67 protein-coding genes (1 of these 67 running past the window's edge) are annotated in these 57176 nt (G+C 37.5%); 22 read left to right on the forward strand and 45 right to left on the reverse strand.

What is annotated here, in order from left to right; genetic code table 11:
• Positions 1–258 precede the first annotated feature (258 nt).
• From fur to H514_RS0105315, 4 genes are all read right to left on the reverse strand, one after another.
• Positions 259–711 carry a ferric iron uptake transcriptional regulator gene (gene fur, locus H514_RS0105300; protein ID WP_027446030.1) on the reverse strand — a complete coding sequence of 151 codons (453 nt, stop codon included), beginning with the start codon at positions 709–711 and terminating at the stop codon, positions 259–261.
• Between the two features lie 106 nt (positions 712–817).
• Positions 818–1459, reverse strand: coding sequence for a stage II sporulation protein M (gene spoIIM / locus H514_RS0105305; protein ID WP_027446031.1), 642 nt, complete (start codon positions 1457–1459; stop codon positions 818–820).
• A 102-nt stretch (positions 1460–1561) separates the two neighbouring features.
• Positions 1562–2719: an endonuclease Q family protein gene (locus H514_RS0105310; RefSeq protein ID WP_027446032.1), complete on the reverse strand. Its 1158-nt coding sequence runs from the start codon at positions 2717–2719 to the stop codon at positions 1562–1564.
• Position 2720: 1 nt separating this feature from the next.
• Positions 2721–3269 carry an NUDIX hydrolase gene (locus H514_RS0105315; protein ID WP_027446033.1) on the reverse strand — a complete coding sequence of 183 codons (549 nt, stop codon included), beginning with the start codon at positions 3267–3269 and terminating at the stop codon, positions 2721–2723.
• A 121-nt stretch (positions 3270–3390) separates the two neighbouring features.
• Here H514_RS0105315 and H514_RS22530 point away from each other — a divergent pair, with 121 nt between their 5' ends.
• Entirely contained in the window at positions 3391–4224 is an 834-nt protein-coding gene (locus H514_RS22530) for an aldo/keto reductase (RefSeq protein WP_051255039.1), read from the forward strand.
• 28 nt (positions 4225–4252) lie between these two features.
• On the opposite strand, the gene H514_RS24245 is transcribed toward H514_RS22530, so the two are convergent.
• Both H514_RS24245 and H514_RS0105330 read right to left on the reverse strand, forming a co-directional pair.
• Positions 4253–4492 (reverse strand): YqkE family protein, encoded by a 240-nt coding sequence (locus tag H514_RS24245; protein ID WP_027446034.1) that lies wholly within the window; start codon positions 4490–4492, stop codon positions 4253–4255.
• On the reverse strand, positions 4485–4823 hold the full coding sequence (locus H514_RS0105330) for an iron-sulfur cluster biosynthesis family protein (RefSeq protein ID WP_027446035.1): 339 nt from the start codon (positions 4821–4823) through the stop codon (positions 4485–4487). The genes H514_RS24245 and H514_RS0105330 overlap by 8 nt, the downstream gene beginning before the upstream one ends.
• Positions 4824–5024: 201 nt before the next feature.
• Here H514_RS0105330 and H514_RS0105335 point away from each other — a divergent pair, with 201 nt between their 5' ends.
• Positions 5025–5267: an HPr family phosphocarrier protein gene (locus tag H514_RS0105335; protein ID WP_027446036.1), complete on the forward strand. Its 243-nt coding sequence runs from the start codon at positions 5025–5027 to the stop codon at positions 5265–5267.
• 56 nt (positions 5268–5323) lie between these two features.
• Here H514_RS0105335 and H514_RS0105340 read toward each other — a convergent pair whose 3' ends face one another.
• The 4 genes from H514_RS0105340 to H514_RS0105355 form a co-directional block, all read right to left on the reverse strand.
• Positions 5324–5533, reverse strand: a complete 210-nt coding sequence (locus H514_RS0105340; protein ID WP_027446037.1) for a hypothetical protein — start codon at positions 5531–5533, stop codon at positions 5324–5326.
• A gap of 661 nt (positions 5534–6194) precedes the next feature.
• Complete coding sequence (locus tag H514_RS0105345; RefSeq protein ID WP_233422673.1) at positions 6195–7409, reverse strand: Y-family DNA polymerase; 1215 nt, start codon at positions 7407–7409, stop codon at positions 6195–6197.
• Between the two features lie 220 nt (positions 7410–7629).
• Positions 7630–8424, reverse strand: coding sequence for an SDR family NAD(P)-dependent oxidoreductase (locus H514_RS0105350; RefSeq protein WP_027446039.1), 795 nt, complete (start codon positions 8422–8424; stop codon positions 7630–7632).
• Positions 8425–8436: 12 nt separating this feature from the next.
• Complete coding sequence (locus H514_RS0105355) at positions 8437–9396, reverse strand: MBL fold metallo-hydrolase (RefSeq protein ID WP_027446040.1); 960 nt, start codon at positions 9394–9396, stop codon at positions 8437–8439.
• A gap of 233 nt (positions 9397–9629) precedes the next feature.
• On the opposite strand from H514_RS0105355, the gene H514_RS0105360 reads away from it, so the two are divergent.
• A complete protein-coding gene (locus tag H514_RS0105360; RefSeq protein WP_027446041.1) occupies positions 9630–11171 on the forward strand; it encodes an AbgT family transporter in 1542 nt (513 codons plus the stop codon).
• Positions 11172–11191: 20 nt separating this feature from the next.
• Here the strand turns inward: H514_RS0105360 and H514_RS0105365 are convergent, their stop codons facing one another.
• The gene (locus H514_RS0105365; protein ID WP_027446042.1) at positions 11192–12820 is read right to left on the reverse strand and encodes a M20/M25/M40 family metallo-hydrolase; all 1629 of its coding nucleotides are present in this window, start codon (positions 12818–12820) and stop codon (positions 11192–11194) included.
• 206 nt (positions 12821–13026) lie between these two features.
• Here H514_RS0105365 and H514_RS22535 point away from each other — a divergent pair, with 206 nt between their 5' ends.
• Both H514_RS22535 and H514_RS0105375 read left to right on the forward strand, forming a co-directional pair.
• Complete coding sequence (locus tag H514_RS22535) at positions 13027–13776, forward strand: glycerophosphodiester phosphodiesterase (RefSeq protein ID WP_036842513.1); 750 nt, start codon at positions 13027–13029, stop codon at positions 13774–13776.
• Between the two features lie 210 nt (positions 13777–13986).
• On the forward strand, positions 13987–15423 hold the full coding sequence (locus H514_RS0105375; protein WP_027446043.1) for an NADP-dependent glyceraldehyde-3-phosphate dehydrogenase: 1437 nt from the start codon (positions 13987–13989) through the stop codon (positions 15421–15423).
• Positions 15424–15541: 118 nt separating this feature from the next.
• On the opposite strand, the gene H514_RS25165 is transcribed toward H514_RS0105375, so the two are convergent.
• The 4 genes from H514_RS25165 to H514_RS0105395 form a co-directional block, all read right to left on the reverse strand.
• Complete coding sequence (locus H514_RS25165; protein ID WP_051255040.1) at positions 15542–16741, reverse strand: GNAT family N-acetyltransferase; 1200 nt, start codon at positions 16739–16741, stop codon at positions 15542–15544.
• Positions 16742–16754: 13 nt separating this feature from the next.
• Positions 16755–17180 carry a hypothetical protein gene (locus H514_RS0105385; RefSeq protein ID WP_154657331.1) on the reverse strand — a complete coding sequence of 142 codons (426 nt, stop codon included), beginning with the start codon at positions 17178–17180 and terminating at the stop codon, positions 16755–16757.
• Between the two features lie 140 nt (positions 17181–17320).
• Entirely contained in the window at positions 17321–18838 is a 1518-nt protein-coding gene (locus H514_RS23910) for a M14 family metallopeptidase (RefSeq protein ID WP_051255041.1), read from the reverse strand.
• A 456-nt stretch (positions 18839–19294) separates the two neighbouring features.
• On the reverse strand, positions 19295–19564 hold the full coding sequence (locus H514_RS0105395; protein WP_027446045.1) for a hypothetical protein: 270 nt from the start codon (positions 19562–19564) through the stop codon (positions 19295–19297).
• A 161-nt stretch (positions 19565–19725) separates the two neighbouring features.
• On the opposite strand from H514_RS0105395, the gene H514_RS0105400 reads away from it, so the two are divergent.
• Complete coding sequence (locus H514_RS0105400) at positions 19726–20031, forward strand: hypothetical protein (RefSeq protein WP_197063093.1); 306 nt, start codon at positions 19726–19728, stop codon at positions 20029–20031.
• A gap of 43 nt (positions 20032–20074) precedes the next feature.
• On the opposite strand, the gene H514_RS0105405 is transcribed toward H514_RS0105400, so the two are convergent.
• From H514_RS0105405 to H514_RS24575, 3 genes are read right to left on the reverse strand one after another with little or no spacing between them, the layout of a single operon-like run.
• Complete coding sequence (locus tag H514_RS0105405; RefSeq protein WP_027446047.1) at positions 20075–20560, reverse strand: DUF456 domain-containing protein; 486 nt, start codon at positions 20558–20560, stop codon at positions 20075–20077.
• Between the two features lie 14 nt (positions 20561–20574).
• Positions 20575–22320 carry an aminodeoxychorismate synthase component I gene (gene pabB / locus H514_RS0105410; RefSeq protein ID WP_027446048.1) on the reverse strand — a complete coding sequence of 582 codons (1746 nt, stop codon included), beginning with the start codon at positions 22318–22320 and terminating at the stop codon, positions 20575–20577.
• Entirely contained in the window at positions 22317–22919 is a 603-nt protein-coding gene (locus H514_RS24575) for an anthranilate synthase component II (RefSeq protein WP_051255042.1), read from the reverse strand. The genes pabB and H514_RS24575 overlap by 4 nt, the downstream gene beginning before the upstream one ends.
• Before the next feature lie 89 nt (positions 22920–23008).
• Between H514_RS24575 and H514_RS0105420 the strand changes: the two genes are divergently transcribed.
• The 3 genes from H514_RS0105420 to H514_RS0105430 all read left to right on the forward strand — a co-directional run bounded on the left by H514_RS0105420 (position 23009) and on the right by H514_RS0105430 (position 25622).
• Positions 23009–24163 (forward strand): glycosyltransferase family 2 protein, encoded by a 1155-nt coding sequence (locus tag H514_RS0105420; protein WP_027446049.1) that lies wholly within the window; start codon positions 23009–23011, stop codon positions 24161–24163.
• Positions 24164–24230: 67 nt separating this feature from the next.
• On the forward strand, positions 24231–25250 hold the full coding sequence (namA, locus tag H514_RS0105425) for an NADPH dehydrogenase NamA (protein WP_027446050.1): 1020 nt from the start codon (positions 24231–24233) through the stop codon (positions 25248–25250).
• 81 nt (positions 25251–25331) lie between these two features.
• Entirely contained in the window at positions 25332–25622 is a 291-nt protein-coding gene (locus tag H514_RS0105430) for a hypothetical protein (protein WP_027446051.1), read from the forward strand.
• 51 nt (positions 25623–25673) lie between these two features.
• Here the strand turns inward: H514_RS0105430 and H514_RS0105435 are convergent, their stop codons facing one another.
• The 5 genes from H514_RS0105435 to H514_RS0105455 all read right to left on the reverse strand — a co-directional run bounded on the left by H514_RS0105435 (position 25674) and on the right by H514_RS0105455 (position 31069).
• Positions 25674–26189, reverse strand: coding sequence for a hypothetical protein (locus H514_RS0105435; protein ID WP_027446052.1), 516 nt, complete (start codon positions 26187–26189; stop codon positions 25674–25676).
• A gap of 172 nt (positions 26190–26361) precedes the next feature.
• Entirely contained in the window at positions 26362–27111 is a 750-nt protein-coding gene (locus tag H514_RS0105440; RefSeq protein ID WP_027446053.1) for a CsxC family protein, read from the reverse strand.
• Between the two features lie 276 nt (positions 27112–27387).
• Positions 27388–29265 carry a hypothetical protein gene (locus H514_RS0105445; protein ID WP_027446054.1) on the reverse strand — a complete coding sequence of 626 codons (1878 nt, stop codon included), beginning with the start codon at positions 29263–29265 and terminating at the stop codon, positions 27388–27390.
• Positions 29266–29316: 51 nt separating this feature from the next.
• Entirely contained in the window at positions 29317–30087 is a 771-nt protein-coding gene (locus tag H514_RS0105450; RefSeq protein WP_027446055.1) for a CsxC family protein, read from the reverse strand.
• Positions 30088–30295: 208 nt separating this feature from the next.
• The gene (locus tag H514_RS0105455; protein WP_036842509.1) at positions 30296–31069 is read right to left on the reverse strand and encodes a CsxC family protein; all 774 of its coding nucleotides are present in this window, start codon (positions 31067–31069) and stop codon (positions 30296–30298) included.
• 213 nt (positions 31070–31282) lie between these two features.
• On the opposite strand from H514_RS0105455, the gene H514_RS0105460 reads away from it, so the two are divergent.
• Both H514_RS0105460 and H514_RS0105465 read left to right on the forward strand, forming a co-directional pair.
• The gene (locus H514_RS0105460) at positions 31283–32473 is read left to right on the forward strand and encodes a ParM/StbA family protein (protein ID WP_027446057.1); all 1191 of its coding nucleotides are present in this window, start codon (positions 31283–31285) and stop codon (positions 32471–32473) included.
• A gap of 12 nt (positions 32474–32485) precedes the next feature.
• Positions 32486–32860, forward strand: coding sequence for a hypothetical protein (locus H514_RS0105465; protein ID WP_027446058.1), 375 nt, complete (start codon positions 32486–32488; stop codon positions 32858–32860).
• A gap of 61 nt (positions 32861–32921) precedes the next feature.
• Here H514_RS0105465 and H514_RS0105470 read toward each other — a convergent pair whose 3' ends face one another.
• Complete coding sequence (locus H514_RS0105470) at positions 32922–33497, reverse strand: CotY/CotZ family spore coat protein (protein ID WP_027446059.1); 576 nt, start codon at positions 33495–33497, stop codon at positions 32922–32924.
• Between the two features lie 235 nt (positions 33498–33732).
• Here H514_RS0105470 and H514_RS0105475 point away from each other — a divergent pair, with 235 nt between their 5' ends.
• Genes H514_RS0105475 through H514_RS0105485 form a run of 3 tightly spaced genes read left to right on the forward strand, consistent with a single transcriptional unit; the run spans position 33733 to position 36340 of the window.
• Positions 33733–34035 (forward strand): ArsR/SmtB family transcription factor, encoded by a 303-nt coding sequence (locus H514_RS0105475; RefSeq protein WP_027446060.1) that lies wholly within the window; start codon positions 33733–33735, stop codon positions 34033–34035.
• Between the two features lie 10 nt (positions 34036–34045).
• A complete protein-coding gene (gene rnz / locus H514_RS0105480) occupies positions 34046–34963 on the forward strand; it encodes a ribonuclease Z (protein WP_027446061.1) in 918 nt (305 codons plus the stop codon).
• A 9-nt stretch (positions 34964–34972) separates the two neighbouring features.
• Positions 34973–36340 carry an aldehyde dehydrogenase gene (locus H514_RS0105485; protein WP_027446062.1) on the forward strand — a complete coding sequence of 456 codons (1368 nt, stop codon included), beginning with the start codon at positions 34973–34975 and terminating at the stop codon, positions 36338–36340.
• Positions 36341–36440: 100 nt separating this feature from the next.
• On the opposite strand, the gene H514_RS22555 is transcribed toward H514_RS0105485, so the two are convergent.
• Positions 36441–36995, reverse strand: coding sequence for a CotY/CotZ family spore coat protein (locus H514_RS22555; protein ID WP_051255043.1), 555 nt, complete (start codon positions 36993–36995; stop codon positions 36441–36443).
• A gap of 148 nt (positions 36996–37143) precedes the next feature.
• Positions 37144–37641, reverse strand: coding sequence for a metallophosphoesterase family protein (locus tag H514_RS0105495; protein WP_027446063.1), 498 nt, complete (start codon positions 37639–37641; stop codon positions 37144–37146).
• Positions 37642–37763: 122 nt separating this feature from the next.
• Between H514_RS0105495 and H514_RS0105500 the strand changes: the two genes are divergently transcribed.
• The 5 genes from H514_RS0105500 (at position 37764) to H514_RS0105520 (ending at position 40420) form a co-directional block, all read left to right on the forward strand.
• A complete protein-coding gene (locus H514_RS0105500) occupies positions 37764–38354 on the forward strand; it encodes a histidine phosphatase family protein (protein ID WP_027446064.1) in 591 nt (196 codons plus the stop codon).
• 21 nt (positions 38355–38375) lie between these two features.
• On the forward strand, positions 38376–38822 hold the full coding sequence (locus H514_RS0105505) for a hypothetical protein (protein ID WP_027446065.1): 447 nt from the start codon (positions 38376–38378) through the stop codon (positions 38820–38822).
• 99 nt (positions 38823–38921) lie between these two features.
• Entirely contained in the window at positions 38922–39173 is a 252-nt protein-coding gene (locus H514_RS0105510) for a hypothetical protein (RefSeq protein ID WP_027446066.1), read from the forward strand.
• 191 nt (positions 39174–39364) lie between these two features.
• Entirely contained in the window at positions 39365–39724 is a 360-nt protein-coding gene (locus H514_RS0105515) for a Lin0512 family protein (protein ID WP_027446067.1), read from the forward strand.
• Between the two features lie 81 nt (positions 39725–39805).
• Positions 39806–40420, forward strand: coding sequence for a PH domain-containing protein (locus H514_RS0105520; RefSeq protein WP_027446068.1), 615 nt, complete (start codon positions 39806–39808; stop codon positions 40418–40420).
• A 423-nt stretch (positions 40421–40843) separates the two neighbouring features.
• Here the strand turns inward: H514_RS0105520 and H514_RS0105525 are convergent, their stop codons facing one another.
• The 8 genes from H514_RS0105525 to H514_RS0105565 form a co-directional block, all read right to left on the reverse strand.
• On the reverse strand, positions 40844–41566 hold the full coding sequence (locus H514_RS0105525; RefSeq protein WP_027446069.1) for a DUF421 domain-containing protein: 723 nt from the start codon (positions 41564–41566) through the stop codon (positions 40844–40846).
• 83 nt (positions 41567–41649) lie between these two features.
• Entirely contained in the window at positions 41650–41811 is a 162-nt protein-coding gene (locus H514_RS24580) for a hypothetical protein (protein ID WP_154657332.1), read from the reverse strand.
• A gap of 14 nt (positions 41812–41825) precedes the next feature.
• Positions 41826–42092, reverse strand: a complete 267-nt coding sequence (locus H514_RS0105535; RefSeq protein WP_027446070.1) for a hypothetical protein — start codon at positions 42090–42092, stop codon at positions 41826–41828.
• A 118-nt stretch (positions 42093–42210) separates the two neighbouring features.
• Positions 42211–42843, reverse strand: a complete 633-nt coding sequence (locus H514_RS0105540; RefSeq protein ID WP_027446071.1) for a response regulator transcription factor — start codon at positions 42841–42843, stop codon at positions 42211–42213.
• Complete coding sequence (locus tag H514_RS0105545; protein WP_027446072.1) at positions 42836–43876, reverse strand: sensor histidine kinase; 1041 nt, start codon at positions 43874–43876, stop codon at positions 42836–42838. The genes H514_RS0105540 and H514_RS0105545 overlap by 8 nt, the downstream gene beginning before the upstream one ends.
• On the reverse strand, positions 43873–44595 hold the full coding sequence (gene liaF / locus H514_RS0105550) for a cell wall-active antibiotics response protein LiaF (RefSeq protein ID WP_027446073.1): 723 nt from the start codon (positions 44593–44595) through the stop codon (positions 43873–43875). Before liaF ends, H514_RS0105545 begins: the two co-directional genes overlap by 4 nt.
• A gap of 463 nt (positions 44596–45058) precedes the next feature.
• On the reverse strand, positions 45059–45700 hold the full coding sequence (locus tag H514_RS0105560) for a PspA/IM30 family protein (protein ID WP_027446075.1): 642 nt from the start codon (positions 45698–45700) through the stop codon (positions 45059–45061).
• 15 nt (positions 45701–45715) lie between these two features.
• On the reverse strand, positions 45716–46066 hold the full coding sequence (locus H514_RS0105565) for a lmo0954 family membrane protein (protein ID WP_027446076.1): 351 nt from the start codon (positions 46064–46066) through the stop codon (positions 45716–45718).
• Positions 46067–46431: 365 nt separating this feature from the next.
• Here H514_RS0105565 and H514_RS0105570 point away from each other — a divergent pair, with 365 nt between their 5' ends.
• Entirely contained in the window at positions 46432–47217 is a 786-nt protein-coding gene (locus H514_RS0105570; protein WP_027446077.1) for a TraR/DksA C4-type zinc finger protein, read from the forward strand.
• 45 nt (positions 47218–47262) lie between these two features.
• Here the strand turns inward: H514_RS0105570 and H514_RS22560 are convergent, their stop codons facing one another.
• Positions 47263–47493 carry a hypothetical protein gene (locus H514_RS22560; RefSeq protein ID WP_036842173.1) on the reverse strand — a complete coding sequence of 77 codons (231 nt, stop codon included), beginning with the start codon at positions 47491–47493 and terminating at the stop codon, positions 47263–47265.
• A gap of 209 nt (positions 47494–47702) precedes the next feature.
• On the opposite strand from H514_RS22560, the gene H514_RS24945 reads away from it, so the two are divergent.
• Positions 47703–47870 (forward strand): hypothetical protein, encoded by a 168-nt coding sequence (locus H514_RS24945; protein WP_027446078.1) that lies wholly within the window; start codon positions 47703–47705, stop codon positions 47868–47870.
• 64 nt (positions 47871–47934) lie between these two features.
• On the opposite strand, the gene H514_RS0105585 is transcribed toward H514_RS24945, so the two are convergent.
• The 4 genes from H514_RS0105585 to H514_RS0105600 form a co-directional block, all read right to left on the reverse strand.
• Positions 47935–48120, reverse strand: coding sequence for a hypothetical protein (locus H514_RS0105585; RefSeq protein WP_027446079.1), 186 nt, complete (start codon positions 48118–48120; stop codon positions 47935–47937).
• A 79-nt stretch (positions 48121–48199) separates the two neighbouring features.
• Entirely contained in the window at positions 48200–48991 is a 792-nt protein-coding gene (locus tag H514_RS22565; protein WP_051255044.1) for a class I SAM-dependent methyltransferase, read from the reverse strand.
• A gap of 128 nt (positions 48992–49119) precedes the next feature.
• Positions 49120–49575, reverse strand: a complete 456-nt coding sequence (locus H514_RS0105595; RefSeq protein ID WP_027446080.1) for an SRPBCC family protein — start codon at positions 49573–49575, stop codon at positions 49120–49122.
• Positions 49568–49891, reverse strand: a complete 324-nt coding sequence (locus tag H514_RS0105600) for an ArsR/SmtB family transcription factor (protein WP_027446081.1) — start codon at positions 49889–49891, stop codon at positions 49568–49570. Before H514_RS0105600 ends, H514_RS0105595 begins: the two co-directional genes overlap by 8 nt.
• Before the next feature lie 142 nt (positions 49892–50033).
• On the opposite strand from H514_RS0105600, the gene H514_RS0105605 reads away from it, so the two are divergent.
• Positions 50034–51590: an ABC-F family ATP-binding cassette domain-containing protein gene (locus H514_RS0105605; RefSeq protein WP_027446082.1), complete on the forward strand. Its 1557-nt coding sequence runs from the start codon at positions 50034–50036 to the stop codon at positions 51588–51590.
• Positions 51591–51846: 256 nt separating this feature from the next.
• Here H514_RS0105605 and H514_RS0105610 read toward each other — a convergent pair whose 3' ends face one another.
• From H514_RS0105610 to H514_RS0105640, 6 genes are all read right to left on the reverse strand, one after another.
• Positions 51847–52278: an NUDIX hydrolase gene (locus H514_RS0105610; protein ID WP_027446083.1), complete on the reverse strand. Its 432-nt coding sequence runs from the start codon at positions 52276–52278 to the stop codon at positions 51847–51849.
• 77 nt (positions 52279–52355) lie between these two features.
• Positions 52356–52496, reverse strand: a complete 141-nt coding sequence (locus tag H514_RS24585; RefSeq protein ID WP_154657333.1) for a hypothetical protein — start codon at positions 52494–52496, stop codon at positions 52356–52358.
• A gap of 264 nt (positions 52497–52760) precedes the next feature.
• Complete coding sequence (locus H514_RS0105620) at positions 52761–53033, reverse strand: hypothetical protein (protein WP_027446084.1); 273 nt, start codon at positions 53031–53033, stop codon at positions 52761–52763.
• Between the two features lie 366 nt (positions 53034–53399).
• A complete protein-coding gene (locus H514_RS0105625) occupies positions 53400–55676 on the reverse strand; it encodes an ABC transporter permease (protein WP_027446085.1) in 2277 nt (758 codons plus the stop codon).
• Positions 55673–56374, reverse strand: a complete 702-nt coding sequence (locus H514_RS0105630; protein WP_027446086.1) for an ABC transporter ATP-binding protein — start codon at positions 56372–56374, stop codon at positions 55673–55675. The genes H514_RS0105625 and H514_RS0105630 overlap by 4 nt, the downstream gene beginning before the upstream one ends.
• Before the next feature lie 167 nt (positions 56375–56541).
• On the reverse strand, positions 56542–57176 hold the 3' portion of the coding sequence (locus tag H514_RS0105640; protein WP_027446088.1) for a DNA polymerase IV. It continues 616 nt past the right edge of the window; 635 of the gene's 1251 nt are visible here — the last part of the coding sequence; the start codon falls outside the window, past its right edge; it ends in the stop codon at positions 56542–56544.

The raw sequence follows: 57176 nt of genomic DNA on the forward strand, positions 1-57176 counted from the left end.
CTCCATAATCGCGTGGAGGGAAGGAAACGGCAAACTGTCGTGGTAACAAAGGGAAGACGAGACCCCGCAGGCACGAGGAGGCTCGGCTTTTCTTCCACAACAGGCTTGCCGTTTCACTGACCGGAACAAATTACTCATCAGCAACGGACTCCTCTCAGTTTCAAGTCTTCAACAATCCTGCCATAATATTGAATAATTCCTACCTCAAAACATTAAAAAACCTTTCTTCCAACTGGAAAAAAGGTTCTCGTACATTCATTATGAATTGACTGTGACGACCTGACATTTTTTGCAGATACCATGAAAAGTTAAACGATGATCCTTCACTTGGAAGCCCCAATCACGTTCAACCTGGCTCTCAACATCAGTAAGTAAATCTTCCTCAATTTCTTCAACCGAACCGCACTCCACACAAACGAGATGGTGATGGAAATGCTCTGCTCCCTCTTTACGAAGATCGTATCTAGAGACGCCATCCCCAAAGTTGATCTTGTCTACAACTTTTAACTCTGATAACAATTCTAAAGTACGATAAACTGTAGCTAAACCAATTTCCGGTGCTTTTTCTTTTACGAGGAGGTATACGTCTTCGGCACTTAAATGATCCTCTTCATGTTCTAACAACACTCGAACAGTCGCTTCACGTTGAGGTGTTAGCTTATAACTCTGGGAATGGAGTTGTTTTTTTATTTTTTCAATGCGGTGTTCCATATCCGGTCCCTCCCTCGTATATCCACTTATCATTATAAGCAGATTCAAAAGGAGTGTCAAATTAAAATCATTTTAAATTAAAACAGATATTATATTAAAACGGTTATTATTTGTAGGTCATTTCAATTACATTTTTCAATGCATCTGGTGAAATAAATGATTCAATTAGAGCTGCTACATTGAGAGCTAAAAATAACAAAAGGAAAATAAAACTATACCTCATCAAGGCTGGTAGTAAAGATTGTTGTTGAATCTTTTTTGCCACTAGCTTTTGAATAAGGGAAAGTGAAAAGATCATAGCCAAACTTCCCGCAATTAAATAAACCGGAATAATAATTAAGTTCTGAGGAGCGATGGATGCTGCAGCCATTAAAAGTCCATACCAGCCCATTTGATTTACTAAGAAACCTACAGAAAAACCAACGACTACACCTTTCATAAATAGTAATATCCATATAATAGGCATCCCGATTACAGAAAGACCTAATATAAAGATAAACAACAAATATTTTAAATGGTAAAAGAAACTGGATTTAAACAAACTTTCTGAACTTGCAACTGACTCACGTAACATCTCAGTAAAAAATCGGTCTAAGTAAAAGAATAAATCATGTTTTTGTATAGGATTCATACTATTAACAATCACAGCACCAAAAATGATCCCGATCAGAAATAATAAAGAGACAAACACATAAATACTCGCATTTTCGCGAACATGTTGTGACGCTAATGACCCTTTGACATACATTTCAAAATCCTCCAATCTACCGCTTCATTTTCTAGTCGTATTACAAATCTATGAAGGATTTTGATCAAATAGACTATAAAAAAATAGAAAAGATGATAGAGATTATGTCACACGACCATAGCGCCCGCCACCACCGGCTTCTATCGACAACTCTCCTTTTCGGTTCATTACAATCCTTTCAGCTAACTGCTTCGGAACAACTTCTCGTAGCTCTTCTAACGTAGCATCGTGTAAAATACTCATCTCTGTTACGAAAACATCTAACAATTTTTCAAGTGTTTTTGGACCAAGTTTTGGTATATATTCTAGAGGAATTTGATAGACGTATGGAGGGCGTCCTTCCCTTGTCCCCTCAAAATCTGAAAGTTCATCAATTCGATCTGCTACGCCTCGGACGGATTTTATTGAACCACACTTTGGACATTCTTGGTTAAATTCTTTTTCTGATAGACATTCAGCACATACAGTTTGATGGTACTTTCCTAAAAGAGGATTCATCCCATAGTTCGCAAGGACCCCTCGACCATCTTTTTTTTGAAGTGCCAACCTTAACTCTTCAAAAGTAGGTGCTTGTAACTGAACACTCTGGTATTCTCGTGCAATTTTGGGGATCGAATGTGCATCTGAGTTCGATAAAAACGTAAAGTCGTGTAACTGGGATAGCGAGTCTGCCATTTGGGAATCGGCACTTAGACCAAGCTCTACTGCATCAATCAGCTCTGGGTTAAACACTTCTTCTAGTGACTGCTTTACACCCTTCCCATATAAACTCTTGAATGGTGTAAACATATGAGCTGGGATAAATATTCCACCTAGCTCTCTCACCTTTTGTTGCAACTCTATAGCACTACCGTAATAACGTTGTGAGCTTAAGTTGATATTTTTCATCCGTTCACTTAACCACACGGTAAACTGTTGCATCGTCTCCATATACGGAAAATAACAAAGGACATGAATGGGACCCTGACAATGTTCATCATAAACCTCAATCTCAGAACCTAATAGTAATGTTAAAGGACCGTACTGGATACCTCCGTCTTGTAATTCATCGGCTTGGCCACGCTCGATTAATTGAATAACTTCAGACTGTACAGCTGGCACCTGCCCGTCGATAACCCCAATCATATGAAGACCTTTCCGATAAGCAGCTTCTTCTACAATATTCGTTAAGGTCAGCTGCTCAGATGCAGTTATCTTTACAGGGTCTCCATGCATGGTACGTCCAATATGAATATGTAAATCCATATAGTATGTTTCCATATTACCCCAAAATCCCTTTCGCTTTTGCATATAACAGTGCATACGCTGTTTTGGCATCCCATATCCGTTCGTCTTTTTCAAATTGCTCCGCTTCTTCGACAGTTGCTTCTATAAGCTCTACAAACTCATCATCGTCTCCCTCAAGCTTGTTCTCAGCTTTTTCAATGTTGTTCGCTAAATAAATATAAATGACTTCATCTGCAAAACCAGGGGATGTTGCAAAGGATGTTATAAACTCAAGATCATCTGTTTTATAGCCTGTCTCTTCTTCCAACTCTCTCATAGCCGTTTGCTTTGGTTCCTCTCCAGGCTCTAGTTTCCCCGCTGGAATTTCCACAATTGAACGCTCTAGTGGCTTTCGGTATTGTTCCACCATGACAATTTTGTTTTCAGGTGTAATCGCAAGGATCGCAACTGCTCCAGGATGTTTCACTAATTCTCTTTTTGATGTTTTACCATTCGGCAGTTCTACATCATCCACCTGTAAGGAGATGACTTTCCCTTTATAAATCGACTCCGTTTGAATTGTTTGTTCTTCAAATTTTTTCATCACAAATTCTCCCTTTCCGTTAACGTGCTCCTATTTTAACACACGAACTAGTATATTATTTGAGTCTCCCATTCCTCATCGATACAATAGGTATAACCCACTTTGAAAGGATGAAACGCCCTTGAATAAACGACAAGTAGGTAAATCTGATTTATACATTTCAGAAATAGGCCTAGGGTGCATGTCTCTAGGTACAAATGAGTCGCACGCAAAAGATATTATTGACCGCGCTCTTGATGCGGGAATTAATTACGTGGATACAGCTGACTTATATGATTTTGGTGAAAACGAAAAAATCGTTGGTAAAGCCTTGAAAGGGCGTCGTGATGAAGTCGTTCTAGGCACCAAAGTTGGAAATAACTTCAACAAAGAAAAAGAGGATTGGTTTTGGGACCCTTCTAAAGCGTATATAAAAGAGGAAGTAAAAGAGAGCTTGCGCCGTTTAGGCACAGATTATATAGACCTTTATCAATTGCACGGAGGTACAATTGAAGACCCAATTGATGAGACGATTGAAGCTTTTGAAGACCTCGTAAAAGAAGGTGTCGTACGTTATTACGGCATTTCTTCCATCCGCCCTAATGTCATACGAGAATACGTTAAACGTTCGAATATTGTAAGCGTCATGATGCAATATAGCTTATTTGATCGTCGACCAGAAGAAGAGGTGTTGGACCTTCTTCAAGAGAATCATATTAGCGTCTTAGCTCGTGGGCCACTTGCTAAAGGCATGCTAAGTGATCGCGGCTTAGAAAAAGTAGAAGAAAAAGCACAAAATGGCCATCTTTCCTATTCTTATGATGAAATTAAACACATGGTGGAGAACTTACAAGACCATGCAACGGAAGAGCGTTCATTACAGGCGATTGCCCTTCAGTATGTATTGAAGCACCCAGCAAGTAACAAGACCGATTGTGTATCAAAAACATCGCTAAAGCTTAAAAATGCCCTCTGACCACACACTTGGTAAGAGGGCATTTCCCTTATTTATCTTTGAACTGTTTCCAATCCATATCACTTTCATTAAGAAGCTCTTCAAAGCTTTTGTTTGCTTCACGACGCTTACGTTCTTCAGCTTTCCGACGTCTTTCTTCTTCCTGACGTTGCTCCTCTTGCTTTTTCAAGTCTGACTTTTTCGAGCGAAGTTGCTCAAGCATGTCGTCCCCTAAAAGTTCTTTTAACGTTCCCTCTTGTTCCTGTTTTTGTTTTTTTGCTTTACTCACGTGGGTCTCCTCCTTGCTTAATACTTGCAGAAGAAAGCGATGGATTCAGCATTCCCTCAGGACTTTTCAACCGAAACAACCGTTTATTCCACTCTAATGTCATAACGGGTTTAAAAAATATCTTTTGTTGCTCATCTAAGAAAATTGTGTAATGTTCATTCTCTACTTTTATATCGTATTCGGTTGACTCATTTGTAAAATAAATCGATGGCATGCCATTAACGCCACAGCCACATCCATCACTATCATATTCCATTCGTAAATTTGGCCGACCTTCTGGTTGTAATAACTGCAACTGATGCAGTGCTTCATCTGTTATCGTTAGCTTCATTGTTGTTCACCTCTTGTTGATACTAATGGTAAAAAATCGCCGGTAACTTTGCAATACTAAGGACTTTCTTTTATCAAATTTGCACAGTTTTGTTGGCTATTTTTAGGCGCTTAACACAATTTTCTGTTATTTGAGAATTGAGGATGGGAAATGATTTAAAGAACCTCTATACTAAAGGTAGATTATTGAGGAGGGATTCTTGTGAAACTTACTGTACAAAAACCTATTTTCGCTGAATCAGCAAGTCAATTTGTTAATCAAATGAGTGAATTCTCAGACACAATTCTAGTCAAAAAAGACCAATGGGTTGTCGATGCAAAAAGCCTACTTGGTGTTTTAGCTGTTTCCTTACAACCTGGTCATGAAGTTACGATTGATGTTCAGGGGGATCATGAAGAGGAAATTAAACAGGTGTTGCTTGACTCAGGTTTGTTTCAAGAGTAAGAATTTATAAAAGCGGTTGACAATTGAAGTGTCCAACCGCTTTTTTTATTTGCACATCAGCCGCTTAAGTATCTTAATAACCAAAAGAATGTGGTGGGGATGACAATGACAATTAAAGAAGCTTTCCCATAGTTTTGGAGGTTTTGATTTTGAACGAAAAACGCTAAGGTCACAAGAGAAAGCAGGTTCACTATTGGAATAGCAGTGAGGACTAATATTAAAACCCATAACCAAACCGATACAACTCCTTCTCCTTCAGGTGCCACCGTCTCCCCCCCTTACCGTACAGACTGCTTATTTCATTTTATTTTGGACATTCCTTTTTCATGAATGTTCTGTTAAATCCCATTTCATATAAGCCCCCGTTTGTTGAATACCTGGCTTCGAGATAAAGCTGGGAGGAGTCCGTTGCCGGAAAGAGAGTAAGGGGTTCAGTGAAACGGCAATACTCCTGCGGAAGACCGGCCGAGCTTCCTCGTTCGCAAGCTCTCTGCGGGATCTCGTCCGCCCTTTCTACCGCGGGAGTTTGCCGTTTCCCTCACCCCTTTGCTGATATGAAAGTTAACGGACCCATGGCTGAGATCATTTTATCTATTGCTTAAGGAAACTGTATTTCAGCTCTACATATAAGGCTTTAGATCACTTTGATGCATGTGAAATTTAACTTCTATTCTAAATCAGAATACCTTACGTTAGCAGCGGTTCCGTTAGTCACCATTCGGCTAAGGTGGGCTGTGGAACGGGTTGACTCCAGCGGTCAAACGGGCTAGCGAGACCCCGCAGGGAACAGAGTGACTGAGGAGGCTCGATAGTTCGTCCGCAGGAAAGCAACCCGTTCCACAGCCCGCCGCACTCCATAAAAGCAACGGAACCACTCCACACCATTATTCCACTTTACTGCCAGATTGTTGAATAAAGGCGTTCAACCTATTCCGCATAATGCCCACCAACAAGCTTACTTCGATGCTTGGCAGTTCCGGCTTTTGTATAAGAAACAGCACGGAGTAAGGCATCTTTTCCATATTTATCTCGAATCTCATCCATTACATAACCAAGATCACGCTTCTTATCACGCTCAGGTTCAAATAAACTAAGCTGCATACCCTCATCCTCCGTAATATTGGACAAGGCAATCGAAATTTTGCGAACTGTCTTTTGCTCGTAAAATTGGTTAAACAATTGAATGCAAACATCATAAATTTCCGTTGTAATATTCGTTGGGATGTCAATAGACTGGGAACGGTGAAAGCCACCTCCCCCGTCGTCCTTACTGTAACCAATCCCTAAGCTGATGGTTCGACCTGCTTTGTGATTGGCACGCGTCCGTTTTGCGACCTCTTCACACATCTCCAAAATAACATAACGCACTTCTTCTGGATCCGGATAATCGCGCATGAGAATCTGACTCTTCCCAAAACTGATCTGGCCCTCCATAATCGGGGCTCCCAGTTCAGACAAATCTACTCCATTCGCATGATAAAATAATTGATTCCCCATTACACCAAATATTTTTTCGAGCTGTTCTAAAGGAAATTTAGCAAGTTGCCCAACAGTTGTGATTCCTAGACGGTTAAGGCGCTTTTCCATCCGTGATCCGATTCCCCACATCTCACGTAACGGAGCTACCGGCCAGAGCTTTTCAGGAATTTGATCATACGTCCACTCCGCTACTCCGTATTTTTTTGCCTCTAAATCCAAACACAACTTGGACATGAGCATATTCGGCCCAATCCCGATGGCACACGGGAGCTGAAACGTCTCCAAAAGCTCTTTTCGAATCCGGCGCGCAACTTCTTCGGCATCTCCCCACAACTTTTCCGTTCCGGTTACATCAAGAAAGCTTTCATCCACACTGTAAGTATGAATAGCCTCTTTTGGAACAAAACGATGGAACAGACGCGTGATTTCCGTTGATACTTGCAAATACATGCGCATTTGGGCAGATACTAAGTGAATACGTGGATCATCAGGAATTTCAAATAGCCGATTTCCTGTTCGGATATTAAAGTCTTTCTTTAAAGCAGGAGAAGCTGCTAGTACAACGCTTCCTGGTCGATTCAAATCCGCAACGACTGCAATGTGACTCGTCAGTGGATCTAATCCCATTGAAATCGCAGCACAACTAGCATAAAAGCTTTTCATATCCACACAAAGAATTTTCCGATCTGGAAAAGAATTATAATCAATAGATGGGTTGGTCACCTTCGTTCCCTCCTGAAACGACATGTTGTACTTCTTATTATGCGAATATATGTTCGGTTTTGCAAGTGGAGATGGTTTCCATTTTTCGACATAACTGTAGGAAAGTAATTCAGGATAGTACATAAAAAAACTGCCACGCATCCACGTAGCAGTTCTCCCATCATTTTTTCTTAAATTGTTTACCTAACATTTTTTCCATCAATCCAGGTGCAAGTTGATAGGCTTTGGCTCCTAATTCCATCCATTGAGGCATATTGATTTCTCTCTTAGAAGTAAATAAATGTTCAACCACTTTCTTGGCTACATCATCCGGGTCTAACATATAACGCTCTACAGATTTAATATATGTACCTCCAGGATCTGCTGTCTCAAAAAAGTTCGTCCGAACGGGTCCCAAATTAACCGCCGTTACTCCAATATTATAAGAATCGATTTCCATACGAAGACCGTTCGTAAATCCGAGAACAGCATGCTTCGTTGAGGCATAACCAGCGCTTTTGGGAGTAGAAATTTTACCCGCTTGTGAGGCAATGTTTACGATGTGACCTTCTCTTGCTTCTTTCATAAAAGGAAGTACTTCTTTCACACAATGGATCAGCCCTATCACATTCACATCAAACATCGAGCGAAACGCATCCATGCTAGTGTCTTCAACGCGCTCAAAAACACCAAATCCAGCGTTGTTCACCAGAGCATCAATACGGCCCACTTCTTTGAATAAATGCTGAAAACACTTTTGAATTGCTTCTTTGTCAGCTAAATCACATGGATACCAGAAAGCTTCCACTCCATACGTTTCCCTTATCCGATCACTCAGCATTCGTAATTTGTCCTCATTACGCGCTAGCAAAACCGGTACGGCACCCGCTTCCGCAACACGGATAGCTAGACGTTCTCCTATACCACTGGATGCTCCAGTTATGACAATATTCTTGCCATTCATTCGTTCACTCATGAAATTCTCCAATCATTTCGCCTGATAATAATGAACACCATCTTGTAATTCTATGTTCACACGATTAGTAGTTTCAAGATAATCGAGCTGTCCCATAGTCTCAGACATCGTTAACCCAAATTGTTTTTCAATATGGCGAGGGAATAATTGTTTGCACACAGTAAATGGTGTTTGCGGCTCTTTGAGCATATTATACACTTTTCCCGCTCGCTCCTCCTGTTTAACTAAACGAGATTGAATCAATTCGTGTGGCTCTTTGAAAATCGAACCATGACCAGGATAAACCGTTCCAATAGGCATATTCAAACACTTCTTTAACGTTTTACGATACGTCACCAAAGGCCTCGGACGCTCTCCTCCTGGATAGCGTGGAGGTTCCAGTAAAGGATTAGATGAAATGTGCTGAAGCAAATGATCCCCAGAAATCATGCTTGAGTCTTCCTCACGATAAAAAGACAAATGACTCTCTGCGTGACCAGCAGTTTCCAGCACTTTCCACTCAGGGTGACCAGGTACCACATCTCCTTCTTTAAGAGCTTTTGATAAAGAACCTTTTCCCACGTATTTTAACGGGTCTTGTAAGTGTTTAAAGAAAGCCTCGTACTCTTCACTTACTCCAAAAGCTTTATATAAGTCATAAAAGAAGGATTTAAAGCGTTTAAAAAATGCTTCATCATGTGTTAACCAACGTTCATTATCCTGATGTCCGTAAATGGCTTGCACACGTTCAAAGCGATCGACTAGTCCGATATGATCGGGGTGATGGTGTGTTAAAACAATCTGTTCTATATCATGTGGTTGATATCCGAGTTCATTTAGTTCATACTTCATTGCTTCCCAGGCTTCATCTGTTTTAACTCCTGCATCAATTAAAGTGAGACTTTCACCTTTTATTAGATATGTATGTACATCACCCACAGCGAATGGTGTAGGAATTGAGACTTGGTAAATCGTGTCTGTTAACTGCTTCATATACGTTCCTCCAGTAAAATGAATGATCATTCATTATCTATTGTACCTGCATTTATGGTATCTGTCATCTTCCTAGTCTACTTTAACACTTTCAACCAATAGAGGGTGTGAATTTTCAAGGAATTTTGTATATTTAAATATGCCTTTCATTTCTCGATGATATTTTCTATAATTCTGTAGTACTCAAAACCGATAAATTGTTTGAAAATTACTAAAGAAAGGAAGATTTCCTCATGGATAACACACAGAAACGCGGATGGGTTATGCGTTTCTTAGACATCATTGAACGTGTCGGGAACAAACTACCCCACCCTGCAACCATTTTCGCAGTATTTGCAGCACTAATCGTGGTTGCCTCAGGCATCATGGCTTCCATGGGTGTTACGGTTGAAGACCCTGTTAAAGGTGAAACAGTCAAAGTCTTTAACCTTCTATCTGGCGAAGGAATCAAATATATGTTTGAAAACTTCGTCTCTAACTTCACAGGATTCGCTCCGTTAGGTACCGTACTAGTCACAATGCTAGGTATTGGTATTGCCGAGCGTTCCGGACTCATCTCAGCTATGTTACGTGGCCTCGTAACATCAGTACCAGATTATTTAGTTACAGCAACGTTAGTCTTTGCTGGTATTATGTCCAGTATGGCTGCTGACGCTGGTTACGTAGTTCTAGTACCTCTAGGTGCAGTATTATACGCTGGTTTAGGTCGTCACCCACTTGCAGGTTTGGCAGCTGCTTTCGCAGGTGTATCTGCTGGTTTCAGTGCGAACCTATCCCTTACAGCTCTTGATCCATTACTAGCTGATTTAACGATTGAAGCTGTAAAAGGTTCAAGCTTCCCAGAGTACGCTGACGAGATTCAATATACGATGAACTACTTCTTTATGGCAGCTTCTGTATTTATCCTAACGGCAATCGGTACTTGGGTGACCAACCGTATCGTAGAGCCTCGTCTTGGTGATTACAAAGGCGAAGTTACTGAAGAAGTCAACTATTTAACTAAACAAGAAAAGAAAGGTCTAATCCTTTCATTTGTTTCTCTACTAGTAACTCTAGGGTTACTTTCTCTTCTTATTGCTTTTGAGTGGTCACCATTACGTAATAACGAAGATGTATTAATGTCACCATTCTTCTTTAATCTTGTACCAAGTATCTTCTTGGCATTCTTTATCCCTGGATTTGTTTATGGTGTTGTAACGAAAAACATTAAATCCGATAAAGATGTAGCGAACCAATTAACTGAAACTATGGAAACAATGGCATCTTTCATTGTACTTTCATTCTTCGCAGCACAATTCGTTGCGTTCTTTGCGAAGACGAATATTGGTAAAATCACAGCGATTAAAGGCGCACAATTCCTACAGTCAACAGGAATGGATGACTTCCGTGTTGTTATTCTGTTTATGATTGTTGCAGCCCTTATTAACCTTGTTATGGGAAGTGCATCAGCGAAATGGGCCATCATGGCACCCGTTTTCGTTCCAATCATGATGCACCTTGGTTATACACCTGAGTTTACTACGTTAATCTATCGTATTGCAGACTCTACAACAAACGTCATCTCTCCACTTATGACGTACTTTGCCGTAGTGATTGCATTCGCACAAAAATATGATAAGAACGTTGGTATTGGTACACTTGTTTCAACAATGCTCCCATACTCTATTGCATTCTTTGTCATTTGGATTATCGTACTCATCATCTGGGTATCCGTTGGTATCCCAATCGGACCAGATACTGGTATTAACTTTGACCCACAACAGTGGGGTAAATAAACCAAAAATCCAGCTCCTTTTTAAGGGGCTGGATTTTTTAATAAATGATGGATGGTATTGGTCAAAATATCCGGTAAATACTCGAAACTATAAGATAGTTCAAGTCTTTCTGTCCATTGATGAGGATCTTTCCCCCGTGGCCCAACATTTAAAATCGGCATTTGCAGAGTTTGTAACATGCTTTCTGATAAATCATATCCCTTTCCCTTTAAAGGCATGTTATCAAGCATAGTACCGATCGGAGCCTGACTTGTAGAGGGTCCAATGAAGCTTAAGTCAGATAATCCCGGGAAGAATTCGATTTCCTCTAAATCTAAATAATAATGTTTCCTTGTGTAATCTTTTACATAGGCTAGCGTATTCTGAATATAAGGATCCTGCTTTGATGACACTGACGGATAAAATGGTGGACTGTAGAACAACACAATCATCGGAGCTAGATCTTTACATAAAGCTGCTAGCTCATGTACAAGAAGTGTAGAAAATTCACGATCCCCTTTTTCACGTTGGCTTATCAATAGGTTTTGAATACGCTCCACTTCATGACTTCCATAACGGGAAACCGCTTCTTCATATAATTCTTCATACATTAAAACGTTAACGTCCATTTCAGGAAATTCAAGACCTGGCTTTTCTTGGTGAAATGCATCTGCCTTACTCTTATAATGGCCCGTAATTCGTTTACTAGCACGATAAGCAGCATGCAAAAGTTTTTCATTTATTTCTCGTGTTGATTGCTTTAAATACAAGACGTTATACATAGCTACAGCCGCTTGAGGGGTTTGAACCGAATATTCCTCTTTTAAATCACGCTGCATCAAACTCACAGGTGGAGGTGTTGTTTCATTCCCGACTGTTTCGATAAAAGATTCATTTAACTCAAGCTCTTGAGCGATATAGCTCACCATTAAGTTGGCATTTAACCCTGCGAAAGGCTCTCCAACATGTGTCTCTTTGCCATAGCAAAAAAAACCGGGCAAAAGCTTTCCAATTGAACCACTATAAACATAATTATGAGGGTCTCCTGGATATTGGCTGAACATCGGCTCTCCATTTAGGCAGGCACGATACGTGAGTTGTTCTGCTTCACGTAGTTCGGTTAGGGCTGGCAAAGCTTGTAACATCCCTAACGAGTTGACCTCTTCATCCGGAACCGTTAACAATAGGATATTCCCATCGAACTCTCCATCCATCGCTTTTTCCAACATTGACAAATGGACGGTTAAACCTGCTTTCATATCCATGATACCGCGTCCAAATAACCACTCACCAGTCTGAATGTCTTCTTGAACGGGATCAGGCAATTCATCAAAATATCGATGGTAATCTTGCGTTAAAGCTTTAGGATGAAAGGCTAAGTTTTTCTTAGATCCAAAATCATCAACTCCAACTACGTCAAAATGACTTAAAAGAACAACGGTATCAGATGAGTTACCTTGCTTTACAAGAGCTGTTAAAAGTCTGCGACCATCATCTAATGGATGCAACTTAATATGTTCTGGGTTTTGTTGGAAATAGGTGCGCTCAGATAACTGATGAAAAAGATACTCTACTAATGCTATTTCTGCTTGGCTTCCCGTAATACTTGGGTATTCGACTAACGAACACAAAAGATCAACAAGCGAATCCTTCGTTTGCCATCGCTTCATCGTTAACCACCTCATTTCTGTCTCCATACACTTTATGAATGTAATCAATATTTGAGTCGCAAAATTCTGATTTCTTACACCTTATCATAACCTCTTTTATTATGCTTTGGTTATGCATTAATCTTATAGCGAGACTCATTGACTTTTCATGGTAAATAGCACAAAATCAAAACGTATAGAGATATGCTTAGGAGGTTTTCCTTATTATGAATACAGCGATCTATGCTCACCGTGGTGCAAGCAAAATTGCACCTGAAAATACAATGCCAGCATTTAAGCTTGCCAAAAAAATTGGGGCCGATGGTATTGAAACAGATGTTCAGCTAACAAAAGATCACATCCCTGTGCTTATCCATGATGAATCTTTAAATCGCACAACAAATGGAACAGGCTTTATTTATCAATATACATATGAAGAATTGAAAAACTTAGACACTGGCTCTTGGTTTGCTACGAAATATAAAGGCACTCAAATCGTAACACTAGAAGAATTCCTTACATGGATCAAAGATACTAAATTGAAACTAAACTTAGAATTAAAAAATAATATTGTCGATTATTCAAGTATTGAATATATCGTTCAAGAACAACTCCAACATTTTAATATGGATACCAGAACAGTTATTTCTAGCTTTAACCCAAACAGCATAAGAAGATATAACGACTTGTTTCCTGACGCCGATACTGCACTCCTGTTATCAAAACGAGTAAAGGATCCATTAGCCCGCGTTCGTGAAGTAGGCGCCAATGGATTGCATACTAAATACTCCGTGTTAACTCGTCGCTTAGTGAAAGATTGTCAAAACAACGATTTACCATTACGTATTTATACAGTAAACCGACCTTCAAGATTAATGCGTTGCTATAAGCTAAACTGTAATGGAATATTTACAGATGTTCCCCATTCTGCCATTGAGTATAAAGAACTCTACAAACATAAATATAGTCAGACTTAACAATCCGGATCATTTCATAAAACGCCGGATTTTTTCATTTTCTTCCTTGAAACCCCTTACGTAAACCCTTACATTATGTTATAATAATTATCTTTTGCAAAATTGAGCAATCAATCATAAAATATGAACTGTGATACAAGCTAAATAAGAAAAATACAGATCACGTTTACAAAACCTCACAGATTTTGCAAAAGGAGTATTGCCATGACAATTACAACACACCAAGCATTCAAAACATTAATTCATGGAGAATGGAACGAGAGCCAATCTAAGGCTACGATCGAAATCAATTCTCCTCACAAAAATGATCTTATCGGAAGTGTTCCTTCTTTATCTCAAGAAGAACTTAACGATTCCATAGAAAAAACGGTAGCAGCTCAAGATCAATGGGCTCAAACATCTCTTCAAGAGCGTGCTGAGATCTTAAATAAATGGGCAGATATTCTCGAAGAACGCCAGGAAGATATCGGCGAAACAATCATGCAGGAAGTAGCTAAAAAGAAAAGCTCAGCAGTATCAGAAGTTAGTCGAACTGCAGATTATATTCGCCATACAGTTGAAGATGCACTACGTATTCACGGAGAAGTTATGCGCGGAGATTCTTTCAAAGGTGGGTCCCCTAGCAAAATCGGTATGGTTGAAAAAGAACCACTCGGAACCATTTTAGCAATTGGTCCTTTCAACTACCCGGTAAACCTATCCGCTTCAAAAGTAGCACCAGCTCTTATGATGGGAAACTCTGTCATCTTTAAGCCTGCAACTCAAGGCGCAATTAGTGGCATTAAAATGATTGAAGCTCTTATTGATGCAGGATTACCTAAAAGCTTGGTTACTCTAGCAACAGGCCGTGGTTCAGTAATTGGCGATTATTTAGTCCAACATCCTGGTGTAGATATGATTACGTTCACTGGTGGTACTGGCACAGGTCGTCACATCGCGCAACTATCAACAATGGTTCCGCTTGTACTAGAACTAGGCGGAAAAGACCCGGCAATCGTCTTAAATGATGCTGATCTCGACAAAGCAGCTGAAGAAATTGTAGCAGGTGCCTATAGCTATAGTGGTCAGCGCTGTACAGCAATCAAGCGTGTTCTTGTGCAAGATGAAGTAGCAGACCAACTTGTTGAACGTATCACGAACAAAGTCAAAAGCTTAAAAGTTGGGATGCCAGAAGATAACGCTGTAATCACACCACTCATTAACACAAAATCGGCTGATTTCGTTCAAAGTCTAATTGATGATGCGAAGAATCAAGGAGCTTCCGTACTTGTTGGAGATAAGCGTGAAGACAACTTAATTTATCCGACATTACTTGACCACGTAACAAGCGACATGAAAGTTGCTTGGGAAGAGCCATTCGGTCCAGTTCTTCCAATCATTCGTATTTCAAATGAAAACGAAGCAATTGAACTTTCCAACCAATCTGATTACGGATTACAAGCTAGCGTCTTCACAAAAGACACAGAAAATGCAATGAAAATCGCAGACAAACTAAAAGTCGGATCAGTTCAAATTAACGCAAAAACAGAACGCGGCCCAGACCACTTCCCATTCTTAGGAGTAAAAGGATCAGGCCTCGGCGTACAAGGTATCCGCAACAGCTTGCTTTCTGTGGTTCGTGACAAGGTTAAAATTTTGAATATGTAATATATAAAGAAAGGCATGTAAACTCTGATTGAGGTTACATGCTTTTTTATGTAGGAACCATTTTTAGGGGGAAAAAGTGATCTTTAAGAAGTTATTCCATAAGTAGATAAATCACATATTATGTTATAAACCCACGCATTCGAATTACTTTTCCATCTACCTCTGGATACATCTCTTCCATTCCGTTACGTTTATAGAATGAAATAGCTTGGTGGTTATCAGGAGCTACACGTAGATGATATTCGCCTATATGGTGCTTTTTAAAAAATTCCATGGCATAATCGTGCAAAACCTTCCCATACCCTCGACCTCTTCTTTCAGGAATAAGATAATAAAGATTAATGTAACCAATCTTTTCTGCTTCAAACTCCTTCACCTGAAGTTCTAACTGACCTATAGCCTCCCCACTTTCATAAACCATCACAAATCCAGTTGGGAAATCACGAACCTTTCCGCTAACCCATTGCACATAATTCTCCTCATCGCCAAAATCTCTATCATGACCAAAACTAGCAATAAATGAACCTTTTCGAAATGCCAAAATAGTTTCCCGATGAACGCTTGTATCAATTGTATGGAAATCAAGTGGTTTAAGGGCTTTTCCTGTACTTATAGCCGTTTCGCTTATAATATAGCTAAGCTTCAATCGATTGACCCACTTTTGAGAATCACTGACTTCTTTGTTTTCTCCGTTAATATCTTTTAAGTATGCTAAACCATTCACAAGGCGCTCATTGACCTTCATACCGGCAATTCGATGCACAATCATAGGCCATTCTGCATCTGTCATTGCTGCTTCTGAATACTTTTGGATGTACCTGGAACACTCTCTTGAGAAAGCACAAGTCCCAGCCGTGATATCCATTTGTTGACCTAGTTCAAGAGAAAATATTTTATTTGTGATATTCTCTGTTTCTCTCCATTCTGTTGGATGAGAATCAAAAGCTTCTTTTGTACGACCTAGTACAAGAAAGTCGTGATTTGGAATATCTCCTATGACCTCTTTTAACTCTGTTTTATCCTTTTCAATCCATGTTAAAAGCCTGTCAAAATCACAATAATGATAGTAATGGTTATCTCCCTCTAGCCCAAACTGAATAACCTCCCTCCTAGCATGAGCCGCTCCTTTTTTAGGTATCACTTTAATATTGAAATGGCTTCGCTCTAATGCTAAGCAAAGTTCATCATTGGTTTCATTACTGATGGTTATATATAGATTTGAATACAACGCCTCCACTTCACTTTGCAACCTTCTAAACAAGGAAAGGATTTTCCCACTAGGATCATGTAAGACTGTTACTAACGCTACATTTTTCATCTAATCACCCCTTTTAATTTCTACACCATGTTTTGTTCGGAAGCTTTATACGTAGAAGTTCATCAATTAACCAGAAGAGAAAAAATATAACCATTTCCAGATAAACGAAGGTGAACCCAACATCCCACATACCATCCATATTCAAAAAGATACCCGGGTAAGAAATTATTCCAAAAACGAGAACGAATAATCCACCAGCAAAAATATGGACAAAACCAGAAAGCAAATAGCGTAGTATACCACTTATAGCATATTTTTTAGAGACCCATTCAGAAAAAGCCGACACAGGTAACCCATAGAATAATATTGCAGGAATGGTAGATAAGCTAAAAGTAAATAAAACAGCATAATAGCCCATCCCTCCACGTGGGGTGAAGAAGAAAAACAAAGCAATTGATAATAGAACAAATAAAATAGAAGCCGAACAAAATTTACGCAAAATCATTAAACCACCTCAATATACATCATAAATCTAACTTGAACTCCGATCCCCCTTGTTTCTTGACAATTACAAAAAATCCCTCCATTAAATAAAAAAGTCACAGCTCAAAAACGAAACTGTGACTTCATAATGAATTCTTATTGAGTTGTAAACTGCATTTGTACTGGTTTTTTCATTACCTTCCCATCAGGAGCTTGAATCTCTTTTACGTAGATGGTATATGACCGACCAGATTCATAGTTTCCTTTTGGAGGTTTAATTTCCACACGGTTGCCGTTAATCACAAAATCCTGTAATGCAACTTTTTGGTTCTGCTCATTTAAAACATAAATATTATCTTGATGAATTGACTCCTTATCGACGTCCGTAGCAAAAGTAACGGTCCAAGCATGATCAGTCTTTATACCTTGCTTCGATTTCATATTCGTGAAGTACTGAAGATCATGGAAAATGTCTTTTAAACTAGTGTCTTTAACAGAACAAGAATCCCCGCACTTCTGATACCAACTATATAATTCTACCGTTTGTTCTAACGATAACCCTAACTTTCTTTGGGCATTTTGTGCTTGTTTATACAGGGTTTCATTTGAGTTTGGTAACAACGCATCTTTTACAGCACCATCTACAAATAACGCCTTTTCGCGATCCTTTGTTTGTGTATTCTTATTACTAACATTACTCGCTTCTGCTGCCATCGCTAACCCGGCATGTTTGTTTCGTCTCCAAATCTCAGAGAACTGATCGGGTTTCACTTCCGTTTCACCGACGTAATAGCCAAGTTCAGGGGTAATGCCAGGCTTATCAAACACCCCATTGATCCAATCAGTATAACCCGCTCCTGAGTTTGTGTGAACCATTTGATATCCGGCTAAGGTTGCATACTTTTCAGTGATAGCGCGGTCACGCTCAAGATCAGCAGAATCAACACCAAAATTCCAGTAAAGAACTCTACCAGCTGTATGATAGGCAAGCGATAAATCAGGGTGAATAATATGTGTGATGTCGCGCATCACCTTAGCCTCTTCGGCTTCAAATGGTTTTGTTCCTTTATAGTTTCTCCAATTCGGGTCAGGATGAGCGTTATGAGCGGTTTCCCACCCAACAGGATACTGGCGATTTAAATCAATACCTTGAGCATTCGCCTTCCATCGCTTAAAGTTTGTACTTCCTTCATTCATTTGAATCAATTGTTCGTGCACACTACTAGGAAAAGCATCCAGACCAACCTGCTGAAGGGTAACACCATCTGGATTCACCATAGGAACGAACCATATGGTTGTTTTATGTAAGAGTTCTTTTACATTATAGCCACCAAGACTACTATTTGTGTTATAAGCACTTGCGTATGTATCAATCATTTTCATATTGAGCGTTGTGGTAATCCATTCACGAGCATGATGAGAGCCATTATAAAAGGCATTTGCTTTACCAAAGCCTAACTTCACTAAATATAACTCCCTATTATAAGGTGTTTCCCCAATGGAATATACTTCAACAAGATCACCATATTGCTCATCCAGTTCTACCAAATCTTCTTTCATTTTGGCATATGTATAAGTTTGGTAAGGTTGAATATTTTGCTTTGCCAGTATTTCCTGTACAGGCGTAAGAAACATAAGTGTAAATACAGTGATGATTATCGATATTCTTTTCATATGGACCTCCTAGCTGTTCTCTTATATCCGTTTCAATTAATGCTTAAACCTAACGTGAAACGAATGGTTGTTTTAAATCTATCAAAGGTCCTAGTTTTTAAACAGAAGCGAAAGTACTTACTTATTTCAAAGTTTTATAGATTTCAAAAACTATGCTCAAGATAGATGACCTATTTATTTTGAATAATAAGGAATTTATAGTGATGTAACCCTCGTCATTCATTATGTAAATGAAGCTTCTTTCAGCATCTCTTTACTTTTGACGTTCTTTTTCGATTAACCTTTTCACATTTTCTTTCGGTGCCCAACAATTAAACTTCCAAGTGGGATCTGTCTCATATCCCAATCTGGAACAAAACCGTTTCACCCCTTCTTCAGTGCGTTCTACTTTAAAATGGATACACGTTGCACAGCAGTGAAAATCCTTCAAATTCAACCCTCACTTTTACATACGAATTAGAGATTCAATCGGAACAACAACAGAAGGACTCCCCCATAAAATAATAATACTAGAAAAGCGATTAATAAGAATGGAAAACCTACTACATTTGTAATGATTGCGGATACACATGCTAATAGCCAACCACCAATTAAACTAATTAACAGTTTAATCTTATTTGTTCCAGTAACTTCACCTTCTTGAACCTCTGCAATTTTATACGCAATATACACCATAATCAGAAGCGGAATGGTAAGAAAAATGGCTTCCGTTTGAACATACATCATACACTTCTCCCCTCCTCTCACCTCTTATAATGGTAACCTTTTCCTGAAATATTGTCAGTACATTTTATTAAGATACAAGCCTATTTTTTTGTGATAAATACCCATTCATAGGCTAACGTGCATAGAATAAACTGTAATGAATGGAATCAGGAGGAGATTAAATGCATTATTTTAATCAAACATCTTATGAACCTGTAAGAACAGAATTGGATGAACGTCTTGAGCACAATGAAGAGGATCAACGTGTATTTTATGGAGGTTTCGGCCGACGTCCATACTACGGTGGATTCGGTCGACGACCATTTTATGGAGGGTATGGGTTTGGCGGTCCGTTTTTCGGCGGAGTATTAGGAGGTCTTTTAGGAAGCGCATTATACGCACCATTCTACAGACCTTATTACCCATATTATTATCCGTACTACCCTCCATATTACGGACCTTATAATCCTTATGGTTACTGGTACTAAAAATGATGTAGCGTCTCTTAGGACGCTACATCATTTTCGTTTTCTACCATACAAAAGAGCTCAGTAAAAACCAGATAATAATGAAGGTTTGAATAAATAACTTCGCTACAGTCCCACCAAGGAATCCAATTAATGCCCCAAGTGAAGACTTAAAAGCTTCTTCCATCTCACGCTTTTGGACAAGCTCGGTCATAAGGACAAGTATAAAAGGAACAATAATGACACCAAACGGCGGGAATACAAAAGATCCTGCAATAACACCTACACCAGCCATTCGCTCTCCCCATTTTGACCCACCATAGTGTTTAACTGCCTTACTGTTAATAATAATATCGGAAATTACCAATATAAACGTAAGGACAGCCATAGTTAGCCAAAACCAAAGTGATAATTCCTCTGAATTAATTCCAAACTGATACGTCAGCAACCCAATCCATAAAAATAATGGACTTGGAAGTACTGGATATATAAGACCTATGTAACTAACAATAAAACTTGCTATTATAATAATCCATAATACAAAATCCATTCCTTAAATCTCCTTTACTTTAAAGTAACTTCCACCCAACCTCTGACAGCATTTATCATCCATACTTTATTACAGTTTTTCAGATCATGTTTGTATAAGACTCGCTCTTGAATAATTCCTCTATCAAGTAACTTCTCTCTAAACGTTCCAGCTAACAACCCTGAATTCACAGGTGGGGTTAACATAGTCCCGTTCATTTCTAAAACCACATTCCCAATAATAAATTCCGTAATCTCTTCTCGTTCGTTCCATAACAATACAGAGGTTGGATTAGATAACTCCGAGGTTTTATGGTTGTTATATACAGCACGATGAGTGGTTTTATGGTAAAGGAAAGGATCAGAAGAATCCACTGCCTGTTTAGCTAATACCGCTTCCATATGCTCAATGTTATTTTTTATTTCACTTACTTGAGTTTCAATAGTGCCATCTTCGGACATTAACAAACGCACTTTATATTCCCCATGTGGATAGTCTTCAGCTATTTGGTTTAACTCCTGTTCAATAAAGTCCTTACCAAACTTATAACCGAAATACATAGCACTTTGATCTAATCTGTTCAAATGCCGACTCCCTAATGGGTAGGTTTGATTTTCTAATTTCATAGTCTCTAAAAGTTGAAAAGAAGGGCGATTTTCCGTTAATAGTTTAGCCTTTGTTTGAAGTTCTTCATATTCCCCCTTACTTGTTGAATCCCACGTCACACCGCCTCCAGTACCGTATTCCGCCTGATGGTTGTTATGATTCATCCAAACAGTACGAATCGGAACATTAAAGACCGCATCCTTTTCAGGGGTAATATAACCAATTGCACCACAATACACTTCCCTCGGTGAGGTTTCAAGTTCTGCTATGTATTCCATGGTTTTGATTTTAGGAGCACCTGTTATAGAACCACAAGGAAATAACGCCTGAAACCAATCATAAATGGACTTTTCTGTATCCACATCAGCTTGAATGGTAGAAGTCATTTGATGAACTGTAGGATACGTCTCTATTTCAAATAAACGAGGGACTTTTACCGTACCGGACTGTGCCATACGCCCAAGATCATTCCTCAAGAGATCTACAATCATCAAGTTTTCTGCACGGTTTTTTTCTGAGTGATAAAGGTCATTAGCAAGATATTCATCTTCCTCGAACCACCTTCCACGCTTTGAAGTACCTTTCATCGGCTTCGTTGTAATGATGTTCCCTTTTTTCCGGAAAAAGAGTTCTGGAGAAGCTGAAAGAATGGAGTACTCACCAATATCTAAAAACGCACAGTAAGAAGAGTTTTGATTTCGGGATAAATGCTTGTAAAAAGCAAAAGGTTCCCCTTCAAATTGAGCCCTCATTCTCGTCGTGTAATTAATCTGATACGTATCTCCTTTTTCAATGCCCTGTCGAATACGTTGCATATCGCTTTGGTATGATTCGTAATCTGTTTCAATACTCCACTCTGAAGTATTAAACATATCTTCTTTTTTTTCTGGTTCACGTTTAGCAGGCTCCTCGAATACCCCGAACCACACAAGAGGCATCTCATTTCCCTGTTTACTCACTTGATAAGCAGCATCAAACGCAGGCGCAGCTTCATAAGCTACATACCCAGCCACATAGTAGCCCTGCTTTATCGCCTTTTCTAATTCTATAAAAACATTCTCTATTTCATCTAATTGTTGCGTTTGAATCACCTTCAAAGGATCCTCAAAAAGCAAAGGATTCTTATTCCCCTTTTCATCAGCATATTCAAAATAAAGATTAGGAGACGAACTCATCTCTCCACCTTCTTTCGTATGAAATCCAAATCTTTTCCCTTCATATTAGAGAAGAAATTCTGGAGCATATGAAAGCCATGCTCAGTAAGAATCGATTCTGGATGGAATTGGATCCCTTCAATGGGATAAGTATTGTGTCGCACAGCCATCACAGCTCCATCCTCGGATCTAGCCGTAACCTTCAAGCTTGAGGGTAATGTTGTGGCAACAAGGGAATGGTATCGGGTAACTGTGGTAGGGTTTGGTATATCACGAAAGATCGTTTGACCATCATGCGTAACTTTTGCAGTCTTACCATGCACCGGCTGTTCCCCTTTTTGAACTTTTCCACCTAACCACTCTACAATCACCTGATGACCTAAACAGATCCCTAGTATCGGAATCTTTTGATAAAATTGTTCCAGAACATCTTTACTTATTCCTGATTCAGTAGGATTACCAGGTCCTGGTGAAAGAACAATAGCTTTCGGGGATAACTTTTCTATGTCTTTTACTGTCACTTGGTCATGACGAAACACAAGCACTTCCCCTGCAATTTCTGTTATATATTGATATAAATTATAAGTAAACGAATCATAATGATCGATGATGACAATCATGTGTAGCACCACTTCTCTATATAGAATCCGCTTTTCATTATAGCAAGAATTTCGATATACGGCACAATTAAGATAGGAGTATACCTTGTATGTTGTATTTATTCATTCTACTAACGCTATTTTGGCTTATAGCTTTTGTCGATGGATGGATCGGAATGAGATCTCTACATCCGTTAACAAGGCGTTCAAGACCAAAAAGGAGTTCACGATTATCTGTTATTATTGCAGCCAAAGATGAAGAACAGTCTATTCAAAACACGATTCGGTCTCTCAGTTCTCAACAAGGTGTAGAATTTGAGATCATTGCAGTTAATGATCGATCTAATGATAGAACTGGTGAAATATTAAATACCTTACAAGAGGAACTTAAACCTTTAAAAGTTATCCACGTCGAACATCTCCCTTCAGGGTGGCTTGGAAAAAACCATGCTTTACAAAAAGGATACGAAGCTTCAACTGGTGAGTATTTACTTTTCACAGATGGAGATGTGGAATTTAATCAGCATGCACTATTAAACTCTATGGCTTTTTTAGAAGAACAACAGGCTGATCATGTAACTGTAGCTACAGACCTGAAAGCAAATTCATTTTGGTTAAAAGCATTTATTGCCTACTTCTTATTTGGTTTTGGTTTCTTTAAACGTCCTTGGACGGCAAATAATGATAGGTCTAATAAAGGTGGAATGGGAATTGGTGCCTTTCAGCTTCTTTCTCAACAAGTCTATCAAGACATTGGTACACACGCGGCGTTTCCGCTAAGGCCAGATGATGATTTACATTTGGGACAGACCATTAAATCGCACGGATATAAACAAAGACTTGCTACTGGTTTTCAACAGATATCGGTAGAATGGTATCCATCATTAAAAGATGCCATAAAAGGATTAGAAAAGAACACATTTGCAGGACTTTATTACTCCTATTTCATGGCTTTATTTGCCATTATAGGTACTTTTATTTCACAGGTTTTACCTTTTTTGATCCTCATAACAAGCGATGGTTTATTACAAGCTATTGCAGCCTTCGATGTATTATTAATGGTTGGCTTATTTGCACTCACGACAAGAAAAATGTCTACCTACTCCCCTTTTCTCAGCTTCCTTTTACCAGTAACTGCTTCCATCTTCATTTACGCCACTGTTAAAGCAGTTTGGCTCACCTACAAAAGAGGCGGCATCATGTGGAGAGGAACCTTTTATTCAATAAAGGAGTTAAAGAAAAAACGAAATAAGCATCAAAGCTGAAGATCAAATGACTATATGAGAAAATAGAAAAGATTGAAGAGAGAAAGAACGAGGAGGAAGAAACCATATGAGTTCTGGATTATTTTCACCGATTACTTTCGGAAAAGTCACCTTAAAAAACCGCATAGTCATGTCACCAATGTGTATGTATTCTTGTGAACAAAAAGATGGCAAAGTGGTCCCTTTTCATTTAGCCCATTATGAAAGTCGTGCTGCTGGCCAAGCTGGATTAGTCTTTACAGAAGCTACAGCTGTATTGCCTGAGGGACGTATTTCAGAAGAGGATCTTGGTATTTGGAATGATGAACATATCGAAGGACTACAACAAATAAATGAGGGAATCCATAGACATGGTGCTCGAAGTGGAATTCAATTAGCTCATGCTGGGCGTAAAGCTGTAATTGACGGAGATATATTCGCACCAAGTTCAGTTCCTTACAAAGATGATTGGAAAGTACCTAAAGAAATGACTAAAGAAGATATTAAACGAACCATAGATGCTTTCGCTGAAGGTGCTAGAAGAGCTAAAGAAGCACATTTTGATATCATTGAACTTCATGGTGCACATGGATACTTAATTAACCAATTCCTCTCCCCTTTAACGAATAAGCGCGAAGATGAATACGGTGGAGACCGTGAAAGCCGTTTTCGTTTCTTAGATGAAATCATTGAAGCTGTAAAAACAACATGGGATGGTCCCATTTTCGTACGTATATCTGCAAATGAATATCACCCCGAAGGTAATACTATGGATGACTTTTTATACTTCGCTAGAGAAATGAAAAATCATGAGGTGAATCTCATTGACTGCAGCTCTGGAGGAGTCGTATCGGCCCGACCAAATGTCTTCCCAGGATATCAGCTTTCGTATGCTGACCAAATTCGTAATGAAGGCGACATTGCTACAGGGGCTGTCGGCATGATCACCTCAGGGATACAAGCTGAGGAGGTTATTCAAAACGAACGTGCTGATTTAATCTTTGTTGCCCGTGCCATGCTACGTAACCCGTATTGGGCAAAAGCAGCAGCTGATGAATTGGGCGTTGACCTCAATGGGCCAAAACAATATGAACGAGGTTGGATGTAAAAGATCCCCTATTTCCTTTGGATATAAACGTTATCTCTGAACAAAATAAGCATGAATGTCTAATTTGGAGGTAATGAGAATATGACACTACAAAACGAACATGAAGTACGTGAAATGTTAAAAGGGATCGAGCAAATTGAAGAAGAAGTAAGAAATGCACAAAACAGTACCGACCCTCAACAAGTTGAAAAGGCTCAAAACGGGATAAAAGAGCTACAGAGTTTGGTTGCAGATGCGCAAGGAAAAGCTACAAAAGGAAATGATCAATCGAATGTGCAATTATTTGAAGCTCAACAACAATTAGAACAATACCAACAGCAGATGGAACGTACGCAAAGAAACCTTTCTGCTCAAAACGATCAAGTACAGTAAAACATAATAAGATCCCTTTCCTAATGCACAGGAAAGGGATCTTATTTTTAATTACATAGAAACATTCTGATCATTATACATGGAATTCGCTACTTTTAATAAATCTTGTTTCGTGTAAGGTAATTCTTTCTCAGGAGTGTAAGTCATTAGCTTAATCGTATAATATCCATTATGTTGTTTATCTGGCCACTCCAATACTTTCCCAAACTTATTCGTGTTATATAGCGCTGATCGTTCACCATGTATTTTGGTATTCGAAGGAATTTTACTACCTGAGAACTCTCCATTCATCACATGAAGATTCAAAGAGCCATTAGAAAAAATCAATTCAACTTCTTTCTTTTTCCCTGGATACACTATTGCCTCTACACTTTGCACCTCAAATGGTATATATTTTGGAACAATGATACGTTCTAAATCTTCTTCCGGTATATTTTTTAGGGCTTGTTCAACCTGAGGATAATCACGCATTAGCGTATGTATATCAGTTGAATTTGCTTCTTTTTGTGGACCACAAGCAGTTACAACCATGATCATGAATATGGCTAAGAATAATAGATTTTTCATTGTTTCCCAACTTTCATTAAAGGCTTCTACCTATTGGACGACAAATAGAGATAAAATGTTACACATTCGTACAACTTAATTGGTAATTTCTTAAAAATAATTAAAGAAAAATTATTGCCCGCATTAAAATAAAGGTGCCTCAAGGAATTGAGACACCCTTATAATTTGAAGATTATTCTTCGAAGAATGTTTCTTCTTCTGTTGGGCCAGCTTCAGCACGTCGTTGTACTTGAGTTAAACGTAAAACAAAGTCAATTGCCATTTTCTCAGTAATTTTGTTGAATTGTCCCCAAGTATTAAAGTTCTCTGTGAAATCTCTTTGACTTACTCGTGCTCTTAGTAATTTACATTCTACAGGCTCATTAAGGTTCTCAAACGTGATAGAGCCGAATTCGCAACGATCTGCCCCCATACCTTTATCATCTGTCACTCTAATTTCTTGGATTTGGTTACTCTTTTGGCTATTTGCAATCAGAACGGTATTTAAATCAGGTAATGTTATTCTTTCATAACATTTAAAAGGAACATTTACGCTATAGTCTTTCACATAACCTTCAGGGCCTTCTGAATACTGAATGTTTTTGTGTACATACCCTTCAACATAAACATCTAAAATGTTCGTTTGGTTTGCTACTTCTAGGGATGGGTTCTCAATAGGGATTACCTGACATTGAGTTAGATGCACATTTTTTCTAATGTGTTTAATATCATTTGCATAAGTCGGAAGTTTAATGTCCGCTTCAACTCTTGCTGAAATATTAGCATCCGTTAACGCTACAGTACGCTCAAAATTTCGAGGGTCAATATATTGGAGTTCATCAACATTACAAAAAGTATCATGAGTTTTTGCTTTATCGACACCCATCATTGGAGGACAATGTCCGTTCTTGCTTCCGCCACATCTTCCTGTGTTCTTCTTCATCCAATTCACTCCTATAAATTTTATTGTCGAAATATATAAAACCCTATACACACATTTTTAACGTGATGTAAAAAGGCTTTATTATTTCTGACTTACTATTTGTATATGCGTGATGTTCACTATAGGAGTGGACAAATGTAGTATGGCATTTCAATCATTTTTCAGTGCTATTATCATATAAACGAACTGGAAAAAGTATCGGAATGGTAATCAGAGGTTTATTTATACATACTTAAAGGGTGCCTTAAAGTCCAGACACCCCTTACAACTTTTAATTTAAATAGGAAGATACTGATTCTGACTTAATTCTATCAAAAGTGTTACTGCCCCATTTAATTGTAGATGTTTAGGTTGATTCTCCCTATCTACATCATAATGCCACAAACATTGAATATCTTTTAAATCATGGGCAATCTCATGAGCTAGCTTTTGATAAGATTCTAAGTGCATGCTATGACTATTTCCATCAAACGTGTATTCTTTTTCATACTCTTCAGCTTTTTCTGGTGTTGTCATCCAGATAACATCTACACTTTTTTCCCACTCAATTGGGAATTGAATAGATTGGATTGATTTTTTGGTATCTTGCCCTTCAAACTCTACTTCTACTACTAAGATTCCTTTAAAAAAGACGGTTGATGATGGTAAAAGCACCTTACTCTTTAAAGAAGAAATGGACCATCTTATTTTCTTAATAATAGAAATCGGTGTGTGTAATTCTATTTCTTTTAAAATATCAACCTCTAGCTTTACATTTGCAAGGGTTACTGGAAGTTTGACAATAACTGAAGGATCTTCTAAATAACGATCTTCAGCATGGTATTCATTTATTTTCTCTTCTTCTTGCTCTTCTTCCTCTACGCTCTCTTCATCATCTATATCCATTACATGATCAGATTCATCTGAACAATATACATTCATAAGAAATTCTAAAAATCGATCTAATGGAAATGATCTATTATCTTCAATCTCATCGAAGTATTCAATCACATCCTCCATAAATTGTAAGGATGTTTCATCTTCATCATCCGTTTCTTCAAGAATTGAGAGCATTTCTTGTTGAAGAGATTCGTTGTGATCAATTTCTTCTTCATCGCTTTGATCAAAATCCTCTGATTCTTCATCTGTTGAATCTTCCTCAACATTTGTCTCTATCTCTGGTTCAGGCTTTTCAAGTTCATGATCTCCTAGCTCAAGTGAAGAGCCCTCTTCTAACATAGATGTAAATTCTTCTTGAAAGGGAGTTCCTTCCTGGATTTCATCATTTTGATCTTCTTCATTATTTCCTTCATCTGTATATTCTTCACTTTGCTCCTCGGCTGAATCTTCCTCTAATATCGATGTAAAATCGTTATGAAATGATTCTTCTTCAATCTCCTCATCTTCATACACTTCATTTATAGAATCATTATTCTTATCACTTTCATCTGAAGAATCGTCGATGGTAGCTTCTTCTAAGTTTACATCTGTTTTTTCTTCTTCATCGTGAACAGATTGTTCGTTATCTAACATAGTTGTGAATTCATTTACAAATGGATTCTCTTGTTCTAAGCTCCCATCTTGAAAAGGGTTAGGAGCTGCGAAGTTTTCGTTCTGGTCCTGGTAATCTTCAACTCTCTCTTCTTCGAAACTGTTATCATCCTCTTCATCATCTATTTCACTTCCTGAGTACTCCTCTAACATTGCAGTGAATTCATTTATAAAAGGATTTCTCTTATTTCTCCGTTCAACATGATCAGATCTTGTAGAAAAGCTCTCTTCTTCAGTTTCCTCTTCATTTTCTTCCTTTCCCTCATCCTGCTCTTGTTCTTGCCATAATGACGTTTCCATATCATCCATGGATCCAGAGTAGGATAGAGAGGGGATATCAAGCATGCTTGAGAACTCATCAATAAATGATGAAACTCTTTCCTCACTTGACTCAACTTCACTGTCACTTGATACGAATGGCTCATTCTTATACTCTTTATCAACAACCTCGGGTGGTGAAAAGAGTGTTGGCTTTGTTTCAGAATCTAACCTGTTCGGAAAATTCGTTCTTCTCTTGTTCATATGGTTAGATTCATTCCCAACTCGACTACTTCTACGGAAAGGGTTAATCTTTTTAAACTCAGAGTATTTATTCTCCATCTTTTTCGGGAAGGTCCTATTCAAGAAGCTCCCTCTCCCATCCCTCCTCACTCATGAATATTTGAAAGCTTTCGATCAATCACAATCATCATGACAATCATGATCGTGGTGAGATGAAATATGAACCTGTTGGTTTTGTAGGACCTTAATACAAATATCCACGACCATTTTTTCCTCTATCTTATTGAAATAGCCTTCTCCAAGTGGTGATTCTCCTGGTAATGAAACACGGTCAATTGCTTCATCCCATTCGATAATCTTACTTGAGATTAACTCACAAAATGGCAATTCATTATAAAATTGACTGCTCTCCTGATGGAATTGTGAAAGATCATTCATTAATAATTCATCTTTCTCTGGATATCCCGTACCCAATGGCTTAGAAACCATAAAATCAAATTCCTGTCTGTTATTAACTTCAGGCATTACTGGCATAGAAAGATACTTCTTCACTTCTGTTACACAGTCAAAAGGAATATCTACTGTGTATGAATGAAGGTCTGATGCTACTGATTTTGAAGTATTGTTTTCTATGTCCGTACAAGGACTTGCATATTGGATATTTTTTCGAACAAACCCTTTTACAAATAATTTATTTGACGGAAGTAGTAAACGACACTGAGTTAGTTTTACTTGCTTTTTAATATCTTTTATTTCTAAAACTGGTTCTGGAAATTTTATTTTGGCATCTAATTTCATTTGTAAGTTTAACTGAGCCAGCACTACAGGAATCTTCGAGAAAACTTTCCCCCTTGAACAATGTGGATCCTGGTGATGTGAATCACATTCGTATAAATTTGATGAGACTTCAAAATTGTTGTTTTTGTGGTTAGTATTTTCGGACATATTGGGTTCCTCCCTAAACAAGATAGTGTATCCTATGCAGGTTACCTGTCTATGTTCTGGGCGATTGTCACATAAGTTCGATTGATGCTTGGATATTCACCTAGCTTCAAAGGATTTGGTGAATATTTTATTACAAATAAAAAAAGCATTAGTGTTCTCTAATTATGAGAGCACTAATGCTTTCCTGTATTCAATCGATTTAAAGCGTTTAGAGTGAGTTAACACGTACTTGTTGCTTCTGTAATACTTTAATTCTAAATCTAATCATCATTTTTTCTACAACATTATGGAAGTAGCCTTCTTTAACCGGGCTATCTCCTGTAGTGCGTCGATCAGTAGCTTCATCCCAGGCAATTACATCACTTGAAATAAGTTCACAGAAAGGAAATTCATTGTAACTCTGTGACTCCATAAAGTGAAATTGAGAAAGATCAGAAGAAAGGTATTTATCCTTTTCTGGGAAGCCAGTTCCTAGATCTTGTGCTCTGAAGAAGCTAAATTCTTCATTATCACTTGATATTGGTCTCACCACGTTCTCAACAGTAACCATTGTTGTACAAGAAAACGGAACTCTAACCGTCTTGGATTTTACGTCAGAGTTTACACAATCTCTAGACGTTCCAGGTACGGGTGTTTCATATTGAATGTTTTTACGAACAAAGCCTTTTAAAAATAATGGGAATTCTCCACTAGCATAAGGATCGCTACTAACAGCATTTGTCATAAGTCTACATTGCACAATTTCTACAGTATGCTTTACTTTTTTGATCTCTTGTACTGGATCATGAAAATGAATGTTAGCACTTAAATTTGTTGTAACATCGAATTCTCCTAATACCACAGGGACTTTAACAATTGGAGTTTGCCCTCCAGGATAAATAACTCGGTCACCAACAACTGGGGTATTTTCACACTCACCAAGTGAAGCTGTTTCACTTACTTCTATACAATCTGTTCTTTCATTAATGTGATTGTCGCTCACTATAAATTCCTCCTTAGTATTGTAGTACACTTTTATACTATGCAAAACACCCTTACAAGCATGGACGAAACCATCAAGATAAATGCGGAAATTTACTAGAACCATAGGTATAAGTATAGGAGACAAACCTTAATAGAATTAAAAAAAGTTAACTAGGTACTAGCACAGATTGACCCACTGGGCACATAGTATTTAACGTGAGGAGGAGAGTATATGGAAAATAAAAATTTACTTGCTGCCGATATCGGCAACAGTTGGTACAAAGTACTTGCGTCAGATCAAGGTGAATTATCGGAATACAAAATGCCGAATGCGATTGCGTTGTTCGACGAAGAATTTCATGAAAAACCTTATGATGAGGAGGAAATGGAGCTTGAAGATAATTTAATCGTTGAGGTTAAAAGTCATGCTATCGTCGATAAAAGAGAAATTTTTTATATTGGTAAATCTGCAACGAGGCAAAAGAATGTCAGTCTAACATCTTTTAATAACCAAAAAGTAGATGAAATTCGAACTTACATTTTACTATTTGGAATCTCAGCCTATCATGCTATTCTAGCTAATCCAGATGAAACAGAACTTGATTATCAGATCGACCAATTAGCTGTGTCCTTACCTACTACTCAATATAAGGAAAAGAAGGAATCCATTAAACAACGCTTAACGGGTACACATACGATTATTTTTCATAAGGTCCCTGGAGTAGATGAGCCTAAGGAAATAGCGGTGAATTTACATGTTAATGATGTCATCGTTGGTGCTGAAGGTGCATGTGCGTATTTAGGAATGACGCGTAACCTTGAAAGTCTTGAAATAAAAGATAGCGACCTTTATAGAGACTCAAAGAAAGGAATAATCATCGGAGATTTAGGTGGAGATTCTGTTGATTTCGTAGGCATAAAAAATAATAAACCTGTTGCATCCGTAGAGGGTGAGCCTTTCGGAATTAATCAATTCTTAGATAATATCATCCAAAAAGTTAGCAAAAATGAATTATATAAATTTGATTCGCGCTCTGAACTTGAAGAAAAACTTGCTGCAGGTCAATCGGAGTGGTACGTTGAGCCATTCGCTGGTGTAAGAAAGGATATAAGCAAATACATTATTCCTCAATTAAAGTTAATGGCGATCAAGTACCTCGAACTGTTTGATCGAGTTCGAAGCAGTTCTAGTGAAATAAAAGGAGCAGTACGTTACATTGCGGTTGGTGGTGCTGCTAGTCTAGCTAAGAGGCAAATTCAAGAAGCAGCTGTAAAGTGGGCAGAACGAGGCCGTCCTATTGAATTATACTTCCCAGAAGATATGGATACACTAAATGTTCACGGCTTATTAATTTTAGCCAAAATGAACCAATTGAAACTAGAAAAGCAGACCAACTCTGAATACGTACTCACTAATAGTTAGTGGGGGCTGAATATGTCAAAAAATTATATTGATTATACAAATAAAACGGTCTTATCGATCCCTGACCACTTTATTCATGTTAAGACAGGGGAAACGCAGCAGGTTTCTAGATCTGTCGAAAATCAAATTCGGTACCACACGAACAATAATACGCTAAGTCATTTGATCTTTTCTGCACTAAGTGATTATGTAAATAGCTCTCATAAACCTACTGAAATTCACGGATCTAATGATGTCCTAAGTGAGTTATTGGAAATTAAAAAAATGCTACGACAAGGAAACTTTAACTCAAAGGTCACACAACAAAACAGCTCCAATCATTTTATACAAGAAAAAGACTTAGATATAAAAGAATTAGAAGATGTCCTCGAGGCATTTGGTGGATAGACTATGTAGATAAGGTGAACGGATCACGTTCACCTTTTTCTATGAAATGAAAGAAGCTACTCTAACAATCTAACTTTACAGCTGGTAGGCATGTGATCGCACAGAAACAAGATAAATCTACATTGATGCAGATCCCTGTACCAATTAAATCATCTACACACTTGTGATCGATTTGATCACAAGGGGAATGCAAGTCTTTTTCCTTGGAAGCATTCTTATGGTCCCCTTTGAATGTTAGCAGTTCAAGGACAGCACATTTCTTATCAAGATCCTTAACTTTAAAAACAAATGTCTCTACACATTTAAACTTACTATGCTTCGAGTGACAACGATACTTCGTCACACCGCTCCCTTTAAAAGGTTTGCAGTCACAGTAAAGAATAAATGGAATGGTGTCTTTTTTAGACTTCTTTTCTTCATGTAGTAGATCATCAATTGAATGCTGACAAGAAGTTTTACAACAATCATCTTTTTTCACTTTTTTCTGAGCTTCTAAAATACCCTCTAATACATCTTCTACACAATTTTCATAATGTTTTCCATGTGGTGGTTTATAATAATCTTTGTGGTCACCATCATGTTTTTCATGATAATCATAGTCATGATCGAAATAATCTTTATGCTTACTACACCCCATTCAGTTTCACTCCTTTTATATTTACTAAAATATCTTACGTAAAAGTGACAATGTTTGTTTAACGACTTCGCCCAGATATGAGTGTAAATACAAAAAAAGGCTATCAATAAAATTTAATAGTCGTAATCCTTATACAAGGTATTCTCTTCTGCTTCTTCTTTCTTGCATTTTTCCTATACAAGGCTTATAATTCGTTTAAAAATTTAAACCGATAAACCGAGGAAGGGTACATAGAATGTCTGATCAATTTGAAGAGTTATTACGGTTAAACACCGCCACTTTCCATGCCCTTGGTGATACAGCTCGACAAGATATACTTTTGTTACTCGAGAAGCACAAACAATTGAATGTTACGGAGATTGCTGAACACTCTCCCCTCTCTCGTCCAGCTGTTTCCCATCATCTAAAGATACTAAGGGAAGCTGGAATTGTATCTACGATTAAACAAGGAACTAAACGGTATTATTATGTATCAATAGAGTCTAATATCGACTTATTAAAAAAGTTAATTAATGAAATTGAGGCATGCATAAAATAGGAGGCTCAACATGGATTTATATTTTTTAGGGACTGGAGCCGGGGTACCCTCTAAACAACGTAACGTCTCCTCCATTGCCCTACAATTACTTCAAGAGCGAGGAAGTACATGGCTATTTGATTGCGGAGAGTCCACACAACATCAAATCCTACATACGAATATAAGACCCAGACGTATAGAAAAAATATTCATTACTCATTTACATGGAGACCATATCTTTGGGTTACCAGGTTTACTAGGCAGTCGTTCATTTCAAGGAGGAGACACACCTTTAACCGTATATGGTCCAAAAGGTATTCAAGCCTATTTGGAAACATCTTTAAGTGTTAGTGGTACAAAACTAGCCTATGATCTACAAATTATTGAGGTTGAAGAAGGAACAATTTATGAGGATAACCAACTAACAGTACGTTGCTTTGCTTTAGAGCACGGAATGCCTAGTTTTGGTTTCTGTGTACAAGAGCACGATAAACCAGGGGAATTACTGGTCGATCGTTTAAAAGAAATGGGTGTACAACCTGGCCCAATCTATCAAAAGATTAAAGAACAACCTAGTGTTATTTTGGAATCAGGTAAGGAAATTCACCGTAAAGATTTTGTAGGGAAGCCTAAAAAAGGGCGAAAGGTATGTATTTTAGGAGATACACGCTACAAGGAGCACTTAAAGTCTAATGTTAAAGATGCTGATGTACTCGTCCATGAGGCAACATTTGCAAGCGAAGATGAGAAGAATGCTTATAATTTCTTCCACTCTACAACAAAGCAAGCTGCTCAATTAGCCAAAGATGCAAATGTACAAAGGCTGATCTTAACTCATATTTCATCTCGTTATCAAAACGAGGCTGTTGATCAACTGATGCATGAAGCTAAAGAGGTCTTTTCAAATAGCGAGATTGCTTATGACTTTTTCCAAACTCAAATTTTATAGGAGGATGTTATGAATATCCCTCAACTTGTAAATACACAAAGAGCGTATTATCACAAGGACCTAACACGACCTTTTGATTTTCGGAAAGAACAATTACTAAAGCTGAAGAAAATGATCCAACAGAACGAAACAGATATCATTCAAGCTCTGAAAGCTGACTTAAATAAATCAGAATTTGAAAGCTATACTTCTGAAATTGGTTTCTTGTATGCCGAAATTAACCTTATATTGAAAGAACTTAAAACCTGGATGAAACCGACTAAGGTTAAGACACCTACATCTCATCTCGGTTCAAAAAGTTATATATACAAAGAACCCTATGGTGTAAGTCTTATTATCGCTCCTTGGAATTATCCTTTCCACCTTGCCTTAGCTCCTGTAATTGGTGCTATTGCTGGCGGAAACACAATCATCCTAAAGCCATCTGAACTTACCCCATCCATTTCGAATTTGTTAAATAGGCTTATATCAAAAACCTTTGATCAAGAGTATTTTGCAGTTGTAGAAGGAGCAGTTGAAGAGAGCCAGGAGCTAATAGAGCAGCAAGTTGACCTTATCTTTTTCACTGGAAGCGTACCTGTAGGCAAGATTGTCATGGAAAAAGCGAGTCAAAACCTCACCCCTATCCTATTAGAATTGGGTGGCAAAAGCCCTGTTATTGTTGATGAAAAAGCTAATCTGGATCTCGCTGCGAAGCGAATCGTGTGGGGAAAATATACTAACGCAGGCCAAACGTGTATCGCTCCTGATTACTTATATGTACACCGTAATGTGAAACCTGAACTTTTATCAAAAATGAAGCAATATATTAAAGAGATGTATAGTGAAACCCCATTATTAAATGAAGAATATACGCATATTGTGAACCATCGACATTTCAAGCGATTAACACCTTACTTGTCTGAAGGAGAAATTGTAATAGGCGGAGGCATAGACGAAGAAAACAAGATTATAGAGCCTACCATACTAGATCATATAACATGGGAGGACTCTGTCATGCAGGAGGAAATTTTTGGACCGATTCTCCCTGTTCTTACCTATGATGATATCGATGAAGTCATTTCACAAGTTCGCTCGAATGAAAAGCCTCTAGCATTCTATTATTTTTCTGAAGATCAGCAGAACCAAGAATATGTACTAAATCATATCCCATTTGGTGGCGGATGTATTAATGATACGTTATTTCACGTAGCAAACCCCTACCTCCCTTTTGGCGGCGTAGGACATAGCGGGATTGGAAAATACCATGGGAAGGCTAGTTTTGATGCATTCACAAATGCAAAGAGCATAGTGAAACAAACAACGAAATTCGATTTTTCTTTTCGTTATCCAAATACCAAAAATGGCCTAACTATTATTAAACGATTATTGAAATAACACATTATAAAAAGTGCCTGGAAGCGTCCATTTTTCCAGGCACTACTATTAAAAAGGGGAAATGGCATTTATAAAAAAAGGGAAACGACGATTAAAACGCTTATTCTGCTTTCATACCCATAGCGTTCATTAAGTTACTGTCACCACGAAACGCATTGATAACCTCTAATCCTTCACTCACTTCATTATCAGAAGCATTTAAAGCATTTACAGGATGGAAACATGTGATTCCAGTGAAACAACTTAGATCTACTTCCACACACACACCTGTACGACGGAAGTTTTCAAATCTTAATAAGCTTGAATCACATCTCACTGGAATAAGAAGTTCAAGAATCGCACAGCACTTTGTGTCTTCCTTAATCTTTTTCACACGGAAAAACGGTGAAGGGATTGGTCCACTACAACCATCACTGAAACGTTTTACTCCCCACCCAAAGTAAGGTAGTAAGCCAGCGAATGTATTCTCACATCCACATAAGAGCATAAACGGGATCGTATCTGCTCCATTACCACCAGTTGGCGATACTAGGTCACGAATAGATTGTTCACATGAACCACTATCACAACAGTTGTTATCAACTGCGTCCTGAGCATCGGCAATACGACGGACTTTGTCACAAACACATTGCTCTTTTTTGCATTTACAACTCATCTTTTCACAACTCCTTTTCTTCAGATTACCCGTAGGTAGTAATAGAGTATGTGATGTGACCGGAATAGTATGGGGGTTTGTCTCTAGTAAGTTTAATTGTACCTTTGTCCATGAGAAAGATTCACTAGTTTCCTAAAAAACACTCATTCTAAGATTTTTCTCTGATATACACATGATTACAATGGATTGCATCTCCTAATGTAATAATCCCATAAGAGTAGTAAGGTAACTTTCTTTTATCTGTTAACGATCCAGGATTAAACATTAGCGTCTTGTTATACCAACGAGTAAGTGGTAAATGTGAATGACCAAAAATGATCAAATCAACCTCTTCTTCATGAAAAGCTTCTATGACCCGTTTTTCTGTTGTTTTCTTTTCCCCATGACCATGCACAACACCAATGCGATACCCTTGAAATTCTAGAATAATTTTATCCTTCATAATCTCTGTTATTTCTTCTCCATCTACATTTCCATAAACACCATAGACTTCAGCATATTTCGATAATTCATTGTGTAAATCAATCGAACTCCAGTCTCCAGCATGTATTATTGCATCAGTATCCTCAAGATCCGCTAGGACCTGTCTAGGTAATCCACTCCCCTTCTTAGGCATATGGGTATCAGATAAAACCACGATTTTCATAACATATCTCTCCTTCTACATGACCTTTAATTGATTTGAATGGTTTTCTTTATTATAAAAAAGGAAATATAATAAAAGAGACCACTTATACCTTGCTACTTATTTCGAAAGGATTGAGAAATATAACAACTTTATGCTTAGTAAGACACGGTGAAACGGATTGGAATAGACAAAGAAGATTACAAGGACAAGAAGATATACCTCTAAATGAATTAGGCAGAAAACAAGCACACGAAAGTGGGAAACACCTTAAACATGAATACTGGGATGGAATTGTATCCAGTCCCCTATCAAGAGCATACGAAACAGCTGAGATTATCCAAAAACACTTGGATCAAACACTTACCATTCAAACGCTCGATGAGTTTAAAGAGCGAGCTTTTGGAGAAGCATCTGGTTTAACGTTTCAAGAGTTACATGAAAAATACCCTGATCGCAATTATTCTGGTCAAGAAGAATGGGAAGAATTTAAAACAAGAGTCTTCAGTGGACTTGAGAAAATTCAAAATGATTTTAAAGGAAAAAAGATTCTGTTAGTCGCTCATGGAGCTGTAATTAATTGCATGTTAAGTGTTCTTTCTAATGGTGAAGTTGGCTCTGGAAAAACAAAACTCATTAATGCGTGTATAAGTAACTTAGAACACATCGATGATATGTGGAACATCAAAAGCTATAACGAGACTAGTCATCTTTCTCAATTCCAATCGCATTAGAATGTAGAGAGGAAGATTCAAATGAAAAGGATGATTTTACTCTTATTGAGTGTAATCATGATCTCAATTCCCTTAGGCTGTAGTGTTCAGTCTCAACAACCATTTTCTAAAATGGAGATTACCAAGGCTGATCAAAACATTAAACAGTTTATTGCCCAGATACAGGATAAAGGGGTTTACTTATTTGGTGATCAGCTTGATTCAGACCAATATTATGTATTGTTAGATGGCGTAGATCGAAATAACAATGACGAACACAGTTACTTTTCCAACGTTTACACGGAGATCAAAGATGGCACTTTAAATATATTTTATTCCCAATCCACCCAAAGTCAAAATGGCGATAAACAACTTCTGTTTAAAATTGATAAAAAACAATTCAATGATGACTACGATAACATTAAGCTTTTTAAAAACAATAAAGGAACAGCATTCACCTCTATTGTCGTACAGAATAATACACCATAACCCCCATTAACACATTGCTATATAAAGTAATGTGTTCTTTTTTGTATTAAAATTACCTTTTTATCAAAAACTAAACAAAAAACAAGGAGGTTATCGCTCATGTCACAGCCTTATTTATGTCCAAATTGTAAAACAAACCGTACAAGATTCAACCTGATTGAACAGGTTTCAAAACCAATTAAAATGGATCCTCAAACGGGTGAAACTGTGGAAGAATACACGAATGATAACTTAAGTCCGATGCATATGAAATATAATGGAAGCGAATTACGTGTTCAATGCGCTGCATGTGGTGTTATTGAAGATGAAATTACATTTATTAAACGTGCTCAGTTAAATCAGAGTGTTTAATTAAATAAAGAGGTGATGTTATCAAACGTCACCTCCCTCCCAACTACCTCATCTTAAATCACCTCCTGCCCCAATAACAGAAGACACTAATTCGAGGCATTGATTTTTCCGAGCCATGCCCTTTCCTTTTAAATCTATCATCCTACTGTGCTAGAATGATGATAACTCCTATAAGAAAGGATGATGATCTAATGAAACAACTAGTATTTATCCAAACAGGAATGGGTGTTGATGTACACGGTCAAAATGTAACAAAGGCCTCTGTACGAGCTATTAAAAATGCAATTCATTCAAATTCCATGCCTGGTATTCGTGAAAGTCTACCTGAAAAATCCTTAGATAACATGAAAGTTAATATTAAACTAGCAGTACCTCGTGATAAGGAACTGCTTGACTACGAAGAAGTTAAAGAAACGATTCCATATGGTCATAAATCCGTAGAAGTAATAGATGGTGGAATGGCAACGACAAGTGGAATCGAGCTTGAAGATAAAGATGATAAAAATGACCTTATGTATATCGTAAATGCTTCAGTAGAAGTAGGTTACTAAAACTCCTACAAATGTGGGAGTTTTGAAAATATAAACTTTGATAAAATAATTTCGAAACTCCCATATGAAAGGGTTGATCAAATGTTTAAGAAAGTGGCATCTGATGCACTAGGTTTAAGTGATGTCGGTAAAGTTATTAAGCGAGAAGATTTTGATAAAGTTGATGCTGATGACTATGTCATGCATGAAGACGATGAACAAATCTTCTTTCTAATAAAGTCTCAAGCTGATGAGTATTGCTTTACAAATAAAGCTCTTATTCATGTAGACGGAGAAAGTGCTGCAAGTAAAAAACGTACATTACGTCGGTATGACTATTACAGACACACCATTTCTAACGTTGAACTTGAAACGGCTGGGACTGTCGATATTGATGTGGAAATCAAGTTCTCTTTAGGAAACACACAGTTCTCCATTGATGTACACAAAAACCATTTGGAAGAATTAAAAGACCTTTATAAGGCTCTATTAAAAATTGCTGAAATTGAACGAGATAATGATATTTATCTTAACTTCTCAAAACAAAGCATTGATTATGCATCAAATACACTGAACCGAACGGAGGCTACTGAATCTAGCCTTTCTGAAGAATTCAAAGCTATGAACCAACATGCTTTCTCATGGTTGATGGAAAACAAAGAGAAGTACACCGTTAAAGACTTTGGTTATGTATTTGAGCGCTATATTAATAACTAAAACCATTATGATCCTGGCCTTTTAATGGCCAGGATTTTTAAATATTGACTTTGAATACATATATGTTATGATGGTATATAGTGCTTTTAAACGAGGAACGTTAGAGGCATGGGTAAAACCCGGTATTAAGCATATTCATATTGAATTTTTTACGGTAAAATCATCTGGCATCCTGTGAAAACATTAAAACTGTTCCTTATTTTCACTGGCACGACCGAGGAGTCGTAAGGATGAAAGAGAGGTAGGGCTTTCATTATTTAAGGTTTTCTTAGCGAAGCACAGAGATCTACCGCGGCAGCAATAAATAGATAGCGGAGACAACCGCTAATAGATAATAACAAACATGATTTGAAGTAAAACCATATGAATGAACCATAAGGCGAATCCGTTTATCGGGTTCGCCTTTTCCAATTTCACAGGATCTTAATGGTCAATCGGTGGTACATCCTTTGGGTTAAATTCTTTTAAGGAAACCAATAACTCGTCTTTTTCATTCACAGAGGCAAAAAATACTCTTTTTACATCGGGAATATGTTTTTTCGTTAACTCTTCTCTTAACCATGATTCATTTCTTCGTATATGCCTCAATAAATTATATTGAATTTCTCCATCTAAAATAACAGGTATATCATAACTATGCTGAGGAACTTGAACGTTCATATCCTCTCTTAAAACCCCTTCTTTTAAAGGATTTAACCGAACAGACATCTTGCCATTAGCCTCAATAACTGCCATTTCTACATCATTAATATTAAATACATCTTTCTCTCGAAGCATTTGTAGAATATTATCAATGGAATAATTTATTCTCTTCAGGTTATTCATGAGAAATTGACCATTGTAAATGACAATGGTGGGTTCAAATGTAAATAACCGTCCTATTTTTCTGTTATTCATTTTGAGAAATATAATGAACTTCTGTAAAAGAGCAATAGCTATAATGGCAACTACGGTATGAATATGATTAATTTTCGGGTCTGCGATATCCGCTCCAACAACAGATCCCAAAACAAGTACTACAAGAAAATCAAAAACCGGTAATTCTCCTATCGATCGTTTCCCCATAAACAATCCCATCATAAGTAGCAAGGGTAAAATGGTTACAATTCTACCTAAAACGACCAGGGAATCTGTTAATTGTGACATCTATACTCCACTCCTGTTTATAAACAAAATATAATGCTAAAAAAGGCGAATCAATCATGGATAATGACTCGCCTCTTTACTCACTATTTATTAAATTTAGAAACATCTAGAGCAATTGTATTATTGTTATTGTATTGCTCTGCAAGACGTTCTGCTTCCTCTGCTTTTTCTTCCTCAACATGCTGTCCTGAATATGACTCAACTCTAGCTTCATTCATTTCCTTTACTTCACGATCCCTCTTCATACTCATTGACCTCCTTACCCTTTCATTTTGTGCATGACTTTTTCCATTTCATTGACTAAAGTAGATACTTCATCAACTTGTAGCGGAACAGGTAGTTGATCATTTAGAATCATTGTACATACCTCTCCTTTTTGCTGTTGAGATTGCAAGTATTGAGATAGTGCTTCTAATTGTTCCTCGTCAAAGACCGAATTTGTATTTAAATGTTTGATATTTGTCAATACAAATTCTTGATCTTCATTTACATGCCCACTCATCATATTCCCATTAAATTCGTACATCTAGCTTCCCACTTTCCTACCCAGTGATAATATTAGTTTGGCATGAGTCTTCTTGATCTATGCACATACAAAAGGTGCGGATACACATTATGTATCCGCACCTTTTGTAGTTATTTATTTAGTTCACTAAGTCATGTTTAAATGCATAAATTACTGCTTGTGTCCGATCATGCACCTCAAGCTTTCCAAGTACATTGCTAACATGAACTTTGACTGTTTTCATGGCTATATAGAGTTCATCAGCAATTTCTTGATTGGATTTCCCTTCAGCCATAAGTTTTAACACTTCTTTCTCTCTTTCTGTTAAATCCTCATGAAGATCATTTTGCGGTTTTGTCCGCATTTTATTCATGATTTTCCCGGTTACTTCCGGCTCTAAAATAGACTGACCTTCATACGTGGCTCGGATAGCGTCTGCAATCTCATTCGCTTTAGAAGTTTTCAACATGTAGCTTGTTGCTCCCGCTTCAAGTGCCGGATATACTTTTTCATCATCCAGGAAACTTGTAACCACAATAATTTTTGCTTCAGGCCATTTTTGAACAATTTCTTTCGTAGCTTCAATTCCGTCCATATGATCCATAACGAGATCCATTAATATGATATCCGGCTTATGCTCAAGGGCTAAGTCAATCGCTTCCTGACCGTCATCTGCCTCTGCAATGACTTCAATATCAGATTGAGAAGATAAGTATGCTGAAACACCAATTCGAACCATTTCATGATCATCTGCAAAAAGCACTCTAATCATCTTGCTCACCATCCTTTGCTCGGTATGGAATTTTGACTTCCAAACGTGTTCCTTGATTCTTTACGCTTACGACCTTTAACGTCCCTCCGACTTCTAAGGCTCGTTCGTTCATATTTTGTAATCCATAAGAACTTGTTTTTTCCTCTTCCATATTAAAGCCTACACCATCATCCATGACACGCATGATGACCATATCATCCCGTTCAATTAACATCGCATTTAAACTGTTGGCCTTGGCATGTCGAAGTGTGTTCGAAACCGCTTCTTGAAGAATTCGAAAAAGCTGATCTTCTATTCCTTTATCTACGTTAAGATCTTCAATTTTCCAATCAATCTCTATAGGAACTTTTTGTGTTAATTCCACGAGTAATTCTTCCATTCCTTCTCTCAGGGACTTCCCTTTTAAAGCAGCTGGTCTTAAGTGAAGTAATAGTGCTCGCATTTCTAATTGTGATTGCTGAATCATTTTCTCCACCATATCCAATTGTTTTTGTATGGCCGTATTTTTCGCTTCATTTGAATCATTCACGGCTGACATCATCATCGAAGCTGCAAATAGTTGCTGACTAACAGAATCATGAAGCTCTCGAGCTAAACGATTCCGCTCTTGAATAACAACCTCTTGCAAGCTTTGCTCTCGTTCATGAGCTCGTTCCGTGGCCAGCTTTTGAGAGAGTTCAGCTTGCTGCTTAAGTTTGCTTTCAAGCTTCTGCAACTGTTCCTGCAAATAAAAGAACTCATGATAGGACTCACCCATATCATTAGAAAGCTTTTGCCCCTTGATTAGTTCATCTAAGCGATAACTAATTTTATAAATACGATTTCTCCAAAACCAGCCATATATAGCACCACCAATTAAACCTCCACCTAGTGAAACAGATATAACGAATAGCCAATAAGGAATATCAAACGTTTCTTTTTTCCATATATCTGAAAATTGCTCTAAAGGAAACGTTAGAAAAGTTCCCGCTAATAAAAATGAAGTGAGCACAAATGAGAAAAGCAACCCTGCTAAGGCCTGACGTAACATCATATTCGCTTCACCTCAATGTTCCCAGACATTAAGGAGGTGATAATTTTCACACGTGGCTTATCACTAGCGTAATCTGTTGTTTGATATGACAATTGATGATTCCACAAATTCATGTGATATTGCCCAAGAATATTGGCTCTCCCTACTAAGGAGCTATGTTGTATGCTCACTTCGACTTCGTAAGGAACGTAAATTTCAATATTTCCTATAAAATGTCGAATAGAAATAAATGAATCATCCGGTAATACTGTATTACTCAGGTCTAACACACGATCTCCAAAGGTTCCTTGAATATTTACGTCATGCCATTCATAGGCATTCTCACTAGTGACTTGGTCTCCCCACAGTCGCTGTTGCAGAAAAGGTTTCATTTCAAGTAGAGCTTCTGTATGGTCTGTGTTATGTTCTGGCGTTTGCCACTTAATCGGATCTTTTGTGGATTTATAATATTCTCTTAAGATAAGGATAAGTCCGATAATAATAATAAAACGTACGGCCATCATATTAATGATCGTAAAGGTTAAAAAGACAATGCCTACCCAAAATAGAATCTTACCAAGTGAACGATGAAAATTTCTCCACCCAAAATAAACCATAATCCCAAAGATAACCACTGAAAAAATGAGCACCTTATTAAAGAAAACAATCTCAATTATAAGGAGGATCACCCCAATCATGAGGATCCAATTGATGTTTTTTGTGCTTATTCGATTAAACATGGTGGCTCTCCCCCTTTGTTTGATATGTAAGTAAGAAAAGCGTAAGCGCCCGTTTAGCAACGAAGGGACTGGACTGAGCCCGTAGTACGATTAACCAAACTTGCTGATTGGCAAGCCGACAGGCGCAGACAGAAGCTTAGTTGCCGTGGTACTTTTACTTAGAAATTTTAACTACGTCGACTTTCTTCCTTGTTAAAATTTCATGTCTCAAACGTGTAAAGGAAACACGATGAACCTTGGTGAATCGATGTTGACTTATCGTACGGAGAAAGTGATAAGGATAAGGAAGATCGGTTAAGTTCGTCACGTCCTGTGACAACGTCGATCTGACCCACGTCGTGTGGGCCCAAGTCCATTCGTTGCTGGGCGCTGGAGCTAGACATCTAAGCGTCGTTACAACTTTCTTCTTTATTCCTGAAAAAGACGCAGCTATCTGCGCCTTTTTAAGCATAGCATATTTCTTCTACTTCGATGCAACGCTTTCTTGTTCCTTCATTCTCTTTTCTAATTGCTCAATTTTACTGTCAAATGTATTCCGATAGTAGGCACTATTTACTTTATGTTCAATGTTTTGCATGTATTGATCTAATTCGGAAAACTTAGAATAAGGGTTCTCAGCAGATTGATCCATTACATGATTGATACGGTTGTGCGCACGAGCAATGTTCTCACGTCCCATTAGCTCCATACGTTTCAAACGCATATCCTTTAAACGATGCTTCATTTCTTCATATTTTTGCTCAAGGCTTTCGAGTTGCTCTGAAGCTTGTTGGCGCATTTGATCCATTCGATCTGCTCTAGCTTGGTATTCTTCATATTCTTGAATTGCAAATTGATACATGGATTCTTCTCCGGCTTTTTGAGCTACATCTGATTGCTTTTTACGTTTATCTGCCATCTCTTTTGCCTGGTGATATTCACGAGTGAACTCCTCTTTCAAACGATACTGACGTTCAACAAGCTTACGTACTTTTTCGGTTTCCTTTTCACTTTCGCGAAGATACTGATTCAGTTTAACAATTGGGTTTTGTTCCTCTTTCTCATCTAACATGCCATGAATATCTGCTGAAATTGTGTCTTTGATTCGAGAAAATAAATTCGCCATCAATAATCTCTCCTTTTAGTATTTATTTAGTTCAGCCCATTGCTTTTCAAAATTTACAAATGGGTCGTCTTGCGTTTCTTCAGTTCCAATGCCGTCATTTCGTCTCCACTTTTTATAAATGATATACAGCACATATGCCGCCGCTACACCTACAACAGCATAGATGTTGGAAACCGTGAAACTTAATACGACAAAGCCTAGAATCACCCACAAAATTTTCTTCGCTGTGGAATCTGTTTTCATAAATTGTTTAAAGATCACGTACAACAACCAAACTCCTGCTGCAAGCATGATCATAGGACCAAGATTCGCCACCAATACTGCTAGTGCGACTAGCCCAGCTATAAACCAAAGAAATTGTTTCATCATTATTGCCTCCTCTCTGTGATCTTGTCTTTATCTTACCGAGTTATGAAGCTTCACATAATGATCCTGGGATATATTTTGAACTAAGCCTTTAGACGTATAAGCATGTAAGCCTCATGAATTCATCGCATTTCCAGCATGTTTTTTCTCGTCGTGTAAATACTATACCAGAAAGGCGCAAGCGCCCGTTTAGCAACGTATATGCTGGACTGAGCCGCAGTAAGATAAAGGAAACACGAAGAACGAAGTGATTCGATGTTGACTTATCTTACGGAGGTGAGGGAAGCATACTAGTTGCTGGGCACTAGAGCTAGACATCTAAGAGTTACAATGCTTTTATAAAAAGTGAAAAGGAGGGAGCTTATATGCTTACTTCACAACAACAAGCCTCTTTCAAGCAAGAGCTACAAAAGCAAAAACAAGAATTGCTCTCTCATCTAGAGCAAAATGATCATTTTGACCTTGAAACGGCATCCGTTCATGGGTCCGTAGATGAATTATCGAATTATGACAATCACCCTGGTGATAATGCCAGCTATCTATATGAGCGCGAAAAAGATATTGCTTTAAATGAGCATGCTGAAGATGAGTTAAAAAACATTAATCATGCTCTAGAGCGTATGAACCAAGGCACTTATGGTCAATGCGAGGAATGTGGAAAAGACATCCCGGCTGAACGTCTTGAAGCATTACCTACAACGACTTTTTGTATAGAACACAGCCGTGACCAAGAAGAACATGAACGTCGTCCCGTTGAGGAAGAAATAATTCAACCTGGATTACGCCGAGAATCAGATGAGGAATCTGGAACAAACTTTTACGATGCAGAAGACTCTTGGCAAGATGTAGCACGCTATGGAACATCTGAGACGCCTTCTGATTTCTCAGGACAGGATATCGATGACTATAGTGATACCTACATTAATTCAGATGAACCCGTTAACTATGTAGAGGATTATGAAAACTTTACTGGTGTTGATATGTATGGAAAAGAAGTGAAGGTGTATCCCAATCCTTCACATGAAGAATATGAAGAAGACCTCGATGAATCAGGTATGATGTCTGTAGTTGGAGAGCTTCACTATCATGAAACAGATGGGTACGTCGATGAGAAAGCAAAGGAAGAAGAAGAGGATAACTTTTGGAAATAAATAGAAAAACAAAATCCTACCTCATTATGGGTAGGATTTGTTTCTTTAGTCATGATTTTTTAGTTCTTTTTCCATATCGCTTTCTCTTTTACCCTTAGCCGAAACATCAATAGCTGGAGTGTTGTTATATAAATAATGATGAGCTAAAGATTCACCTTCAGTTTGACCATCATCTCCATCTTGGTTGTTAAACGCCTTATTGATTTCAATATTGGCATTGAAAGCTTCAGACATTTCATTATGGGTTTCTTCATTGTTCTTACGTTTTTTTGACATCGATCATCCCTCCTCTTAGTTGTTAGTATTTCTAAAAGAGGTACGTTTACTCAAGAAGGAGTTAAACTGATTTCAATATCAATTCCCCTATAGGACTTTAACACTTGATTCTATTTTTTAAACGTAAAGCATTTTGAATGAGGTTATCTTAGGAACGCATGATATTTAACATAGTTACGCAAACTATGTTATCGAAAGGAGGCATCACGATGACGAAACGTAAAGTCGCACATGATGCAGCATTACGCAACAATAATACCCCTACAGAAAGCTTGGAAAATGTTGAGCTTACCAACGAATCCAAGAACCGTGAAGATATGCAACGCGCAGCTAATCGTAATTCGAAGCAAGGAAGAAAAGGTAAAAATGACTTGTAATGAAGAAAGACCCGTTTTTAAGCGGGTCTTCTATGTATGGTTTATCAGGCAAGTTATTAAAAAATCACACATTAAACATATCCATCATAAACTTCCCCATCCCTCTTATCAGATAAAACACTAGTCGAATTGGTAAAAATAGAAGCTCAGGTAAAAGAAACAATATATCGAATAACATATCAACCCAATTATATACACCTAATTTTTTTCTTTCTCTTCTTCTCTCTTTTCTTTTTCGCCAAATCCCCACTGTTTTACCCCTCCTTCATATTTACTAATTTATTCAGTTGCATGATCATTAAAACCTTTTTCATTTGAGACTTATACTCTTACTTTACCGCTTCAAAGTAACCTGATGATTTAGTAACTGATATTACACCATTATGTCTCTTTTTCACATCCTCCAGATACTGTACAAATTGATCTAATAAACCGTCATTTAGAAAGGCTTTCAATTCATAAGTTGTAGACTGTAAATAATCTATTATCGGTTGGGTTTCTGGAATGTCTAATTGATCTTCAAACTCCGTAGATCTAACTTTAGTAAAATGCTTAAGAAGTTTATCTTCTCCGTTCTCCAATCCAAATGCATCGGCATGAATGTGAGCAGATGGATATCCTAAAAGTTGATCAAATCCTTTTACGAGTTCTTCAAATTCTTTCAGATGGGAGTTTCCAATTGTAGAACAGTAAAAAATTCCGTCATCTTTTAACACTCTATGTACTTCACTCAATGCTTGGTCAAGATCTTCAACGTGATAGAGCATATGATTGGCAATAATGACATCAAATGAATGGCTCTCAAAAGGAATCTCTTGAATATTAACTTGTTCATATGTAAATTGATCATGAATGGGTAACTGTTTTTTGAGGTCTTCTAACATTCCGTGTGAAAAGTCAGTCAGAGTGATATTCCAACCAGAAGATATATGCTGTTGATTTTTCAACCAAAATGCCCCATTCCCACAACCAAGTTCCAAAACACTACTTCCCTCTGGTATTTGATACTGTTCAAACAACCATTCATGCCAATCTTGTGAATTTGTACTATACAGGTCATGAATTTTTATTCGAGCATTTAAATTCGTTGAGTTTTTATATTGGCTTTCTATACTTTTCATTATATATCCCCCTGTTCATTTACGTATCTCCTCCTTTATTCGCGATTCTTATCTAAGCAACCTTCCAAATTCTAGTATTACAATGACTAAAAAACACCGCCAATGATAGCGGTGTTAGAAGGTAAGTATTATATATCCATTGGTGTTAACGTTTCACCTGTTTCCATAAGACTCTTCAGGTTACTGATAATTGCTGGCCATCCGTTATTTAATCCCATGAAGGTATCATCTCTCTCAAAGAAATCGTCTTCTTTTAAGTTTTCGTGTAAAAGGGTTAACTTCACTGTTTCGTTAAACTGTTTAAGTTCAAATGTCACCACAGTTGGTTTTTCACGTTCTGAATCATCAACATGATTCCAAGTAAACGTTAAAATCTCATGTGGTTTCGACTTAAGTACTTCCCCAAACACATCCAATTCACCATTACCTCGAAAGTATTTCACCTCAGAACCTTCCTGCCAGTCGGACTGTACCTTTGTACCAAAAAAATACTTTTGAGTAAATTCTGGACTTGTTAGGGCTTCCCATAATTTTTCAGGTGACGTTGCAATATACGTTACGTACACAAAAGATTGATCACTCATCATTTTCCTCCTCCAATTGATGTTTCATATCATCTAACACTTCCATTCGATGGTGGTTATATTTGCTTATCCACCGATTGTAAATGTCCCCTATAGGAGCTGAATTTAGATAGTGTAGCTTTTCTCTTCCACGGCGAACTTCAATGACTAAATTGGCTTCAGCTAAAATAGTTAGATGTTTTGTAACAGCTTGTCTCGATATATCTAGATGTTGGACTAATTCATGTAAGGTTTGTCCGTTTTTCAAATACAGTTGATCAAGTAATGTTCTACGATTTATGTCCGCTAACGCTTTAAAGACCTTATCTATATTCAAGCCCCCCTTACTTTTTCATTATATGCAACTATATGGTTGCATACAAGTCATCCAAATAATTCTCCCTTTACCCTCTATCGCATTCTTCCTATGACCTTTATAATAGATAAGCATGAATGAATTGTAGAAAGGTGTATCAATCATGAGTTTACTCACAGTAAATAACTTAAGCCACGGTTTCGGAGACCGAGCTATTTTCGATGACGTCTCGTTCCGTTTATTAAAAGGAGAACACATTGGACTTATTGGAGCGAATGGTGAAGGTAAGTCCACATTTATGAATATAATTACAGGTAAACTAGAACCTGATGCTGGTAAAGTAAGCTGGTCAAAACATGTTCGAGTAGGATACTTGGATCAGCATGCAGACTTGGCACAAGGCATGTCGATTAGAGATGTTTTAAGAACAGCATTCCAATACCTATTTGATATGGAAACAGAAATGAATCAGCTTTTCGCCAAAATGGGAGAAGTGGACCCTGAAGAACTTGAAGAACTTCTTGAGGAAACGGGTCGTATTCAAGATGCATTAACAAACAATGACTTTTACACAATCGACGCCAAAGTGGAAGAGGTCGCTAACGGTCTTGGTTTGAATGAGATTGGCTTAGAACGTGATGTTCATGATCTAAGTGGTGGTCAACGTACAAAGGTTCTTCTAGCCAAACTACTATTAGAAAAACCGGATATTTTATTACTAGATGAGCCAACAAATTATTTGGATGTTGAGCATATTGAATGGCTAAGAACCTACCTTCAAGAGTATGAAAATGCATTTATTTTAATTTCACACGATATCCCATTCTTAAACAGTGTCGTGAACCTGATTTATCATATGGAAAACCAGGAGCTTACGAGATACCCTGGCGATTACAATGAGTTTTTACGTGTATATGACATGAAAAAGCAACAGCTTGAAGCAGCTTATAAGAAGCAACAAAAAGAGATCGCCAATTTGAAAGACTTTGTAGCTCGTAATAAAGCCAATGCTGCTACAAGTAAAATGGCAATGTCTCGTCAGAAGAAGCTTGATAAAATGGATGTGATTGAACTAGATTCTGAAAAGCCGAAGCCACAGTTCAACTTTAAGCAAGCTCGTACACCAGGAAAGTATCTTTTTGAAACTAATGATCTTGTGATTGGGTATGAAGAACCTTTGTCTAGACCACTGAATTTAGCAATGGAACGTAATCAAAAGATTGCACTTTCTGGAGCTAACGGTATTGGTAAAACGACGTTATTACGTAGCATTTTAGGTGAAATTCAACCTGTCTCAGGCTCTGTTCAGCAAGGTGAGCACCTTCACATCGGTTACTTTGAACAGGAACTAAAAGAAACGAGTAATAATACGTGTATTGAAGAAATATGGGAAGAGTTTCGCCACTTCACACAATATGAAGTACGTTCAGCTCTTGCAAAATGCGGTCTTACTCAAAAGCATATTGAAAGTAAGGTGCAGGTACTAAGTGGTGGAGAAAAAGCCAAGGTTCGGTTATGTAAGTTAATAAATAAAGAAACCAACCTACTAGTCCTAGATGAACCGACCAATCACCTTGACGTGGACGCAAAAGCAGAACTGAAACGTGCTTTAAAGGATTATAAGGGTAGTGTACTTCTAATCTCACACGAACCTGACTTTTATCAGGATATTGTGACTGACGTTTGGAACTGTGAGGATTGGACAACGAAAGTATTTTAAAATTAAGTTTTAGACACTTTTATGGTGTAAGAAAAAGAGGAGCTTCCGTTTAGGAAGTTCCTCTTTTCTCTTACTCTAGCAACCTTTAGATAAACAAAAACAATGTAATCGCTAAAATAACAAGGGCCGGGGACAAACATCCCAATAATTCAAATGAACAACAACCGAAGTCGAAAACATTTGACATTCCTATTTTTTTGTCTTCATCATCCTTTGAATACCCCATAACGTGTGTCTGCCCCTTCGATTTTCCTGTTTATAGATATAAATTTTCTTGTGTTAATAAAGTGTCTTTAATATAATTCACTTGTTCAATCATATGACCAATATTTCCTTCTCCTGCATACAAAGACATATCAAAAAAGTTCTCATCTAAATCAGACCAATACAAAATATTTTCATCGCCAGAAACTGATGCTTCTCGATTTAATCTTCCAACATATACTTCGACGTAGCAATTATGAACGTAATATGTAAAATCCATTAAATGGTGGAGTTTGATATCATCTTTGGTAATGTTCGTTTCTTCAAGAAGTTCTCTATAAGCAGCTTCACTACCCGATTCACCAATTTCGATTTTTCCTCCGACTAAGTTACTTAATCCCTTATACGGGTCCTTCAACCTCTTACACATTAACAACTTATCCAAACCTTTATTATAGATCATTAAAACGTTATAACCTTGCATTAAAACACCTTCTTTATTAAAAGTCCTGCTCCCAATTTTGTCTGAAGTTTCTACAACTGTCCCGCAATAACAGTAGGCTACTTCATTAACCAATATATCAGCATTATAATTAGTATAAAGACAAAACAACCACCCTTTGTAGGGCTTCCGTACAATGCTCTATTCCATCCATCATCTGCATCTATTTTATTTTTATCTTCTTTATGTGGCTTAGACATTAAATCACCCCCAAATTTAAAGACCTACTCAATACCTTTATATCTATTAGTTGAACATTTTCATGTATTATCTATATAATTTTTGTACCTCTTCTCCATAACAAGCCAACCCACAAATCTATAAACTACGCCGAACGGGACAGCTTGTGTAATATAAAAATACAACTCCTTTATTTCATTAGAGACATCATTTTTTATTAAGTAGAAGTTCATAGTGTATATTACTTCACACACCAACCTATTAACTTGATAAGAATAATTTGTTTAGGAATATATAAAATAAGCACCTGTCATTAAAATGATAAGAAAGGCGCCAACATATACCACTTTAAAAATACGCTTTTCTTTTAGAGTAAAAGGTAGTTTGGATTCTACATATCTTGAATAGCTCCCCAAGCATAATAAACCTAACAGTGCAATCAATTGACCGATAGAATCATCAATTAAGAGAAACCTAATTGCAGAGACTAACACTAATAAAATACCAATATAACCGATGCCGGTATAAAAATACTTTCTCTTTTCCTCTTCAATCATAAGTTCCCTTCTTCCTTTAGATAATCTTTCTTTATTACTTTTACTAACCTCTTGTACTTGTTTTCCACAGTATAATTTTTATTACAAATCGTGTCCTATAAAAGTGGTACACATCACAATAATTCCAATTATTTCAAACAACACTCATACTTTCAATAACTTTATGTTTCCATAAGAAAAGCTTTTTTAAAATTATTTCGAATACAAGCATTCCAATCATTTTTGCTTGTCACATGAATTAACTGGTCAGCCTATTGATGAGTGATTACGCACACTTCACATGTAAAGAAAAGGACGAAATCGCAATGGATTTCGTCCTACAAATAAGTGTTATATTCTCATTTCTAAAAACCTTAACTCCAGATATTAATCCTGCTGCTTCTTCAACGCTTCTTGTAACGATACGTTCTTCAACTTACGTTTCGAAATCCATAACGACACGAAATACGTAACCATAATGATCACAAATCCAAGGACAATCATAAACCAGCTTAAGTTAACTGGAAGCGAGAATCCTGTTTGCTCTACCAGTGAAGTCATCATTCCATCAATACTATAATAAGCTATAGGCACTGACACTACATAAGAGAACAAGACAATTGGTGTAAAGACATTTAAAACCATCTTTGAAATTTCATTATCTTTATATCCCATTACTTTTAACAACGAGATAGAAGGAGAATTCTCTTCAACGATAAGATTGGTTATTAAGGTAAGGACAATGACACCAATTAAGAAAGCAAATCCAGCGATCCCCATTACAGAATACCGAGTTAATTGTGATGTGGATTCAAAGTTTTCGATAGCGTCCTTTTTATTTTCAACATATAAGATTTGCTCTGATTCTGTAGGTTCGACATTTGTCCATTTCGCAGTATATACGCCTTCTGGATACCCTAAAAATGAGTTCACCTCATTTAATTGGAAATATACTGAAAAACCAATATAGACATTCGCCACGCCCTTCACTTCTTTTGTGATGGTTTTATCGTTATATGCATTTCCGATCGTCAGTTCATCACCTAGTTCTAGTCCCAAAACAGATGCTAATGGTTGACTGACGACAAAACCACTTTCAGCTTTATCATTTAATAGGTGTTCCTCGTCATTTAGAAGTTGGATTTGATCGGTCCCTGGTTCAAAACCATATATGGAAACTTTCTGATCAATCGATATATCCTCTTTGTCGTTCAATTGCTGTACTTGAATTTCAGCATTTGTGAAAGGACTTGCTCCCTCTTCAAGATCACCTTGCTGAAGCTTATTGTAATACACCCCATAGTCATAGGTGAAAATCTTTTTATAAGTGGTCTCAACGATATCATCCATAGAGTTATACGTGACAAAACCAAAAATTAATAGAATGGTAGAGAACATGACGCCAATAAAAATATAGACCGCTCGTGTTTTCTTCCTTACCAACAAACGTAATCGAAAGCGTGATATAAAGCTTCCTTTTTTAAAGAATGGTAACCGTTCCAACATCGACTTCTTTCCTTTGGAGACATCCTTAGGAGATAACAAATCGAGTGGCGATTGTTTCAATGGTTTACGTATTACAAAATAAGTCATAATCAGTAAAACGACATTAGGGACAATGAATCCAATGACTAAAACCATCATATCCCAATCAAAATAAGAGATACTAGGAAGGTTATAGTATTCAGAATAAAGGTTTGTAATAGGAATAGATAAACCTGCTCCTGCAAGTAGACCTAAAATGCTCCCAATGATTCCGATTACACCTGCATGTGATAGGTAGTGACGCATTAATTCTTTTTTTCGATACCCTAAAGCCATTAACGTACCAATTTCTTTACGCTGCATTTCAAGTTGCCGCTTCAAGATCATTAATACCATCATGACTGATAAAACTAAGATAAATAAAGGGAGAGTCGTTATAACCGCCTCGGAACTCTCAATTTCTGATTCCACAAATTCTATACGAGGATTTTCATCAGCATTCATCCATCTTAATAAAGAATAATTATCTACTACATGATCCTTAAATGAAGCAACTTCTTCCTCACTATTTCCTTGCCCGATCACTTGAGATACGGATCTACTCGAAAGATTAGTTAATGTGTCTTCTCCTGTAATGGCAAGCCCAAATGACTTAGGATCATTCACCAGGTCACTTACTCTTTCCAAAATATAAATATAATCAGGCAGATACATAAAGCCTGTAACCCTAAGATTCTGGTTATTCACTTCGACTGTATCCCCCACACTTATATCGTGTGCCTTAGCAAAAGGTGGAGAAACAGCTATTTCTCCTTGTTTATTAGGTAAATCACCCTCTGAGATATAAGGTTTATTGATGTCCTCTGTTAAAGAGAATACGCGAAGTGTTGTGTCTTCTGACTTGTAATCAACATCCGTGTACGAGCGTTTCTCAAGGTCTATCTCAAAGTTTTGTTCCCAGGTCGAGAGTTGATCTTGATGAATCGATTCGCTCACAATAAAATGAAAGTCTTCTTGATGATAGGATTCTTTAAATTGCTGATTACGTGTATCTAATGTTGAAATGGCCATCGACATGGACACAAATAGCATGATTGATATAAGTAACAAAACGATAACGCCGAAATACTGAAACTTTTTCTCTTTTATATGACGTAGAATACTTTTTCGTAAAATCATACCCAGTTCACCTTCTCAGGATCAACAGGCGCTTCATTATAAAAGTGTTCAGTAATCTCCCCGCTCTTCATGCGTATGACTTTATGCGCCATTTCTCCAATTCCATTATTATGCGTGATAATGCATACAGTTGTTCCATAAGTCTCGTTTACAAACTGTAGTAATTTCAATATATTCTTTCCTGTCTCTTCGTCTAATGCTCCTGTAGGTTCATCACACAGAAGCACCCTTGGATTTTTAATAAGCGCTCTTGCAATAGCAACACGCTGTTGTTCTCCTCCACTTAACTGATGAGGGAATTTATCTTTCTTATCCCACATTCCTACTTTTTCTAAGATCTCTTTCATGTCTAAAGGGTTTTGACTTAATTGTCTCCCCACTTCAACATTTTCTTCTACGGTAAGCGTTGGGATCAGGTTATACTGTTGAAAAATAAACCCTAAAGAATGACGGCGGTATTCAGTTAAGTCTTTGTCTTTCATTTTATCTAATTGATGATCATCTACTTGAACCGACCCACTGTCATGGCGATCAATTCCCCCAATTACATTGAGTAGCGTTGATTTTCCAGACCCCGATGGTCCTAAAATGGCAACAATCTTTTTGTTTGGAATTTCAATGGATGCTTCTTTTAATGCATGAACATTGACTTCACCACTTTGATAAATTTTGTTTACGTTTGATAAAACAATACTCATACGCTCATCTCCAATATTTTTTGAAATATATAATTCTAAATGTTTCATTTTCTATTATCATAGTACTATAAGGATTTTCAGAACACAACATATTTTTGAAATATATAACATCTATTATTTCAAAAAATCCATAAAAAAAGAGCGATGCTTTCTGCATGCTCTTTCGTTTAATTTTTTTTATAATCATCCAAGAAATCCTTTTGAAAACTTGTCGTTGGTGCCTTACTGTTATGGGGAGTTTTCAATTTTTTAAAAGGATTTGAACCATATTTTTCAGTGAGTTGATCAATTGTCGAATAGAGTTTTTCATGTTTCGCTTCTTCTTCATAAGTGAACAAGTTCAACTGCATTGCTGCATCTTGTTTTTCGATTAAGTCCTGAGCGGTTACACCTAATAAACGGATAGGGTCCTGATTCCAATGCTCTTCTAATAACCTCATAGCATAATCATAAATATCATCTACTTGATGAATATAATCAGGCAGTTGTTTACTTCTTGTAATGGTTTTCCGGTCGTGGTAACGAATCATGATTTGGAGATTTTGAGCATAAACTTCTTTTCGTTCCATCCGATCCGCAACTTTTTGCGAGAGTCGCCGAATCAAGCGTTGGATCTCTTGTTCATCTGTTGTATCATGCGGTAATGTTTGCGAGTTTCCAATACTCTTAAATTCTGATACGGCATCTGGATCAACAGGGCGGTTATCTTCTCCGTTAGCCCGGTTTTTTAGACGCTCTCCATTAATACCAAGTAAGCTTTTCAGTTGCATGACATCGGCTTTAGCTAAGTCACCAATTGTAC

Source organism: Pontibacillus marinus BH030004 = DSM 16465 (assembly GCF_000425225.1).
Lineage (GTDB): Bacteria > Bacillota > Bacilli > Bacillales > BH030062 > Pontibacillus > Pontibacillus marinus.

Coding starts and splice junctions, on each gene's coding strand:
- fur (WP_027446030.1), bottom strand. CDS start 711: ATGGAACACCGCATTGAAAAAATAAAAAAACAACTCCATTCCCAGAGT.
- spoIIM (WP_027446031.1), bottom strand. CDS start 1,459: ATGTATGTCAAAGGGTCATTAGCGTCACAACATGTTCGCGAAAATGCG.
- H514_RS0105310 (WP_027446032.1), bottom strand. CDS start 2,719: ATGGAAACATACTATATGGATTTACATATTCATATTGGACGTACCATG.
- H514_RS0105315 (WP_027446033.1), bottom strand. CDS start 3,269: ATGAAAAAATTTGAAGAACAAACAATTCAAACGGAGTCGATTTATAAA.
- H514_RS0105330 (WP_027446035.1), bottom strand. CDS start 4,823: ATGAAGCTAACGATAACAGATGAAGCACTGCATCAGTTGCAGTTATTA.
- H514_RS0105345 (WP_233422673.1), bottom strand. CDS start 7,409: ATGAAAAGCTTTTATGCTAGTTGTGCTGCGATTTCAATGGGATTAGAT.
- H514_RS0105350 (WP_027446039.1), bottom strand. CDS start 8,424: ATGAGTGAACGAATGAATGGCAAGAATATTGTCATAACTGGAGCATCC.
- H514_RS0105355 (WP_027446040.1), bottom strand. CDS start 9,396: ATGAAGCAGTTAACAGACACGATTTACCAAGTCTCAATTCCTACACCA.
- H514_RS0105360 (WP_027446041.1), top strand. CDS start 9,630: ATGGATAACACACAGAAACGCGGATGGGTTATGCGTTTCTTAGACATC.
- H514_RS0105365 (WP_027446042.1), bottom strand. CDS start 12,820: ATGAAGCGATGGCAAACGAAGGATTCGCTTGTTGATCTTTTGTGTTCG.
- H514_RS22535 (WP_036842513.1), top strand. CDS start 13,027: ATGAATACAGCGATCTATGCTCACCGTGGTGCAAGCAAAATTGCACCT.
- H514_RS25165 (WP_051255040.1), bottom strand. CDS start 16,741: ATGAAAAATGTAGCGTTAGTAACAGTCTTACATGATCCTAGTGGGAAA.
- H514_RS23910 (WP_051255041.1), bottom strand. CDS start 18,838: ATGAAAAGAATATCGATAATCATCACTGTATTTACACTTATGTTTCTT.
- H514_RS0105395 (WP_027446045.1), bottom strand. CDS start 19,564: ATGATGTATGTTCAAACGGAAGCCATTTTTCTTACCATTCCGCTTCTG.
- H514_RS0105400 (WP_197063093.1), top strand. CDS start 19,726: ATGCATTATTTTAATCAAACATCTTATGAACCTGTAAGAACAGAATTG.
- H514_RS0105405 (WP_027446047.1), bottom strand. CDS start 20,560: ATGGATTTTGTATTATGGATTATTATAATAGCAAGTTTTATTGTTAGT.
- pabB (WP_027446048.1), bottom strand. CDS start 22,320: ATGAGTTCGTCTCCTAATCTTTATTTTGAATATGCTGATGAAAAGGGG.
- H514_RS24575 (WP_051255042.1), bottom strand. CDS start 22,919: ATGATTGTCATCATCGATCATTATGATTCGTTTACTTATAATTTATAT.
- H514_RS0105420 (WP_027446049.1), top strand. CDS start 23,009: ATGTTGTATTTATTCATTCTACTAACGCTATTTTGGCTTATAGCTTTT.
- namA (WP_027446050.1), top strand. CDS start 24,231: ATGAGTTCTGGATTATTTTCACCGATTACTTTCGGAAAAGTCACCTTA.
- H514_RS0105430 (WP_027446051.1), top strand. CDS start 25,332: ATGACACTACAAAACGAACATGAAGTACGTGAAATGTTAAAAGGGATC.
- H514_RS0105435 (WP_027446052.1), bottom strand. CDS start 26,189: ATGAAAAATCTATTATTCTTAGCCATATTCATGATCATGGTTGTAACT.
- H514_RS0105440 (WP_027446053.1), bottom strand. CDS start 27,111: ATGAAGAAGAACACAGGAAGATGTGGCGGAAGCAAGAACGGACATTGT.
- H514_RS0105450 (WP_027446055.1), bottom strand. CDS start 30,087: ATGTCCGAAAATACTAACCACAAAAACAACAATTTTGAAGTCTCATCA.
- H514_RS0105460 (WP_027446057.1), top strand. CDS start 31,283: ATGGAAAATAAAAATTTACTTGCTGCCGATATCGGCAACAGTTGGTAC.
- H514_RS0105465 (WP_027446058.1), top strand. CDS start 32,486: ATGTCAAAAAATTATATTGATTATACAAATAAAACGGTCTTATCGATC.
- H514_RS0105470 (WP_027446059.1), bottom strand. CDS start 33,497: ATGGGGTGTAGTAAGCATAAAGATTATTTCGATCATGACTATGATTAT.
- H514_RS0105475 (WP_027446060.1), top strand. CDS start 33,733: ATGTCTGATCAATTTGAAGAGTTATTACGGTTAAACACCGCCACTTTC.
- rnz (WP_027446061.1), top strand. CDS start 34,046: ATGGATTTATATTTTTTAGGGACTGGAGCCGGGGTACCCTCTAAACAA.
- H514_RS0105485 (WP_027446062.1), top strand. CDS start 34,973: ATGAATATCCCTCAACTTGTAAATACACAAAGAGCGTATTATCACAAG.
- H514_RS22555 (WP_051255043.1), bottom strand. CDS start 36,995: ATGAGTTGTAAATGCAAAAAAGAGCAATGTGTTTGTGACAAAGTCCGT.
- H514_RS0105495 (WP_027446063.1), bottom strand. CDS start 37,641: ATGAAAATCGTGGTTTTATCTGATACCCATATGCCTAAGAAGGGGAGT.
- H514_RS0105505 (WP_027446065.1), top strand. CDS start 38,376: ATGAAAAGGATGATTTTACTCTTATTGAGTGTAATCATGATCTCAATT.
- H514_RS0105510 (WP_027446066.1), top strand. CDS start 38,922: ATGTCACAGCCTTATTTATGTCCAAATTGTAAAACAAACCGTACAAGA.
- H514_RS0105515 (WP_027446067.1), top strand. CDS start 39,365: ATGAAACAACTAGTATTTATCCAAACAGGAATGGGTGTTGATGTACAC.
- H514_RS0105520 (WP_027446068.1), top strand. CDS start 39,806: ATGTTTAAGAAAGTGGCATCTGATGCACTAGGTTTAAGTGATGTCGGT.
- H514_RS0105525 (WP_027446069.1), bottom strand. CDS start 41,566: ATGTCACAATTAACAGATTCCCTGGTCGTTTTAGGTAGAATTGTAACC.
- H514_RS24580 (WP_154657332.1), bottom strand. CDS start 41,811: ATGAAGAGGGATCGTGAAGTAAAGGAAATGAATGAAGCTAGAGTTGAG.
- H514_RS0105535 (WP_027446070.1), bottom strand. CDS start 42,092: ATGTACGAATTTAATGGGAATATGATGAGTGGGCATGTAAATGAAGAT.
- H514_RS0105540 (WP_027446071.1), bottom strand. CDS start 42,843: ATGATTAGAGTGCTTTTTGCAGATGATCATGAAATGGTTCGAATTGGT.
- H514_RS0105545 (WP_027446072.1), bottom strand. CDS start 43,876: ATGATGTTACGTCAGGCCTTAGCAGGGTTGCTTTTCTCATTTGTGCTC.
- liaF (WP_027446073.1), bottom strand. CDS start 44,595: ATGTTTAATCGAATAAGCACAAAAAACATCAATTGGATCCTCATGATT.
- H514_RS0105560 (WP_027446075.1), bottom strand. CDS start 45,700: ATGGCGAATTTATTTTCTCGAATCAAAGACACAATTTCAGCAGATATT.
- H514_RS0105565 (WP_027446076.1), bottom strand. CDS start 46,066: ATGAAACAATTTCTTTGGTTTATAGCTGGGCTAGTCGCACTAGCAGTA.
- H514_RS0105570 (WP_027446077.1), top strand. CDS start 46,432: ATGCTTACTTCACAACAACAAGCCTCTTTCAAGCAAGAGCTACAAAAG.
- H514_RS22560 (WP_036842173.1), bottom strand. CDS start 47,493: ATGTCAAAAAAACGTAAGAACAATGAAGAAACCCATAATGAAATGTCT.
- H514_RS24945 (WP_027446078.1), top strand. CDS start 47,703: ATGACGAAACGTAAAGTCGCACATGATGCAGCATTACGCAACAATAAT.
- H514_RS22565 (WP_051255044.1), bottom strand. CDS start 48,991: ATGAAAAGTATAGAAAGCCAATATAAAAACTCAACGAATTTAAATGCT.
- H514_RS0105595 (WP_027446080.1), bottom strand. CDS start 49,575: ATGAGTGATCAATCTTTTGTGTACGTAACGTATATTGCAACGTCACCT.
- H514_RS0105605 (WP_027446082.1), top strand. CDS start 50,034: ATGAGTTTACTCACAGTAAATAACTTAAGCCACGGTTTCGGAGACCGA.
- H514_RS0105610 (WP_027446083.1), bottom strand. CDS start 52,278: ATGCAAGGTTATAACGTTTTAATGATCTATAATAAAGGTTTGGATAAG.
- H514_RS24585 (WP_154657333.1), bottom strand. CDS start 52,496: ATGTCTAAGCCACATAAAGAAGATAAAAATAAAATAGATGCAGATGAT.
- H514_RS0105620 (WP_027446084.1), bottom strand. CDS start 53,033: ATGATTGAAGAGGAAAAGAGAAAGTATTTTTATACCGGCATCGGTTAT.
- H514_RS0105625 (WP_027446085.1), bottom strand. CDS start 55,676: ATGATTTTACGAAAAAGTATTCTACGTCATATAAAAGAGAAAAAGTTT.
- H514_RS0105630 (WP_027446086.1), bottom strand. CDS start 56,374: ATGAGTATTGTTTTATCAAACGTAAACAAAATTTATCAAAGTGGTGAA.